Raw genomic sequence first — 56,198 nt, 5'->3', positions numbered from 1 at the left:
ATCGCGCCGCTGCGGCTCGGTGGCCTGCGCGGCGATCCGGGCCCGCGCGTCGGCCTCCGACATCCCGCGGTATTCGGTCAGCCGAGTCACTCGAGTCTCGACGTCCGCGTGCACCACGATCACCAACGGAAACAGCGGCGCCATCTGGGATTCGACCAGCAGCGGGATGTCCTCGATGATGACGGCTTCATCGCCGGCCGCTGCAATCAGCTCGGAGCGGCGGTGCGCCACCAGCGGATGCACGATGCCGTTGAGGGTGGCCCGCTTGTCGTCGTCACTGAACGCGATCGCTGCCAGCGCCGGACGGTCCAAAGCTCCATCTGGAAGCAGGATGCCCGGCCCGAAGGCCTCGACCAATTTGGCGAGGCCTTCGGTACCGGGCTCCACTACTTCACGGGCGATGACGTCACCGTCGACGATGACGCCACCCTGGCGGTTGAAGGTAGCCGACACCGTCGACTTACCGGCGCCGATACCGCCGGTCAGACCGATACGCAGCATCTGCGCCCCTTCAACTCGCTGGGCGCGAATTACGCGCTGTTACCGGCGAGCTTCTCACGCAGTGCGGCGAGCTGCTCGTCGCTGGCCAGCGAGCCACCGGCCGGAGCCTCGTCGCGGTGCGAACCGTTGGCACCCGAGCGCGGCTCGGCGTGCTCGGCAGCGGCGAACTTCTCCATCTGCGCGGTGTGCATCTTGTGACGACGCTCGGCCTCGGCGTAACGGGCCTCCCACTCGGTGCGCTGCTTGTCGAAACCTTCGATCCACTCGTTGGTCTCGGCGTCGAAGCCCTCGGGGAAGATGTAGTTGCCCTGCTCGTCGTAGCTGTCGGCCATGCCGTACTTCGAGGGGTCGAACTCCTCGGTGTAGTCCTCGTTGGCCTGCTTGAGGCTCAGCGAGATCCGGCGGCGGTCCAGGTCGATGTCGATGACCTTGACCATGGCGTCGTCGCCGACCGCAACCACCTGGTCCGGGACCTCGACGTGGTGCTCAGCCAGCTCGGAGATGTGCACCAGGCCCTCGATGCCCTCCTCGACGCGGACGAACGCACCGAACGGCACCAGCTTGGTGACCTTGCCCGGCACGATCTGACCGATCGCGTGGGTGCGGGCGAAGTGGCGCCACGGGTCTTCCTGGGTGGCCTTGAGCGACAGCGAAACCCGCTCGCGGTCCATGTCGACGTCGAGCACCTCGACGGTGACCTCGTCGCCCACCTGAACGACCTCGGACGGGTGGTCGATGTGCTTCCAGGACAGCTCGGAGACGTGCACCAGGCCGTCCACGCCGCCCAGGTCGACGAAGGCGCCGAAGTTGACGATCGAGGACACGACACCCTTGCGGACGGCGCCCTTCTGCAGCTGGTTGAGGAACTCGCTGCGCACCTCGGACTGGGTCTGCTCCAGCCAGGCGCGGCGCGACAGCACCACGTTGTTGCGGTTCTTGTCCAGCTCGATGATCTTGGCTTCGATCTCCTTGCCGATGTACGGCTGCAGGTCGCGAACCCGGCGCATCTCCACCAGCGAGGCCGGCAGGAAGCCGCGCAGACCGATGTCGAGGATCAGGCCGCCCTTGACGACCTCGATGACGGTGCCCTTGACGGCCTCGTCCTTCTCCTTGAGCTCTTCGATCGTGCCCCAGGCGCGCTCGTACTGGGCGCGCTTCTTGGACAGGATCAGACGACCCTCTTTGTCCTCTTTGGTCAGGACCAGGGCCTCGACCTCATCACCGACGGACACCACCTCGTGGGGGTCGACGTCGTGCTTGATGGACAGTTCGCGGGAGGGGATGACCCCTTCGGTCTTGTAACCGATGTCGAGCAGGACCTCGTCCCGGTCAACCTTGACGATCGTCCCCTCGACGATGTCGCCATCGTTGAAGTACTTGATCGTTTTGTCGATGGCGGCGAGAAAATCCTCGGCCGAGCCGATGTCGTTGACGGCTACTTGCGGCGAGGTGACGGTGGGACTTGGCATGTGTTGGGTTGCTCCGGACATTTTGACGTAGTAGGGACTCAGGTGTTGTCACGCATGCTGGGCACGCGGTGGCCCGCGATCTTGGTCTAGGCCTAGTCGAGGACTACCTGTTGAGGCTACTCGACGCGTTGCACGCTGGACAAACCGGTGGCTACGCTCCCTCGCTATGCCACAGATGCGGAACCGGCGAAAAGTCGGAGCGCCGCTCATCGTCATTGTCCTGCTCGCCATCCTCACGGCGTTCTTGTTGCTGCTGTTCACCGCGGCCAACCCGGGCGGGACACTGACCGCGCTGGTACTGGCGAGCATGTCGATGCTGGTGGTGCTGCTGTGCTACCGGTGGCTGGACCGCTGGGAGCCCGAGCCGCGCCGACTGTTGCAACTGGCGTTCCTGTGGGGCGCGTCGGTGGCCGTGGTGCTGGCGGTGGGCCTGGAGACGTTCGGCTCATCGGTGGCCACCGTGCGGCCGCTGGTGTCGAAGACCTTCGATATGGCGGCCATCCAGGCGCCGTTCATCGAGGAGGCCGCGAAGGGGCTGTTCCTGCTGGTCATGCTGACCGGGCGCCGGCGGCTGGCGCTGAACTCGCTGACCGACTGCATGGTCTACGCGGGCGTCGTGGCGGTGGGTTTCGCCTGGATGGAAGACATTGTCTACATCGCGCCGGCCGAGTCACCGGCCAAGATGGCCGCGGTGGCCATCGCCCGGCTGATCTTCGGCCCGTTCGCCCACCCGCTGTTCACCACGATGACCGGTATCGGGGTGTTCTTCGCGCTGCGCCGCCACGGGTTCTGGTCGAAGGCCGTCGTGATCCTGATCGGCTACCTGGCCGCGGTGGCGATGCACGCCTCGTGGAACGCCTCGCTGGCGATGGGCGGCGGGCAGCTCTTCCTGATCACGTACGTGTTCTGGCTGGTTCCGGTGTTCCTGCTGATGGTGCTGCTGGGCATGTTGAGCCGCCGACACGAACAGCAGCTGGTCGCGAGCAAGCTGCCCGGCATGGTGGCCGGGGGCCTGATCAGCGCCAACGAGGCGACCTGGCTGGGGTCGATCCGCACTCGGAAGCTGGCGATCCGCGAGGCCACCCGCATCGGCGGCCGACCCGCGGGCAAGGCGGTCAAGAAGTTCGCCGTCCAGGTGGTCCAGCTGGCCTTCATCAGGGACCGGATCGACCGCGGCTTCGGCGACCCCGAGGTGTTCGCGGTGCAGCAGGAGGACGCCTACGGGGTGGTGGCCGCCCGAACGGCCGCACCGGTGCTGTACACCATGGCCGGGTATCACTCCCCCTTGCCGGTGCGGCGCTGATCCCAGGGGCATCGCGATGTCGCTGCGCAACCGCCTCACCGAGTTCCTGGGTATCGACCACCCGATCGTGCTGGCGCCCATGGCGCAGGCATCCGGTGGCCGGCTCGCCGCGGCAGTCACCCGTGCCGGTGGGCTCGGTCTGCTCGGCGGGGGCTACGGCGAACTCGACTGGGTGCGGCGCGAGTTCGATGTCGCCGGCGACACACGCGTCGGGTGCGGCTTCATCACCTGGAGCCTGACCCGCTCGCCGGAGGCTCTCTCCGTCGCCCTCAACCGGAGCCCGGCGGCGATAATGCTGTCCTTCGGTGACCCCGAGCCCTTCGCCGGCGACATCCACGACGCGGGCGTTCCGCTGATCTGCCAGGTGCAGACCCTGGAGCAGGCGCATGCCGCGCTGCGGGCGGGAGCGAAAGTCATCGTGGCCCAGGGCGCCGAGGCCGGCGGCCACGGCATGTCCACCCGCTCGACTCTGACGTTTGTCCCCGCCGTCGCCGACCTCGTGGCCGAGCACTCGCCGGAAACATTCGTACTGGCCGCCGGCGGTATCGCCGACGGCCGCGGGGTGGCCGCGGCGCTGGCCCTCGGCGCCGACGGAGTCTTGGTTGGCACTCGGTTCTGGGCCTCCAGCGAGGCACTCGTGTCGCCCGGCGCGCACGAGCGCGCCATCCGAGCCAGCGGCGAAGACACCATCCGCACCCGCGTCTACGACGTTGTGCGACAACTCGTTTGGCCCCCACTATGACGAGCGGGCGCTGGTCAACGCGTTCCTGCAGAGCTGGCACGGCGACGACAGCCGCTTGCTGGCCAACCTGCCCGAAGCCATCGCCGCCTTCCAGGCGGGGCTCGACGCGGCGGACTTCGACATTGCGCACATCCTCATCGGCGAGGCCGTCGGCCTCATCCACGACGTTCTGCCGGCGGGTGCCATCGTGACGCAGATGGTGCACGACGCCACCCGAATTCTGAACCGCGGCTCCTGACCGCCGTTAGAAGGGCGGTGGGTCGTCGGGGTCGATGCCGGGGGCTACTTTCGGGAACCAGACAGTGTCGAGTGCGGCGCGTCGGGCTTGGCGGGCCTTGTGGTTCTGGTTGCGTTCGGTGGCGATGCGGGCCGCGCGGTGTTGGGCGCGGGTGCGCCGGCGGCGGGGCATCATCGCGGTGCGATCACCACAGCGGTCATCATCGCGTCGCAGCGGTGCCGGCAGTTCCCCGGTAGGTGCGCACAAGTGCGGGAACAGCCACGAACTGCCCGGGGTGGTGACATAGGTCTGCCCCGACGGCGAAGTCAAAATCACCGTCCCATCGGGCAGCTGCTGATCCCGCCACCCCCAAAACGTCTTCACCAAATGATGCGTACGGCAATAACATTTGAGGTTCGACGCATGCGTGAACCCACCGTCACCGTAGGCAACCGTATGGTCCAGATCGCACTCTGCCGCCGGACGGTCACACCCCGGCCAGCGGCACGTCATGTCCCGGCACCGCACAAAATCCGCCAGCGCCTTCGAGGGCACATACCCCGGCTCGGGCGGGGCATCGCTGGGGTGCACCAACGACACCAACCGGGCCGATCGGGCGAGCTCGGCGATCAACTCCGGCGGGATCAATCCGTCAGAGCCGACTAACGAGCCCGGCCCATCACCAGTCCCCTCGACGGTGGCCTGCTCGGCCATCACATAAATCACCACCGGCGAGGCCGCCGCACGCCCCCCGGCGGCGCAATCCGGGCGCCCGCAGCGGCACCCCAGCCGATCCGCCCGCGCCGCCAACGCCCCCATCGCATCGGCACGGCGCTGCGCACGACTGCGCGGATCGTGTTCGCACACCGTGGCCGCCAACGCATCCAGCGCCTTGTCCAGGGCACGGGCATCAGGGGTGAACACGCTGCCGTAAACCTCCGAGAGCCCGCCCTCTTGGTCCGCAAACCCGATCTTGCGCTCCACCTGGCGCTCCTTGCGGCGCCGCACCGCATCAGCGTCGGCCTTGGCCACGATCTTGTCGACCTTGCCGGCCAACCGACTCCGGGTCAGGGACGGCCAACGCACCACCTGCGCCGCCAACTGCCCATCGACCAGCGCCAACACCTCACGATCAGCAATCAGATCCGTGCGATACACCAGCGTCTGAAACAGACGAATATCGATATCGCCAGCCTTGAACACCTCAGCCACCTGCGGCAACTGCTCCCGCATCGCCCGCGCATACCGCAACCGGCTCGCCGCCAACCCCTGACTGATCCGCAACGCCGCCGCCACCTCAGCAGCCACCGCCGCCTCGGTATCGACCGCCCACGCCTCGGTTTCACCACACCGACTCAAGCGCAGCGCGAACAACTCCCCGATCGCCACCAACTGCGCCGCCGCCGCCCGATTCTCCGCCCGACCCGCCACACAAACCCGCTCCACCAACACCGCCGACTCCGGCGTCACCGACGGATAACGCCGCTCAAACCGCTCACTAAGCCGCGCGACCGACTCCACGGAGGGAAACGTTCTTTCGAACATACGTTCGATTGTACGCGTCTCCCCCGACAGGTCGCGGAATCCGCGTTAGTGCGCTGCTGAATCCCAGCTGCGCCCGTAACCGACCGCAACCTCCAGCGGGACGCTGAGCGGATAGGCGCTGCCCATCTTGTCGCGCACCAACGCCTCCAACGCGTCACGTTCGCCGTCGGCCACTTCGAACAGCAATTCGTCGTGCACCTGCAGCAGCATCCGCGACCGCAGGGTGGAGGCCTTGAGGGCGGTGTCCACGTTGATCATCGCGACCTTGATGATGTCGGCCGCGCTGCCCTGGATCGGGGCGTTGAGCGCGGCCCGCTCGGCGGACTCCCGGACCTGCCGGTTGCTGCTGTCCAGCTCCGGCAGGTAGCGCCGCCGGCCCAGCACCGTCGAGGTGTAGCCGTCCTTGCGGGCTTGCTCGACGACCTCGTGCAGGTAGTCGCGCACCCGACCGAACCGGTCGAAGTAGGCGTCCATCTGCTCTTTGGCCTCTTCGGTGGAGATCTTGAGCTGGGAGGCCAGCCCGTAGGCGCTCAACCCGTAGGCCAGGCCGTAGGACATCGCCTTGACGCGGCGGCGCATGTCCGGGGTCACCTCGTCGATGGGCACCGAGAACGCCCGCGACCCGACGAACGAGTGCAGGTCTTCGCCGGTGTTGAACGCCTCGATCAGGCCCTCATCGGCCGACAGGTGCGCCATGATGCGCATCTCGATCTGGCTGTAGTCGACCGTCATCAGCTCGGGGTAGCCCTCGCCGACCACAAAACCGTCGCGGATCTGGCGGCCGGCGTCGGTGCGGATCGGGATGTTCTGCAGGTTGGGGTCGGTCGACGACAGCCGGCCGGTCGCCGCGATCGTCTGATTCAGCGTGGTGTGGATTCGGCCATCGGAGGCAACCGATTTCAGCAATCCATCGACCGTCACCTTCAACCGGGTGACGTCGCGGTGGGTCAGCAGGTGCTCCAGGAACGGATGGCCGGTCTTATCGAACAGGGTCTGCAGCGCGTCGGCGTCGGTGGTGTAGCCGGTCTTGGTCTTCTTGGTCTTGGGCATGCCCAGCTCGTCGAAGAGCACCACCTGCAGCTGCTTGGGCGAGCCGAGGTTGATCTGCTTGCCGATCACCGCGTAGGCCGCCTCGGCGGCGTCGCGAATCTGGTCACCGAACCGGCTCTGCAGCTGGCTCAGGTGATCGAGGTCCACACCGATCCCGGCTGTCTCCAGCTCGGCCAGCACTCGCTGCAGCGGCAGTTCGATGTCAGCGAGCAGTCCGGACGAGTCGATGCGGGCCAGCTCGAGATCCAGCGCGTCGGCCAGGTCGTTGACCGCCCGGGCCCGCAGGATCGCGGTCTGCACGGCCTGATCGTCGACGCCCTCCGTGTCATCCAGCAACGAAAGCTGTTGCTGTTCATCGGATTCGGCACGCAATTCGCGGCGAAGGTAGCGCACCGAGAGGTCGTCGAGGCTGAAGCTGCGCTGACCGGGCCGCACCAGGTAGGCGGCCAGGGCGGTGTCAGAGGTGACACCGTCCAGGGTCCAGCCGCGCCCGGCCAGGTCGTGGATGGCCAGCTTGGCCTCGTGCAGCGCCTTGGGCTTGGCCGGGTCGGCCAGCCAGGCGCCCAGCGCGGCGTCGTCCTCGGCGGTCAGCGTCGCGGTGTCGATGTAACCGCCTTCGCCGTCCGCTGAGGCCAACGCCAGCGCGGTCGCGTCGCTGTCGAAGCTGCGGTGGGTGCCGATCACGGCCAGCCCGGTGCGGCGGCCGTCGGCGGCGTGTTCGGCCAGCCACGAGGCAACCGTTCCCGGCTCTAGGGCGCCGCCGCGCACCTCGAAGCCCTCCTCGGCTTCGGGCACCGCGCCCCCGGCGGTGGAGAGCGTGTCGAACAACCGGTCACGCAGCACCCGGAATTCGAGGTCGTCGAAGAGCTGATGGATCTGCTCACGGTCCCACGGCACCAGTCGCAGGGTGTCCGGCGTCTGTGCCAGCGGCACGTTGCGGACCAGGTCGGTCAGCTCGCGGTTGAGGATCACGGTGGACAGGTTGGCGCGCAACGCATCTCCGACCTTGCCCTTGACGGTGTCGACCTGGTCCACCAGCCCCTGCAGAGACCCGTACTCGGTGATCCACTTCGACGCGGTCTTCTCCCCCACGCCGGGAATGCCCGGCAGGTTGTCGCTGGGGTCCCCGCGCAGCGCCGCGAAGTCCGGGTACTGCGCCGGGGTCAGGCCGTACTTCTCGACGACCGCATCCGGGGTGAACCGAGTCAGGTCGCTGACGCCCTTGCGCGGGTAGAGCACGGTCACGTTCTCGTTGACCAGCTGCAGGGCGTCGCGGTCGCCGGTGACCACCAGCACCCGGTAACCCTCTGCGTCGGCCTGGGTGGCCAGCGTGGCGATCAGGTCGTCGGCCTCAAAGCCCGGCTCCGACAGCGCGGTGATGCCCAGCGCGGCCAGCACTTCCTTGGTGATGTCGATCTGGCCACGGAACTCATCCGGGGTGGACGACCGGGTGGCCTTGTACTCCGGGAAGCGCTCCGAGCGGAATGTCTGCCGCGACACGTCGAATGCGGCGGCTATGTGGGTGGGGCTCTCGTCGCGCAGCAGGTTGATCAGCATCGCGGTGAACCCGTAGACCGCATTGGTGGTCAGGCCGCTGCGGGTCTTGAAGTTCTCCGCTGGCAGGGCATAGAACGCCCGGTATGCCAGCGAGTTTCCGTCGAGGAGTAGCAGCGTCGGTTTGGTCTGACTCACGGCCCCAACTCTAGGCACCCGTCCCGACACGCAGTAACTGCCGCGCCCTGTCGACGAGCACCCGGGCGGCAGGGCTGCGCGGTCCCGACGCACGCCAGGCCAACACCAGCCGGCCCCGCAGCTCCGGCGTCAGCCTCAGTGGATGCAGGCCCGGGCGGTTGCGAGCCACCGAACTCGGCAGGATCGCGACCCCGAGTCCGCGCTCGGCCAGGTCCGCCAGCGCCAGCGGCGTGCTGGCCTCGAATGCGATCCGCGGGGAGATCCCAGCCGCCGCGCAGGCTTGGTCAAACTGGCGGCGGATGCCGGTGCCGACGGGCAGCGCGATCAGCGGCCGCTGCGCCAACTGGGCGAGGCTGACCGTGGCACGCCCGGCCAGCTCATCGGCCAGGCCCACCGCCGCATCGACGGCCTCGTCGGTGACCACCTCGATGTCCAGCCCGGTCGGCCGTTCGTCGGGCCCGACCGACACGATGGCCGTATCCAGTTCGCCGCTGCGGACCGCGTCGATCAGCTGGTCGGAATTCGCTGTGCTGAGCGTGATTTCGACGCTCGGGTACTCCGCGTGGAACTCGGCGAGCAACCCGGGCACATCGACTGAGTGAGCGGTCACGGTGCCGATCGTGACCGTGCCACGGACCAGCCGGCTGAGTTCGTCGACGGCGAGCCGCACATCATCCACCGCCGCCAAGGCGGCTTTGGCGTACGGCAGCACGGCCGCGCCGGCCGCGGTCGGACGAACCTCCCGGCGGGAGCGGTCCAGCAGCCGCTGGCCGAGTTCGCGCTCCAATCGGCCGATCTGGGCGCTGACCGCGGGTTGCGCCACATGCACCCGTTGCGCCGCGCGGGTGAAGTTCGCTTCCTCCACGACCGCGATGAAGTATTCGAGTTGCCGCAGCTCCATAACTGTTGATTATAGTTTCTGGACTAACTAGATATTGGACTTATAGTTTTCTGACGGCGACGCTGGATTCATGACTGAGACAGACGTTGTGATCGCCGGCGCCGGTATCGGCGGATTGACCACCGCCCTGACCCTGCACGCGCGCGGGATCGGTGCCACCGTCGTCGAAGGCGCTCGGGACCTGCGCCCGCTGGGTGTTGGCATCAATCTGCTGCCGCACGCGGTCCGGGAGTTGTCCGCCCTGGGGCTGGGCGAGCAATTGTCCCCGCTGGCGGTCGCCCCAACATCGTTGGCCTACTTCGATACCCGCGGCCGGGAGCTGTTCCGTGAGCCGCGGGGAATCGAAGGCGGCTACGAATACCCGCAATATTCGGTACACCGCGGGGAACTGCAACTGCTGTTGCTCGACGCGGTACGTGAGCGGTTGGAGGCGGGCACTGTCCGGACCGGATCGCGGGTCACCGGGTTCGTCGACGACGGCGACTCGGTGCGGGTGCAGTTGGGCGACGACGAACTGGCGGGCGCTTTCTTGGTGGGCGCCGACGGGATTCATTCGGCGGTGCGCGCGCAGTTACACCCGCGCGGCGACGACCTGCGGTGGTCCGGGGTGCGAATGTGGCGCGGCGCCGCACCGGGAGAGCCGTATCTGGACGGGCGGACCATGGCGATCGTCAAGGCCGACGACGGGATCGAGCTGGTGATCTACCGGATCGGGGGCGGCCTGATCAACTGGGTGCTGTTGGTGCCCGAATCCCCACCCGGGCCGCTGCCGGGCACCGCACGCTGGAACCAGCGGTGCGACGCCGAGCAGGTGTTGTCCTACCTGGACGGCTGGAAAGTGGATTGGCTCGACGTCGTCGACCTGGTGGGACGCACCGCCGACCCGCTGGAATACCCGATGGTCGATCGCGATCCGCTGCCGTGGTGGGGGCGTGGTCGGGTAACCCTGCTGGGCGACGCGGCGCACCCGATGTATCCGGTGGGCGCCAACGGCGGATCGCAGGCCATCCTGGATGCCCGCGCGCTGGCGGACAGCCTGGCAGCCCACCCAGACACGGGCCTGCAGGTCTATGAGGAGCACCGTCGCGACGCGACCGCGGCGGTGGTGGCCGCCAACCGGGCGATGCATCGCAGCGGCGCCAACCTGCGGTCGGACAATCTGGCCCGGGTGGCTGCCGCCTACCGGCGCGACACCGGAGCCGACCGGGCGCGGGTCTGAACTGTCGCCTTGTCCCGGTAACTGGAACACGTTTCAATTCGGGGGTCTCGGTTGGGTACGCTGACCGAGTGCCAGATGTAGCCTCGCAGCCGGCCATCGACGGGTGGTTCGCCACCGACGACGCCGGCCTCCCCCACCTGACCGGCGCCAAGTGTCCGCAGTGCGGCACCTATGTGTTCCCGCCGCGTGAGAACAACTGCCCCAACCCCGCCTGCGACGGCGACGTGTTGGAGCCGGTCGCGCTGTCGCGGCGCGGCACAATCTGGAGCTACACCGAGAATCGGTACCTGCCGCCGGCGCCGTACCCGCCGAGCGACCCGTTCGAGCCGTTCGCGATCGCCGCGGTGGAGCTGGCCGACGAGGGCCTGATCGTACTGGGCAAGGTCGTCGAGGGCACCCTGGCCGCGGACTTGAAGGTCGGCATGGAGATGGAGCTGACCACCATGCCGCTCTACACCGACGACGACGGCGTGACGCGCACCGTCTACGCGTGGAAGAAGGTGGACTCCAATGCCTGAGCCGTTGTACATCCTGGGTGCGGGCATGCACCCGTGGGGCAAGTGGGGCCGCGACTTCACCGAGTACGGAGTGGTCGCCGCCCGTGCCGCACTGGCCGACGCCGGCCTGAACGCGCAGCAGATCCAGTTCATCGCCGGCGCGGACACCATCCGCAACGGCTACCCGGGCTTCATCGCCGGTTCGACGTTCGCCCAGAAGCTGGGCTGGAACGGGGTTCCGGTGTCGTCCTCGTATGCGGCCTGCGCGTCGGGTTCGCAGGCGCTGCAGAGCGCCCGGGCCCAGATCCTGGCCGGTTTCTGCGATGTGGCGCTGGTGATCGGCGCGGACACCACCCCCAAAGGCGCGTTCGCCCCGGTCGGCGGTGAGCGCAAGAACGACCCGGACTGGCAGCGCTTCCACCTGATCGGCGCGATGAACCCGGTGTACTTCGCGCTGCTGGCGCGCCGCCGGATGGACCTCTACGGCGCCACCTCCGAGGACTTCGCGCAGGTGAAGGTGAAGAACTCCCGGCATGGCCTGAACAACCCCAATGCCCGCTACCGCAAGGAATCCGCGGTTGGCGACGTGTTGGCCAGCCCGGTGGTCTCCGACCCGCTGCGCCAGCTCGACATCTGCGCCACCTCCGACGGTGCGGCTGCGCTGATCGTGGCCAGCGCGGAATTCGCCCGCAAGCACCTGGGTTCGCTCGACGGTGTGCCGTCGGTGCGCGCGGTGTCCACCGTGACCCCCCGCTACCCGCAGCACCTGCCCGAATTGCCGGACATCGCAACCGATTCCACCGCCGTGGTAGCCGCGCCCGAGCGGGTGTTCAAGGATCAGATCCTGGACGCCGCCTACGCCGAGGCCGGGATCGGCCCGGAGGACGTAAGCCTGGCCGAGGTCTACGACCTGTCGACCGCGCTGGAGATCGACTGGTACGAGCACCTGGGCCTGTGCGCCAAGGGTGAGGGCGAGCAACTGCTGCGCAGCGGCGCCACCACCATCGGTGGCCGGGTGCCGGTGAACCCGTCCGGCGGGCTGGCCTGCTTCGGCGAGGCGATCCCGGCGCAGGCGATTGCCCAGGTGTGCGAGCTGACCTGGCAGCTGCGCGGTCAGGCCACCGGCCGGCAGGTCGAGGGCGCCACGGTGGGCGTGACGGCCAACCAGGGCCTGTTCGGCCACGGCTCGTCGGTGATCGTCGCCCGCTAGTTTTTTGGGCTTGGCTTGGCTTTGGCGCCAGCGTGCGTGTTTGCACGGCGACACGCCGAGTTAGGCCGTAAAACTACGCACGTTCGCGGCACTGGGATCCTGTTGCGATGACCGAAACCGTCGTCGTCAAGGTCAAACCGGGCAGCCGCAAAGGCCCCCTGGTCGAGACCGACGACGCGGGTCAGCTGACCGTCTACGTGCGCGAGCCGGCCGTGGACGGCAAGGCAAACGCCGCCGTCATCCGGGTGCTGGCAGAGCATTTCGGGGTGCCGCGCAGCCGTGTCGAATTGGCGTCCGGTGCGGGCGCGCGCGTCAAGCGGTTCCGGATCGATCGGTAAGCGGCGCGTCCAGGATTCGCACGGTTCCCGCCGACCCGTCGATCTCCACCAGCGCCCCATCCGGGATGACCTGGCTGCCGTTGCCGGTGCCGATCACGCACGGTATCCCGAGCTCGCGCGCAATGATTGCGGCGTGTGACAACGTACCGCCCACGTCGATGGCCATGCCGGCGACCGCCATGAACCGCACCACCCACGACGGGTCGGTAGTCCGGGCGATCAGCACATCGTCAGCGTCGAGCTCGACGGTCGCGTTGGGATCGGTCACCACCCGCGCCCGTCCGCGGGCACGGCCCGGGCTCACAGCGGCACCGGAGATGAGCGACTGGACCGGGGCACCGCCGCCGGCGGTTCGCGCGGGTGGATCGCCGGCAAAGGACAGCGGCGGCTCCTGCGCGGCGAACTGCGACCGGATACGTTGGCGGGCAATGATATCGGCCGACGCCAGATGCACCTTCGACTGGAGCTCACTCAACGTGTGCCAGACGGCATTGTCACCTAAGAAGGACGCCGCGTGCCGGGCGACATCAAGGTCTTGCAGGAAAGCGGTTTTGCCGATCTCCCGGGCGACCAACGCTCGCCGCGCCATGGCGATCAGCCGTGCCACCGCCCGGCGGCGCGAGCGCGGCACAGATTCGCACAGCGCCGACTGCGCCCGGCGTCGCTCATCACTTCTGGCGTCCAATGCTGCGACGGGATCCCGGGACCGGTCAGCGTCGGCCCATACCCGCGCGGCATGCAGCACCGGCGCGGGGTCCTGCCGCCACGAGGCGGAGGCGATCTCCCCCTCGTCGGGACCGTGGAATCCGTGCGCAGAAAGAAAGCGACCCAAAGTGATTCGCCCACCGGCGAGCAGCCACAGATCCCTGGCCAGGTGAGCCTCCGGCAGTTCGCCATCACCGGAGAGCAGGTCGATCACTCGGCTCCCTGCCACGGCCTCGACAGCCTGATACAGGCCTTGGCACACATACGTCTGCAGTGCGTGGGTGATCATCGTTTGCCGGAAACGTGAGCTGGCCTCGGTCAGCAATGCCACCGGATCTGCCGGTGTCTGCCAAGCGTCCCGCTGCCACGCTTGCCAGGAGGTCGCGCTGACCGCCCGCAGGCGTCGATTCAGCAGCGCCAGGGTGATCGGAGCACGCACCGCCATCCGCAACGCAGTAACGCCCCGGGCCCGCATAGGCGCGACGTCGACGTGTTCTGCCGCCCCGAGAATCTGCTCACTGAAAGCGCTCGGATCCACACCGGGGATGCGAGCGACCTGGCTCAAAAGCAAGTCAACAGAGATCACCGGCCAGCCCTGCGCGAGGGTTACAAACGACGCAGCCACGTCGCGCTTTGACACCACGCCGACTTGGACCTGGCTTTGCCACTGCCCTTCACCGAGTCCCGTCCTCCACACCGACCAGGTAAGAGGCGTCGGCACCCCAGGCAGCGCCTCGCCGACATTCACGCGGCTCCATCGGCTGCCCGGTGGACGCGGCGGATCGTAGAATTCAAGCGCCTTCGCCCTGGCCTCCAGTGCACTGAATGTGGTGATCGGGCGCGCCTGCAGAATCCAGATCTGCCCCTGCTCGTCGAAGGCCCACTCGATGTCCTGCGGGCTCCCGTACCACCGATCGATACGCAGTGCACAGTCGGCGATGTCGCGAATCCGATTGTCGGACAATGATGGCGCCGATGCAGATGGAACAACCTCCACGATGCCCAATGTGGACTTATCCACCACGATGCGCGCAGGCGTCACCAACCCATCCACTACGTCACCGCCAGACCCAAGGGCGAATTCAATGACCAGCCGGTCCGTATCGCCGTTCAGCGGATCCGCTGTGAAGGCGACGCCACCACAGGCCGGTACGATCTGGCGCTGGACGACGACAGCCATTCCCCCCGTGGATTCCAGTTCCCGAGCGTCCCGGTATCGGCGGGCCCGCGCGGACGACGCCGATGCCCAGCAATGGGCCACGGCGGCAAGCACCTGCGCAGCCCCCCGGACATTGAGGACCGTCTCGTAGATCCCGGCGTGAGATGCGTCGACCCCGTCCTCGGCCACGGCCGAGGAGCGCACCGCCACGGCGATGTCACGCCCCAGCGCGTGGTAGCTCGCGACCACCGCGTCGCGGATGTCAGCATCCAGTGACTCGACCGACCCGGCTGCCCCAGTTCCCGTACGGGCGGGTACGCCGATAACGAACGCATCGGGCACCGGTAACCCAGCCGCCAGCAGCTCTCCCAGATTGGCGCCCTTGCCGCCGCTAAAGGCGGCATCGGTCGCGCGGATATCGCACAGCGGTTTGACGAGTGTCTTACTCATGCACCCGGATTGGTGTCGCGAGCCACGGATGCCATGACCCACCAACCTATCTGTCGCGCCGCGATCTCGGTAGCTTTCTCCACCTGCCTGTCCGGGCATGGTCCACGTTCATAGAACGCCGTCCAGGCCCTGCGACCACACGCCGAAAATGCGGCCGTTAGATGTTACTTGGAGACCATCTCAGTGCATTGTTACAATTTACATTCATATAGAAGAGAGGCCGTTACACGAGTGTGGCGGGTCAACCTTCCCGACGCGGTTACCGCCTCTAACTGGTCTAACGAGCAGCCTCACAGGGGCGTCGGCTGGCGTGCGCCATCACCTTCTCCCGCCCCGTAAACACGCAGACTGAAACATGTTCTGATTTGTTGTATACAAATTATGCTTCTCTCAGTTACTCTCATCGCGTTCTATCTCGTGCTGTGCATCACATACCTGGAGGAGTCCCCTTGCACGCCATGTTTCGCCCCTACGCCACCACTGCTGGTGTGGCACTCGTTGGCGCCGGCCTGATCGCGGTCACCCCACCGGCAGCGTTAAGCGCTCCACTGGATGTTCAGTCGCGTGCCGTGCAACTGACGAGTGCGTGGGATGAGGTGCTCAATGCTGCGTCGGCGAATGTGACGACGATGCTGAACAATTGGTATCTGGCCCCGGGTGTGGGGATGCAACAATTCATGGCCAACCAGATGGGGTACTGGGACCAGTTGGCCAATGATCCGGCGGGCTCGATCAATGCGATCAACGAGCAGATTCAGCTGCATCTGAATGCGGTGCTTTCTGGGTTCGCGATGCAGGACATGACCGCCGAAACCCGTGCCACGGTGCTCAACCACACCATGGATGGCACCCATCAGCTGATGTTCGGTCAGGTCGCGGGGTATCTGCCCGCTGATGTCGATCCCGACCAGATCCTGCCGATCATCGACTACCTGGGCTCGCCGTCGAGTGCGATGTTGATGGGCATGATCGGCCCGGGCATCAGCCCCTGGATCGCGCTGCTCAACGGCATCACCGACGGCGATAACCCCTTCGACATCCTGATCAACATGGGTGGGGCGTTCTTCAACGGCGCCACCCTCAACTTGGATGCGTTGTTGCCGATGATCAACGAGGCCGGCTTCTTCCCGGCCGGCATGAACATGGACCATCTGGACTTCGCGTTCGGCGGGTTGCTGTCCACGGGTGCGGCCGCGGTGAGCTACCAGGTGTTGGGCCCCGGTGGTGAGGTCGCCGCCGAGGTGCCGGCGGTCGGTGGGTCGATCTTCCAAAGCGTGGGCCTGGAATTCAGTGGCGTACCGGTGATCGGAACTCTGGATCTCAACAGTGCCGGGATCGGGCCGCTCGCAGCGATGCAGGCCTGGGGGCAAACCGTCGGCGCCCTGCTCGGGTCGGGGTGGGACGGCAAGGGCCCGGTCGTGGTGACCCCACCGCTGGCTGGTGCTGAGCTGCCCATCATCGACCCGGTGGTGGTCGATGACGGCGGGTCCGGTGCGGCCACCGATGCGTTCGGCTGGCTCGGTGAGCTGCTCGGATTCTGATTCCCCTAAACCCTTTATCCCCCAACTTCTCAAGAGAGGTCTTGCTGCACATGAGTCACCACACCAACCCGCGCCGCTCTTCCCGGGCCGTCGGCGCAGCCAGCACTGTGGGTGCTTTCCTGGCCTTCGGGATGGCCCCGCTGACCACCGCGCCGGCGGCTCAGGCCGATGAGTTCGATTGGTTCGCTGATCTTTTCGACACCTCGGCCTGGTTGACCCCGGAGCCGGCTGAGGTGGGCGCCTTCGATTGGACCACCATGATCGATCAGTGGTTCTACGACCCGATCCACGACGGCCTGCAGGCCTGGATCACCAGTGACTTCGGTGAGCTGGTCAACGGCGCCATCAACACCATGGCCGGCCAATACCTGATCGGCAACGGTATCGACGGCACTGCCGAGAACCCCGACGGCGGCAATGGCGGCCTGTGGTTCGGTGACGGCGGCGACGGCTGGACCTCCACCGAAGCCGGGGTGGCCGGTGGTAGCGGCGGCAACGCGGCCGGCTGGATCGGCGACGGCGGAACCGGTGGCGACGGTGGCGCGGGTGCCAACGGTGGTGACGGCGGCGCCGGCGGCCTCTGGATGGGACTCGGCGGCAACGGAGGCAACGGCGGCGCAGCACCGGATGCCAGTGTGTACGGAGGCAATGGCGGTAACGGCGGCAACGCCTCAGCGTGGTTCTTCGGCAACGGCGGCAACGGCGGCAACGGCGGGGCCGGTGCAGACGGGCTGGCCGGGACTTTCGCCAATGGCGGCGACGGCAATGGCGGCAACGGCAGTTACGGCGGCAGCGGCGGCAATGGCGGGCGCAGCAGCTTCATGTTCGGCAACGGCGGCAACGGCGGCAACGCCGGGACTACTGGCAACGGCGGTAACGGCGCCAACGGCACCGCCGAGCATGTCGACGGCGGTAACGGCGGTAGCGTCGGGCTCGACTTCGCCGCCAGCCAGGGCGGCGCGGCCGGCGCCCGAGGTTCCACGATCTACACCAGCCCGATGTACGGCCAGGCTGGGCAGTTCGGTACCGCCGCCGACGGCGGCCGAGGTGGCGACGGTGGCGACGCCTACCAAGACGGCAATGGCGACTACCTCGGCAACGGCGGCAACGGTGGCCAGGGCGGATACGGCGGCGGCTACACCCAGGCAACGGGTACCGGCGCCGATGGCGGCAGCGGCGGCAACGGCGGTGCGGGCATCAACGGTGGCAATGGCGGTAGCGGCGGCACGGGCAGCCTCAGCGCCAGTGGCGCCGGGCCGGGCGGCAAGGGCGGCGACGGCGGCGACGGCGGTTACGCCAGCGCCGGTCACGGCGGCAACGGCGGCAACGGCGCTAACGGCCGCGGCGGGGGCGGCGGTGCCGGCGGCAACGGTGGCAACGCCGCCACCGGCGATCCCACCATTCAGACCCGCGGCGGCAACGGCGGCAACGGCGGCGGCGGTTTCACCGCCGGTCCCGGGGGAGTCGGCGGCAACGGCGGCATTGGCACCTACGCCGGCGGCAACGGCGGGGCCGGCGGTGCCGCCGGCAACGGCAACTCTGCCGGCGCCAACGGCGGAAACGGCGGCAGCAGCACCGGCTGGCAGCACGACGGCACTACTTACAGCCAAGGCGGTAACGGTGGCGCCGGCGGCCGCGGCGGCGCTGGCAACGCCACATCAGACGCTGGTGACGGCGGCGCTGGGGGTGCGGGCGGTGCTGGCGCGACCGGTGCCGGCGTGGTCAGCACCGGCGGCAACGGCGGCAACGGCGGGGCCGGCGGAGCCAACGCCGGCAGCGTCCTCGCCGATGGCGGTGCCGGCGGCAACGGCGGCGCCGGGGGCGCGGGCGGATCGGGCACCGCATCCGGCGGCAACGGCGGCAATGGCGGCGCAGGTGGCGCCGGGGTTACCGCCGGCAACGGCGGGACCGGAGGAATCGGCGGCTCCAGCGGCGGCGTGGAGACCCCGGCCAACGACCTGGGACTCGGGCCCAGCCACGCCGGTAACGGCGGTAACGGCGGTGCCGGTGGAGCCGGCGGGGGCTACGTCAACGGCGGGCTCGCCGATACCCCGGGCGGGGACGGCGGAACCGGTGGAACCGGTGGCAACGGCGCCGGGACTGTCGACGGCGGAACCGGCGGGAACGGCGGCGACGGTGGCAAAGCCGGCACCGTTGCTGGCGGGTCCGGCCAGCCCGGGACCGCACCCAGCGGAACCACCGGTGGTGCCGGCGGCTCCGGAGGCAACGGCGCTCAGCCCGCTCCAGCCGGTTAGGGCACCGGTGCAGGTCCGGCATGCTGCGGCATGCCGGACCTGCACGGCACCGGCTGCGACGGCAACACCCTGCCAGGCGGCGACGGTGCGGCCGGTGGGGCCGGCGGCATCAGTACCGGCGGCACCGCCGGCAATGCCGGCACCGGGAACCCCGCGGGGGCAGCCCGGAACGGTCGGCGACGGCGGCCAGCCCGGCTAGCAAATCAGCACGATCGGCCACGGTCGTCGGGACCCACAACGGGCCCGGCGACCGTCGCCGTCTGCGCTCGGCGATGACCACGTGAAAATTGAAGCCACCGGTGGGCGTCAGCCCTGTGGGGGCGTTCCGTCGCTCAGCACACCCCGTCGGGCCAGCTCGGCGACTACGACGTCGGCACGCATCTGCGCGCGCTCGATGTGCACGGCGCGCGCAGCGTCGGGATCGCGTCGGTGGATCGCCGCGTGTTCGGCTTCGAGGTTGGGCAGGAACTCGGCGTGCACGTGCGGGTAGCTCCCCCAGAAACCGCGTGGCGCGAACACCCGTGCCGCGAGGATCGCCGCATACAGCGGCGGGCCGGCGTACTCGTCGAGGATGATGCGGCGGAATTCGTAGGCCGCCGTCTGGAATTCCTCGGGATTCTTGCTGACGCGCAGGCTCTGCATCGCCGCATCGAGATCGGCGAGGACGCGCGGCGTCGGGTTCGCCGCCGCGCGGGCCGAGGCGATGGCGTTCAAGGTCCCGTGCAACTCATGCTGTTCGCGGACGACGGCCTCATCGAACCGGCTGACGAACACGCCACGGTGGTACCGGCTGGCCAGCATCCCCTGCTGTTCGAGTTGGTCAATGCCCTGCTGAACCGGAAGCCGGCTGACCCCCAGCGCGGCCGCGATCGCGTCGCGGTTGATCCGGTCGCCGGTCCGCAACTCCCCGGCAAGTACTAGGTCGACAATGTGATTGACAACCAGGTCCTTTTCCTTGACCCCGTACTTCTTGGGCATGGAGTGCTCACCTGGAACTTTCGCAAAACTCGGAAGGGCGCGTTGTTGGTTCACGGAAAGCGCCCGAACTACGTTCGGCAATGCAAGCTTGCAAAAACACCACTATCCCGACGTAGCGACACTTTCTTCGCCAGACCCTAGCGCAGCCGCACCGTGGCACGCGCGTTCGAAGGCTTCAACAGTGGCGATGTACCGCTTTGGCGCGCCCGACGCGCAAGAACGTTAATTAATATCATCTGAGAACAGCGAACGAACGACTGCGATTCCAGCCCAGATCAGTGCCGCCCTGACAACACACGTATACATAATATCGAGGCCGAATACGCACAATACGCCGGAAAGATGTCCCACCTTCCCGGTCCGCGCAACCGAGGTCCACCGTCACACCTAGGCGTTCTACGTCGTTAGATTGGGCCATCATCCGGGCTCGCAGCCGGATTCCCCAACCCCAGACAGCCCGAAGCCGATCCGACGACAACACCCCGCGCCCGAGGATTAGAACGCGTTTCAGATTTACGTATACAAGACAGCAATTTCTAAGCTAGGCTCAGCTTCCCGATCTCGTGCTGTGCATCACATACCTGAAGGAGTTCCCCTTGCGCGCCACTGTTCGCCCTTATGCCACCGCCGGTGTGGCACTGGTTGGAGCCAGCCTTGTAGCGGTTTCCCCAGCGCCTGTGTCGGTGCCGGTTTCCTTTGATGTTCAGTCGCGAGCGGTGGCGCTGGCCAGCGCCTGGGATGACCTACTAAATGCCGCTTCGGCCAATGCGACCACGATGCTGAACAACTGGTATTTGGCACCCGGAGTGGGGATGCAGCAGTTTGTGGCCAACCAGCTGGGCTACTGGGACCTATTGACCAATGACCGCGCCGGGTCGATCAACGAGGTCACCGAGGAGATTCAGAAGCATCTGAATGCGGTGATCTCCGGGTGGGCGTTGCAGAACGAAACCGATGCGACGCACTCCACGGTGCTCAACCACACGATGGACGGCACGCATCAGTTGATGTTCGGCCAGGTCGCCGGCTACATCCCCGCGGATGTGGACAAAGACTCGATCATGCCGATCATCGACTATCTGGGCTCGCCATCGAGTGCGGTGTTGATGGGCATGATCGGCCCGGGCATCAGCCCCTGGATCGCGCTGCTGAACGGCATCACCGACGGCGATAACCCCTTCGACATCCTGATCAACATGGGTGGGGCGTTCTTCAACGGCGCCACCCTCAACCTCGATGCCTTGTTGCCGATGATCAACGAGGCCGGCTACTTCCCCGCCGGCATGAACATGGACCACCTCGACTTCGCCTTCGGCGGCCTGCTGTCCACGGGCACCGCCGCGGTGAGTTACCAGGTACTTGGCCCAGGTGGTGAAGTCGCCGCCGACGTGCCGGCCGTCGGAGGGTCGATCTTCCAGAGCGTGGGTATCGAGTTCAGTGGCGTCCCGGTACTGGGGACCCTCGATCTCAACAGTGCCGGGATCGGGCCGATCGCGGCCTTACAGGCCTGGGGTCAAACCGTCGGTGCCCTGCTGGGCTCGGGCTGGGACGGCAAGGGCCCGGTCGTGGTGACCCCGCCGCTGGCCGGTGCCGAACTGCCGATCATCGACGACGGTGGCGCCGCCGCAGCAACCGATGCGTTCGGTTGGCTGGGTGACCTGCTCGGACTCTGATTCTGCTCAACCCGTTATCCCCCAAACTTTCTGGAAAGGCTTCCCTCAAGATGAGTAGTCATCACACCACCCGGCACCACCATCGCGCCGTCGGCGCCGCTAGTGCAGTCGGCGCATTCCTGGCCTTCGGGATGGCCCCGCTGACCACCGCACCGGCGGCTCAGGCCGATGAATTCGATTGGATCGCTGACCTTTTCGACACGTCGGCGTGGATCGATGCCGGCCCGGCCGAAGTCGGCGCCATCGATTGGACCACCATGATCGATCAGTGGTTCTACGACCCGATCCACGACGGCCTGCAGGCCTGGATCACCAGTGACTTCGGTGAGCTGGTCAACGGCGCCATCAACACCATGGCCGGCCAGTACCTGATCGGCAACGGCATCGACGGCACCGCCGAGAACCCCGACGGCGGCAACGGCGGCCTGTGGCTCGGCGACGGCGGAAACGGCTGGGACAGCGTCGAAGCCGGTGTCGCCGGTGGTAACGGCGGCAACGCCGCCGGCTGGATCGGCGACGGCGGGAACGGCGGCGCAGGTGGTGCGGGCGCCGACGGCGGCGACGGCGGCGCCGGCGGCCTCTGGATGGGCAATGGTGGAAACGGTGGCGACGGCGGCATCGCAATCGAGGCCGGCGGCAACGGCGGCAACGCAGGTAACGGCGGCAACGCCTCGGGCTGGTTCTTCGGCAACGGCGGCGACGGCGGCATCGGCGCCACGGGCATGACCGGCGCCGCAGGCACCTTCGCGGGTGGCGGTGACGGTAACGGCGCCGGAGGCGGCGCCGGCGGCAATGGTGGGGCCGGCGGCCGCAGCAGCTTCATGTTCGGCAACGGCGGCAACGGCGGAATCGGCGGCCACGCCGGGGCGGGTGGCGCCGGCGCCACCGGTACGGCCGACCACGTCAACGGGGGCAACGGCAGCTGGGGTAGCCAAGGCGGCAATGGCGGAGCTGCCGGTGGCCGTGGGTCCAGCATCTACACCAGCCCGATGTACGGGCAGGCCGGAAGCGGCGGCAACGGCGGAAACGGCGGCAACAGTGGTGACGGCGGCAACGCCTACCAGGACACCGACGGCTCCTACCTCGGTAACGGCGGCAGTGCCGGCTATGGCGGCGACGCCGGTTCGGGCCACATCGGCGGGGACGGCGGAACCGGCGGTCACGGCGGCACCGGCCTCAATGGCGGGGGCGGTGGATACGGCGGAGCCGGCGGAGCCTCCGAGAACAACAACATGGCAAGTCACGGCGGCAACGGCGGCAACGGCGGCGACGCCACCGCCGGGCGGGCGGGCGACGGCGGCGGCGGCGGCTTCAACGCCTACGGTGCGGGCGGCAGCGGTGGAAACGGCGGAAACGGAATCGCCACGGACGCAAGCGTCAAGACCACCGGCGGTGACGGCGGCCTCGGCGGTGACAGCTACTCCACCGCCCCCGGATCCGGTGGAAACGGTGGTAACGGCGGAACCGGTAGCTACACCGGCGGTAACGGCGGCGCCGGCGGTTGGGGCGGCGGCAACGGCGGCGACGGCGGCGCCAGCACCGGCTGGCAACACGACGGCAGCACCTACAGCGTCGGCGGCAACGGCGGCGATGGGGGGCTTGCTATTGCGGGCGGAGCACCTGGCGGCGACGGGGGTGCCGGTGGCAACGGCGCCACCGGTGCCGGTGTGGTCAGTGTGGGCGGCAACGGCGGCAACGGCGGAGGCGGCAGTTCCAATACCGGCAGCGTTCTCGGTCCCGGAGGTGTGGGCGGTGACGGCGGCGCGGGTGGCGCCGGCGGATCCGGTACGGCCTCGGGCGGAAACGGCGGAGCCGGCGGTAGCGCCGGTGCCGGCGCGACCACGGGCGGAAACGGCGGCAACGGCGGGGCCGGCGGTGCCAGTGGCGGCGTCGAGACCCCGGCCAACGATCTCGGCCTCGGGCCCAGCCACGCCGGCAACGGCGGCAACGCCGGCAACGGCGGGGCCGGCGGAACTGGCTATCTCGCCGGCGGTCAACCCGCCACCAGTGGTGACGGCGGCGCCGGTGGAAACGGCGGCAACGGCGGCAACGGCGCGGGAACCGTCAACGGCGGTACCGGAGGCAACGGCGGTGATGGCGGCGCGGCCGGCGAGGCCGCAGGCGGCCCCGGCCAGTCCGGCACTGCGCCCGCCGGGACGGTCGGCGGCGCCGGCGGAACGGGCGGCAGCGGAGCCCATTGGGCGCCCGCGGGGTAGCCCTACGCCCCAGACACCACGGTCGTCGGGCCCACCATGGCCCGGCGACCGTGGCGTCTTCAGCTTCCGCCGGTGGGTCCGTCGTTCAATACGCCACGGCTCGCCAGCTCGGCGAGCACCACATTGACATGCCACGCCGACCGGTCCACGCAGGCGGCCCGGGCCGCTTCGGGGTCGCCGTTGCGGATCGCCGTATTCTCGGCCTCGTAGCTGACCAGGATCTCAGCCGTGTAGTTGTGGTAGTCGGTCCAGAATCGGATCGGCAAAAGTATTTGCGCTGCACTGATTTCCGCTCGGAGCCGAGGACCGGCGTACTCGTCGACAATGATCTTGCGGTACGCCGCCGCCGCCTCCCCGAACGCCGCGCCCTGAGCGACCCTCATGGCCTGCATTGCCGAGGCGAGGTCAGCCAAGACTCGCGGGGTGGGATTTGCCGCCGCCCGGGCCGACACCATGCCGACCAGCATTCCGTACAACTCATGATGTTCGTGCACCACGGCTTCGTCGAAGCGCTCGATGAATGCGCCGCGGCGATAGCGGGTGACCACAAAGCCGTCGTGCTCGAGCTGGGCCACCGCCTCATGGACCGGAAGCCGGCTGACCCCTAACTCGGCGGCAATCGCGTCGCGATCGATCCGGTCACCGCCGCGCAGCTTCCCGGTCAGCACCAGGTCGATGATGTGAGCGACTACCAGGTCTTTCTCTTTGACCCCGTATTCCTTGGCCATCGCACCACCTAGCCGGGAGTGTCGTCTGACGTCTCCCCCGGCGAACCCTCTTGCGGCAGCAGATCTTCCAGCGTTGACCGAGCAATCCGCCGAAACGCGCGCTTGGGCCGGTTGGCGTCCAGAATGGCCACCTCCAAGGTGCCCGGGCCCAGCTCGCGCGGTTCGGCACCGTTGCCGGTGTCAGTCTGTTTGAGCGCGTTGACCGCGATGTGCAGCGCGTCCGCCAGCTCAGCGTTCTCGGCGTACGACTCCTTGAGCGCATTGGTGACCGGCTCGGTGGTGCCGCCCATCACCACGAAGTGCGGCTCATCGGTGATCGACCCGTCGTAGGTGACCCGATACAGCTCAGGCGCTTTCGTCTGCCCCTGGTAGGCGACGCCGGCAACACACAACTCCACCTCGTAGGGCTTGGCCTGCTCGGTGAAGATGGTGCCCAGAGTCTGGGCGTAGACGTTGGCCAGCTGTCGCGCGGTGACGTCACGCCGGTCATAGGCGTAGCCGCGGGTGTCGGCGAACTGAATGCCGCCGCGGCGCAGGTTCTCGAACTCGTTGATCCGACCGGCGGCCGCGAAGCCCACCCGGTCGTAGAGTTCGCTGATCTTCTGCAATGAGCGCGAAGGGTTTTCGGCGACGAACAACACGCCGTCGGCATAGGCCAGGGCCACCACGCTGCGACCGCGGGCAATACCTTTACGGGCGAGCTCGCTGCGCTCGCGCATCGCCTGCTCGGGCGAGATGAAGTACGGGAAGCTCATTTCTCACCCCCGCGAGTACGACCCTCGACCACCAGACGGGCCAGTTCGGCGATCCGTTCCTCGGCGATGTCGACGGCGCCCTCGGCATCGATGGTGACCGCGGTCGGGTAGATGCCGCGCACCAGATCCGGACCGCCGGTGGCGGAGTCGTCATCGGCGGCGTCGTAGAGCGCCTCGATGGCGACCCGCAACGCGGTATCGGCGTCGCTGATCTGGCTGTAGAGCTTTTTGATCGACGACTTGGCGAACAGCGAGCCCGAGCCCACCGCCTGATAGCCCTCGCTCTCAACGTTCCAGCCCCCGGCGGCGTCGAACGACACGATGCGCCCGGCGGTCTGCGGATCGTCGGCGTCGATGTCGTAACCGGCCAACAGCGGCAACGCCACCAGCCCCTGCATCGCGGCACCCAAATTGCCGCGCACCATGGTCGACAACCGGTTGACCTTGCCGGCGAACGTCAGCGGGACACCTTCGAGCTTCTCGTAGTGCTCCAGTTCCACCGCGTAGAGCCGAGCGAACTCGACGGCGATCGCCGCGGTGCCGGCGATGCCGGTCGCGGTGTACTCGTCGGTGACGTACACCTTCTGCACGTCACGGCCGGCGATCATGTTGCCCTGCGTAGAACGGCGGTCACCGGCGATGAGGACCCCGCCCGGGTACTTCAACGCGACGATGGTGGTGCCGTGCGGCAGTTGCTCGCCCACCCCACCGGTGTACGCGGCTCCCCCGCCCGCCGGCAACAGTTCCGGTGCCTGCAACCGCAGGAACTCCGAAAACGAGGACAGACCTACGCCGGTGAGGGCGATTCCTGGGGTTGCTGAGTTGAGGGGCAGACGATCACGCGACAACCAGGTCACTGGCCGCCCTTTTGGACGTATGCGCGCACGAAGTCCTCGGCGTTCTCCTCCAGCACGTCGTCGATCTCGTCGAGCAGGTCATCGGTGTCTTCGGTGAGCTTCTCTCGGCGTTCCTGGCCCGCCGCAGTGCTGCCGGTGAGATCGTCGTCGTCTCCGCCGCCCCCGCCGCGCTTGGTCTGCTCCTGAGCCATTGCTGCCTCCTGAATCTCATCGGCCGCGCATGACCGCGGCCGGTTTCTCCACCCTACCGGTCGGCGCCGATGTTGCTCGGGGTCTAGGTGGTGAGTTGTTGCACCAGTTCGGCGGCGCTGTCCACCGAGTCCAGCAAAGCTCCGACGTGCGCCTTACTGCCGCGCAGCGGCTCCAGCGTGGGGATCCGCACCAGCGAGTCCCCGCCCAGGTCGAAGATGACCGAGTCCCAGCTCGCGGCGGCGATGTCGGCCCCGAACCGGCGCAGGCACTCGCCGCGGAAGTAGGCCCGGGTGTCGGTCGGCGGGTTGTCGACGGCGGCCAGCACCTGCTGCTCGGTGATCAGACGGCGCATCGAGCCACGGGCGACCAGCCGGTTGTACAGGCCCTTGTCCAGCCGCACGTCGGAGTACTGCAGGTCGATCAGGTGCAGCCGGGGCGCCGACCAGCTCAGGTTCTCGCGCTGCCGGAAGCCCTCCAGCAGCCGCAGCTTGGCCGGCCAGTCCAGCAGGTCGGCGCACTCCATCGGGTCACGCTCGAGCTGGTCGAGCACCCGGGCCCAGGTCTCGATGATGTCGGTGGCGCGCGGATCCGGGTCACGGGCCTCGACCAGCTTGGCCACTCGCTCGAGGTAGATCCGTTGCAGCGCAAGGCCGGTCATCTCACGACCGTCGGCCAGTGCGACAGTGGCTCGCAGGGTCGGGTCCCGGCTGATGACGTGCACCGCACGCACCGGCCGGGCCAAGACCAGGTCGCTGAGGTCGATCCCGTGCTCGGCGCCCTCCTCGATCAGGTCGAGGACCAGCGCGGTGGTGCCGACCTTCAGATACGTCGACGTCTCGGCGAGGTTGGCATCGCCGATGATCACGTGCAGCCGGCGGTACTTGTCGGCGTCGGCGTGCGGTTCGTCGCGGGTGTTGATGATGCCGCGCTTGAGCGTGGTCTCCAGGCCGACTTCGACCTCGATGTAGTCGGCGCGCTGCGAGAGCTGGAAGCCCGGTTCATCGCCCGCGGCGCCCAACCCGACGCGCCCGGAGCCGGTGACCACCTGCCGTGACACCAGAAACGGGGTCAGACCGGCGATGATCGCCGAGAACGGCGTCTGCCGGCTCATCAGGTAGTTCTCGTGGGTGCCGTAGGAGGCGCCCTTGTTGTCGATGTTGTTCTTGTACAGCTGCAGCTTGGCCGCACCGGGGACGCTGGCCACGTAGCGGGCCGCCGCCTCCATCACGCGCTCGCCGGCCTTGTCCCAGATGACCGCGTCCAGCGGGTCGGTGACCTCGGGAGCGGAGTATTCGGGGTGGGCGTGATCGACGTAGAGCCGGGCCCCGTTGGTGAGGATCATGTTCGCCGCGCCCACCTCGTCGGCATCGATGATCGGCGGCGGGCCGCTTGAGCGGCTCAGGTCGAAGCCGCGGGCGTCGCGCAGCGGCGATTCCACCTCGTAATCCCAACGGGTGCGCTTGGCACGCGGGATGCCCGCGGCGGCGGCATAGGCCAGCACCGCCTGGGTGGAGGTGAGGATCGGGTTCGCGGTGGGATCTGACGGCGAAGCGATGCCGTATTCGACTTCGGTCCCGATGATCCGTTGCATGGCTAAAGACTAGAGGGGGCAGGGAACCACGCCGTCAGAGGTGTTGACCTCACCGAGGTCAGTGGCTAATTTCACCGAAATGTCCACCGAGGAAGCCCGTCAGCGCACCACCGACGTATCCGGGAAGCGCTACGGCGAAGTGCTGCTCGTCGAGATCGGCGAGTCGGGTCCGCGGGCCAGCGTCTACAACACCTTTCCGCTCAACGACTGCCCCGAACAGCTGTGGTCGGCGCTCGACCCCCAAGCCATCGCGACCGAGAACGGCGCGGCAGCCGCTCTGCTCAACGGGCCGCGCTACTGGCTGATGAACACCATCGAAAAGGCGCCGCAGGGCCCGCGGGAGACCAAGAGCTTCGGCGGTATCGAGATGATCAAACAGGCGCAGGTCGCGCTGTCGTCGATGAACCCCGGCCCCTACACCGTCAATGAGGTAAGCCGCCACGCGGTCTTCATCTTCGATGCCGGCGAGCAGGTCTACGAGCTGATCGACCCCGGCGGCCGGCGTTGGGTCATGCAGACCTGGAGCCAGGTCGTCGATGCGAACCTGTCCCGAGCCGACCTCGCCGGACTCACCGATCGGCTCAAGCTGCCGCCCGGTTGGGCCTATCAAGCGCGCGTGCTGGACACCGCGTTACAGGTGGACACCACCACCGAGGTGGCCCGCGTGTTGCAGGACGACCTGACCAACAGCTATTCACTGGAGAGCGGCTACTGACCCGTGCCTTGGGCAGTACGCAGGGTGCGGTGGACCATCTCCTTGGCTGCGGCGATGACGGCGGCCTCGTCGGGCTCGGCGTCCGCTAGGTAGGCGGCGTTCAACAGGCCGTCGACGGCGTAGTACAACAGCGCGGCAGTGGTGGGCGGATCGGTCACGGTGGCCACTCCGACGGCCACCGCCGCAGCAATGACGTCGGCGAGCAACGCGACGACCTTGGCATCGGCTTGGCGCAATTGGCGCAGCCCGTCGCCGGAAGCTTGGGAGAACACCGCCCGGTGCAGCGCGGCGTTGGCCATGTCGTAGTGGATCATCTGCTCGATCAGCGCATCGAGCGCTGCCGGCCAACCCGGCGCCGAGGGCGGCGCGGCGGCGAGCTGATCCTGCGCGGTGGCCAAGAAGGCATCGAGGTAGTCGGCCCACAACCGGGCCAGCAGGTGATCCTTGGAAGCGAAGTACAGGTAGAACGTGCCCTTGGCGACCTGCGCCGCGGCGGTGACCTTGTCCACTGTCAGCTCGGTGGGTCCGTCGGCCAACAGCAGACCGCGAGCCACCTCGAGCAACTGGCTTTCACGTTCCGCGGCCGGCAGCGTCGTGCGCCGCCGCCCGGACCCTTGCTGCGCCACTGCGTCGTCCTTTCCCGAGTCGGTACCGCGCTGGACCGTGCCGGACACGATTGACAGCCGCGGAGAACCGCCGTTACGGTAACATGACTGACGGTCAGTCAGTTCGATTCGAGCAGCGAGGTTCGTATGGCAACAACTGACACCGCTACCGGCACGGACCTGCCGGTGACCGAGAATCTGAACAGCGCATTGAGCGTGATGGCCATCGGCCGGATGATCCTCGCCGTGGCCTCATTGGCCGCACCGCGGCAGTTCGCCAAGCTCGTCGGAGTCACGCCGTCGGCCGAACTCACCTACATGACCAGGATCTATGGAGCGCGGGCATTCGCGATGGGCCTGGGCTATCTGACCAGCGGCGCCCGGGAGCGCTACCGCTGGAAGCGGCTCTCCCTGATGGTGGACTCCCTGGACACCATCAACGGCGTCAGCCACCTCGTCCGCCGTGACCTGCCGCTGCGCGCGGCCGTGAGCATGGTTGGACTCACCGGCTCGTATGCGGCCATCGGCGCGACCCGGATCGCCACCGAACAGTTCGGCAGGTCGAGCTAGCCAAGGCACCGGCACGCCACGCGGGTGATGCGAACGTGCGCAGCTGTACAAGCTTCACGGCGTGTCGGTGTACAAACACGCACGCTCGCGGAAAGGGTTCGCGCCTGGTGCGCTACTACAGGTACTGGCCCAGGTTGGACTCGGTATCGATGGCACGACTGGCGCTGGAGCTCTTGCCGGTGACCAGGGTGCGGATGTAGACGATCCGCTCGCCCTTCTTGCCCGAGATCCGTGCCCAGTCATCGGGGTTGGTGGTGTTGGGCAGGTCCTCGTTCTCGGCGAACTCATCGACGATCGAGTCCAACAGGTGCTGGATGCGCAGACCCGGCTGACCGGTCTCCAGAACCGACTTGATGGCGTTCTTCTTCGCCCGGTCGACCACGTTCTGGATCATCGCCCCGGAGTTGAAGTCCTTGAAGTACATGACCTCTTTGTCACCGTTGGCGTAGGTGACCTCCAGGAACCGGTTGTCGTCGATCTCGGCGTACATCCGGTCGACGACCTTCTCGATCATCGCCTTGATGCACAACGCGCGGTCCCCGCCGAACTCGGCGAGGTCGTCGGCGTGCACCGGCAGCGTCTCGACCAAGTACTTCGAGAAGATGTCTTGCGCGGCTTCGGCATCCGGACGCTCGATCTTGATCTTGACGTCCAGGCGGCCGGGCCGCAGGATCGCCGGATCGATCATGTCCTCGCGGTTGGAGGCGCCGATCACGATGACGTTCTCCAGCCCCTCCACGCCGTCGATCTCACTGAGCAGCTGGGGCACCACCGTCGTCTCCACGTCCGAGGAGACGCCGGTGCCACGAGTGCGGAAGATCGAGTCCATCTCATCGAAGAACACGATGACCGGGGTGCCCTCGGAGGCCTTCTCGCGCGCACGCTGGAAGATCAGCCGGATGTGACGTTCGGTCTCGCCGACGAACTTGTTCAGCAGCTCGGGACCCTTGATGTTGAGGAAGTACGACTTGGCCTCGTGGGCGTCGTCACCGCGCACCTCGGCCATCTTCTTGGCCAGCGAGTTGGCCACCGCCTTGGCGATGAGCGTCTTGCCGCAGCCCGGCGGACCGTAGAGCAGCACCCCTTTGGGCGGACGCAGCGCGTATTCGCGGTAGAGATCCTTGTGCAGGAACGGCAGTTCCACGGCGTCGCGGATCTGCTCGATCTGGCGAGTCAGGCCGCCGATGTCGCCGTAGCTGACGTCGGGCACCTCCTCGAGCACCAGGTCCTCGACCTCGGCCTTGGGAATGCGCTCGAAGGCGTAGCCGGCCTTGGTGTCGACCAGCAGCGAGTCGCCGGGGCGCAGCTTGCGGGGACGCCAGTCATCCGACAGCGCGTCCGGGTTGCTGTCGGGAAGGTCCGCGGCGACCAGCGGCTCGGCCAGCCAGACGATGCGCTCCTCGTCGGCGTGGCCCACAACCAGCGCGCGGTGCCCGTCGGACAGAATTTCGCGCAACGTGGATATTTCGCCGACCGACTCGAAAGTGCCGGCCTCGACCACCGTCAGCGCCTCGTTGAGCCGGACCGTCTGGCCCTTCTTGAGGGTAGCTACGTCGATGTTGGGCGAGATGTTCAGCCGCATCCGGCGGCCGGACGTGAACACGTCGACGGTGTCGTCTTCGTGACTGCCCAGCAGCACCCCGTAGCCGCTCGGCGGCTGACCGAGGCGATCGACTTCCTCACGCAGCGCCAGCAACTGCTGACGCGCCTCTTTGAGGGTGTCCATCAGCTTGGAGTTTCGCGCGGTCAGCGAGTCAATGTGGGCTTCGAGCTGACGCACGTCGCGGCCCACGCGGGCGGTGTCCTGCGGGGTGTTCTCGAGCTGTGCGCGCAGCACCGCGGCTTCGCGGCGCAGTTCCTCCAACTCGGCGAAGTCATCACCGGGCGTGCCCGGCCCCCCGGACGCGTCGAAAGTCTCAGGACGCGGCGAATCTTCCATGTTGCTCATGGTGCGCTCCTTTCCCGAACTGGAAGTTGAAGCGGCGGATACCCCAACGCTACCGGCCATTGTGCATTCGCGTGCTCTGTGGCAATCCGACACACCGGCTCCGCTGCTAGCCTCGCTCTCAAATCGGGTGATCAAAAGGGCCCAGAAAGGATCCGAATGAACATGAAATCCCTCGCCACGCGTGCGGCGGCGATCGCGGCCATCGGTGCGGCAGCCACAGCTGTGAGCTACCTGGCAACGCCGGCACCCGCCGCCGCCGAAGCGCCGACGACGGTGTTCTTCGCCCCGCTGCCCCTGGATCCGGCCGCCGCTTTACCGGCCCCGGAGCAGTTGGCCGACGTGCTCAACACGCTGGCCGACCCCGGCGTTCCGGCCGCCGGAAAGTCCAACCTCGTCGAGGGCGGCCTGGGCCCCGTCGAGAGCGGTGCCATCGACCACCGGCTGCAAAAGGCCCTCAAGAAGGGCGCCCTGCCGCTGTCGATCAGCGTGGCCAACGTCGCGCCGGCCGGTCCCGGAACGGCCAGTGCCGACGTCACCGCGTCGGGACCGAAGCTGGAGCCGCACTCGGTGAACCTCACCTTCGTCGACCAGGGTGGCTGGAAGCTCTCCCGGTCCTCGCTGTTGTCGCTGTCGCAGCTGACGTCGAGCTGATCGCAGACGCCATGTGTAGTCACCGCATCGCCTGGCCCGCCGCCCTCGCGGCGGCCGTTCTGGCGATGTCGGGCTGCGGCGGCCACCAGCCGGCGGAGCCGGTGGCCGAGGTTCCGGTGACGTCGACGACGGTGCCTGTCCAGGCGCCGTCGTCGGCCTTGCCGGCGCCCGAGGCGTTGACCGATGTGCTGTACCGGCTGTCGGACCCCGAGGTCGCCGGCGCAGACAAGCTGGCACTGGTCGAGGGCGCCAAACCCGCCGACGCCGCAACCATCGACAAGTTCGCCACCGCACTCAAAGACGGCGGCTATCTGCCGCTGAGTCTGGAGGCCGCCGGTCTCGGCTGGTCGGACCGCAGTCCGGGCAACGTGACCGCCGATGTCACCGTCAACACGGCCAATCCCGCCACCGGCACGTTCTTCTTCCCGATGGAGTTCACACCGAATCACGGTGACTGGCAGCTGTCGCAGGCCACTGCCAAGACCCTGTTGGCGTTCGGCAACGCGCGGACCAGCAGCACAGAGCCGGCCCCACCGCCCCCCTGACCATGTGGATCGGCTGGCTCGAATTCGACCTGCTGCTCGGTGACGTGCACTCGCTCAAGCAAAAGCGCTCGGTGGTGCGCCCGATCGTCGCTGAGTTGCGGCGCAAATTCGATGTGTCCGCCGCCGAGACAGGAGCACCGGATCTGCACCGGCGCAGCGGAATCGGGGTGTCGGCGGTGTCCGGCGACCGCGGACATCTGGTGCAGATGCTCGACGCGGCGGAGCGGTTGGTGGCCGCGCGGCCGGAGGTGGAACTGCTGTCGGTGCGGCGGGGGCTGAACCGCAGCGACGACTAGCGGCAAAACTGGCCGAAACTGGCACAGCGAACCCGCGGTAAACCGCTCGCGACCGGCGCATACTCCGAGAATGCCCATCGAGCAACGGCTGATCGTCAGCGTCGTTGACGAGATACCGGATTCCATACCGATCATCACCTATCAGCGTGACGATCACTCGTGTAGCGGGGCGTGGTCACGCCCGAAAGTGCCAGCGCTGGTCTTCGCCGACAACTCCCACGACGGGTCGGCGGTGGCCTATCACCACGGCGTACTCGGCGGCGCCCACACGCCCGTGCAGCTGGTGTTCTGGGGAAGCTGGTGGAACGGCGCGGGTTCGGCTCAGCGCGGTCTGATCGAGTCCCGCACGCAATCCCTGTTAGCGAGCCGGTATTTCAGCGAGCTGGCGCAGTACTACATCGCCGGCGCCCCGACCTGGCGAGGTTCGCTCACCGTGATCTCCCCCGGGCCTCCACTGGGTGCGGTGGATTCCACCGTGGCGATGCGCAAGGTACTGGGGTTGATCGAAGACTCCATCGACGACGGTGTGTTCCCCGATCCCGACGACGGCCCGCGAATCGCCTTCATCGTGCTGATGCCGCAAGGCTTTACGGTGGCCGGCGGCGCCGTCGCGGGTGCGCACTCGACGGACTACACGTTCGATTTCCCGTTCGACACCGATCGCTACTGGGCGGGCTGGGTGCGCTACTTCGACCCGGCGACCGAGGACATCGAGCTGACGATGTCGACGTTGGGCCACGAGCTGGTGGAGATCCTGACCGATCCCGAGGCGGACGGCTGGCGGCGGGAACCGCTGGACGGCAACTGCGAGATCTGCGACTGGAGCAATTCGACGGTCGGCGGCGGCCAGGTGCGGCAACGCGCCTGGGTCAACGACGTGCGGGTGCAGTCCTACTGGTCGGTCCGCCACGGCGCCACCATCATCCCGATCGACGACGACTACGGCGCGCAACTCGAAGCGAAGGTGTCGGAGACCAGCCGGCGTGAGGTGTCGCGGGGAACCCTGACCACCGACCCAGCCGTGCGCCGCGCCTGCGCGACCATCCCAGCGTGCTGCATCGCCGACAACCACTACGAGTACGTGTTGTACTCGGTGTCCGAGACCGCTCGGATCCGGCTGAACTGGACGCGTTACCGCACACCGCGCGCCAGCTGGAGCATCCGGGGAATCGCCGTATCCGGTTCGGGCACTGTGCAAGTGACACTTCCCGTGGACGGCTACAACGGCGAGAATCCGGTGACGTCGGTGCGGCGGGTGAGCGTCGGTTACACCGCGACGGACACCGTGCTGGATCTGACGGTGACCGATCCCGGCGGCAACTTCGATCTGCCGGTGAGCTGCAGCGTGACCGACACGTCGATCGTGGGGAACGTGGCGACGAACGTGATCGCCACGCCCAGCATCGTCGTCGGCTTCGTCGGGGCCGACCTGGTGGCCGACGCCAATTACCTGGCCGCACTGAGCCGGTGCTACAAGGCGATGCTGGACAAGTACAAGGTTCAGTACGAGCCCATGGGACGGCCGGGTCCGGGCGACCCGATCAAGTACGACCCGACCGTGCTCAACCTCGGGCTACCGGCCTATGCCGGACTGACCGGACACCAACAGCTTCAGGAGACCGGCAAGCTGATCCGTGCCGCGGCCTACCTGCTCGACACCGACGACGCCTACGCCTTTGTCGGACATCTGGTCCGCTCGCAGCCGGCGCTGGTGCGCGCACTGCAAACGCGCACCGAGACCGACGTGGTGGCCACGCTGCTGACGACGACGTCCTAAGCCGCTACGGACGTCCCCGTTTTTTCCCCAGCCGCGTCGGGGTGACGGTGTCCGGCGCCAACCGGCGGGCGCAGACCAGGAATGCGGTGTGGCCGCGCATCGCGTGCTGGGGGCGCACCGCCAGCCCGACGACGTTCCAACCGCGCTGCATGGTCTCCCAGGACCGCGGCTCGGTCCAGCACTGCTGCTCGCGCAGCGCCTCGTTCACCTGGGACAGCTGGGTGACGGTGGCGACGTAGATCACCAGCACCCCGCCGGGGACCAGGACTCGCGACACGGCGCCCAGCACGTCCCAGGGCGCCAGCATGTCCAGCACCACCCGATCGATCGACCCGTCCGGCAGGTCGCAGTCGGCCACATCGCCCATCACCAGCTGCCAGTTGTCCGGCTGGTGCCCGAGGAAGGTCTCGACGTTGGCGCGGGCGTGCACGGCATGGTCGTCGCGCAGCTCGTAGGAGATCACCTTGCCCTCCGGGCCGACCGCCCGCAGCAGCGACAGCGTCAGAGCCCCCGAGCCGGCGCCGGCCTCGAGCACCCGCGCCCCGGGGAAGATGTCGCCCTCGTGGATGATCTGCGCCGAGTCCTTGGGATAGATCACCTGCGCACCGCGCGGCATCGACATCACATAGTCGACCAGCAGCGGCCGCAGCACCAGGAACGGGTCCCCGTTGGCGGATTTGACCACGCTGCCGTCCGGCAGCCCGATCACCTCGTCGTGCGGAATGGCCCCGCGATGGGTGTGGAAGTCACCGCCGGGGACCAGCACCGTGGTGTAGCGGCGCCCCTTGGCGTCGGTGAACTGGGCCCGATCGCCCGCCTGAAAGATCCCGGATTCGGACACAGCCGTCCACCCTACGCAGCGTGTTCGAGCGGGGTTGTCGGCGCATACCCGTAGGGTTCGGGACTATGAGCAAGCCTGCGTTATCCCCGTCGCGGGCGGCCGACTTCAAACAGTGCCCGCTGCTGTATCGCTTCCGGGCCATTGACCGGCTCCCGGAACCACCGTCCATGGCGCAACTGCGCGGTTCGGTGGTCCACGGCGCCCTGGAACGGCTCTACGCGCTGCCCGCAGCCCAGCGTGATCCCGAGACCGCCCGGGACCTGGTGGCCCCGGCGTGGGAACACCTGATGAGCTCCGCCCCGGACCTGGACGCCGGGCTGGACACCGAGCGGCTCATGGCCGAGGCCCGCAAGCTGCTGGCCGGTTACTACCGGCTGGAGGATCCCCGCCGATTCGACCCGCAGAGCTGTGAACAGCGCGTCGAGGTCGAGCTGGCCGACGGCACCCTGCTGCGCGGCTTCGTCGACCGCATCGACGTCGCCGCGACCGGAGAACTGCGGGTGGTCGACTACAAGACCGGCCGGGCTCCCTCGGCGACCGGGCGGCTGTCCGAGGCCGCCGAGTCCAAGGCCCTGTTCCAGATGAAGTTCTATGCGGTGGCCCTGCTGCGGTCACGCGGCGTGATGCCCGCACGGTTGCGGCTGATCTATCTGGCCGACGGCCAACTGCTGGACTACTCCCCCGAGCACGCCGAGTTGCTGCGCTTCGAGAAGACGCTGATCGCAATCTGGCAGGCCATCCAAAACGCCGGCGCTACAGGTGATTTCCGCCCCCAGCCGTCACGCCTGTGTGACTGGTGCTCCCACCGCGCGCTGTGCCCGGCGTTCGGGGGGACCCCGCCGCCCTACCCCGGCTGGCCGGCCGACAGTGCGGCATGACCGGCAGCTATTACCGGCGCGCGGGCGGTTCCGACGGCGCCGTTTACGAATCCACCGACCTGACCCGCAGCAACTGGGGCCAGATACAGCACGGCTCTCCTCCGCTGGCGCTGCTCACTCGCGAGATCGAGGGGCTGGTCGACGGATCGGGCCAGCGGATCGCCCGGCTGAGCCTGGACATCCTGGGGGCGATACCGGTGGCCCCGGTGCGGGTCGCGGCCCGGGTCCAGCGGCCGGGGCGGCGGATCGCTCTGCTGGAAGCCGAGATGTTCACCTGCGACGACGACCGGCCGGTGGCACGGCTGAGCGCCTGGGCGCTGGCCACCTCCGACACCACCGCGGTGTCCTCCGACCGGCACGCGCCGCTGATCAGCGGGCCGTCGTTACCGCCACCGGAGTGGTTCGCCCGGGCCAGTGGTTACGCCCATTCGGTGCGCTGGCGGGTCCAACAGGACGCGCCCGACGGCACGGCGGTCGCCTGGCTGAGTCCACAGGTGCACCTGGTGGACAGTGAGCCGACCACCGCCCTGCAGCGGCTGGCCATGGTGGTCGACTCCGCGAACGGCGTCGGCGCCGCACTGGACGTCGACGAGTACATGTTCATGAACACCGACACCGTCGTGCACCTGCACCGTATGCCGACCGGAGCGGATTTCGGGCTGCGAGCCCGCGCCTCCATCGGCCCGGACGGGGTGGGTGTCACCACCGCGGAGCTGTTCGACGCGGACGGCTTCTTCGGCACGTCGGCGCAGGCGCTGCTGGTGCAGCGACGCTGAGAAGGTTCAGACCACCGCGGTCAACGCGGCGATCGCCAGACCGCCCAGCACCGCGATGCTGTCCTCCACCAACGCGATCGGCAGGTCGTGCCCGCCGTTGGCGGCGACCAGGCGCTGCCGCACCCGGAAGCCGACCAGGGTGCCGATGACCGCGCCGATGATGCCGGCGCCGAGCGCGGTCCAGGGGTAGTTCCAGGCCGTGCCGAGCACCGCGCCGGCGAACCCGCCCAGCAGGATTCGCGCGGTGAACTGCATGGGCACGGTGCGCGCCGGTGTGCTGGGCAATTGGTCGGTGACGAATTCACCGACCGCCAGCAGCGTCAAGATGGCGACGGTCGCCGGATGGCTCAGCCACTCGACCCACGTCCCGTTCAAGTTGATCCACTGCAGCGCCGCGGCCCAGGCCATCACGGCCGGCGCGGTAAACGCGCGCAAGCCGGCAACGGCACCGATGAACAGCGCGAGCACCAGCACGATGAAATGCGTCACCACTACCTCCCGGGCCAGTCGAGCCGACCACCGGACGCTAACACGGCGAAGGCTCAGCTACCGGGACTGATCAAAATCGGCAGAATCTGATGTCCGAGGCGAGGATGGCCTTGGCTCCGATCGCGGCCAACTGGTCCATGATCGCGTTGACCTCGCGTCGCGGCACCAGCGCGCGCACCGCCGCCCAATCCGGGTCGGCCAACGGCGCGATAGTCGGCGACTCCAGGCCCGGGGTGATCGCGACAGCCTGCTCGAGCACCCCACGCGGACAGTCGTAGTCGAGCATCAGGTACTGCTGGCCGAACACCACGCCCTGCACCCGGGCGGCCAGTTGGTCACGGGCGGCGGCGGTCTCGGCGCTGCGGCCATTGGACGCGGCGCCCTCGATCAACACCGCTTCGGAATCGCACAGCGACTCGCCGAAAGCCACCAGACCGTGCTGGCGAAGGGTGCGCCCGGAGCCCACCACGTCGGCGATCGCGTCGGCCACGCCCAGCTGGATCGAGATCTCCACCGCCCCGTCGAGCCGGATGACGGTGGCCTCGATGCCCTTGCCGGCCAGATCCTTGCGAACCAGGTTCGGATACGCGGTGGCGATGCGCTTGCCGGCCAGGTCCGCGGCGACCCAGTCCCGCCCGGCCGGAGCGGCGTAGCGGAATCGCGAAGAGCCGAAACCCAGCGCCAGCCGCTCGGCCACCGGCGCCCCGGATTCGGCCGCCAGATCCCGGCCGGTGATCCCGAAGTCGAGTTCACCGGACCCGACGTAGATGGCGATGTCCTTGGGCCGCAGGAAGAAGAACTCGACCTTGTTGGCCGGGTCGATGACCGTCAGGTCCTTGGCGTCGGTACGGCTGCGGTAGCCGGCCTCCGACAGCATTGCCGCGGCAGCCTCACTGAGCGCCCCCTTGTTGGGGACCGCAACACGCAACATGCTCACAGCTTCCCGTAGACGTCGGACAGCGTCAGCCCGCGCGAGATCATCAGCACCTGGGTCCAATACATCAACTGGCTGATCTCCTCGGCCAGGTCTTCGTCGGACTGGTGTTCGGCGGCCAGCCACACCTCGCCGGCCTCCTCCAGGATCTTCTTGCCGATCGTGTGTACACCGGCGTCCAGCGCCGCCACGGTGCCGCTGCCGGCCGGCCGGGTCGCGGCTCGCTCACCGAGCTCGGCGAACAGCTCCTCGAAGGTCTTCACGAGCAGCGATTGTTTCATGTCCGGTCAGCGACGGTCACGGCAGTTTCGCTCCGCGGGGCTTCGGCTACCGCCGCGAGCGTGCACAGATGCACAGCTTTTACGGCGTGTCGGCGTGCAAACACGCACGCTCGCCGGAGGACGGGGCCAGCTGGGCGCAGATTTCGTGCAGGTCGCTCAGCCCGAGCCCGGTCAGGGAGGCCACCTGGTGGCGCCGAGGACCGGCCGGCACCGGCAGCGCATTGGGCACCACCAGCACCGCGCACCCGGCCGCCTCGGCCGCGGCGGCACCCGTCGGCGAGTCCTCCACGGCCAGGCACCGGCGCGGATCCAGCTCCAGCAGCTGCGCGGCACGCAGGTAGGGATCCGGCGCCGGTTTGCCCGCGGGCACCTCGTCACCGCAGACCACCGCCGCGAAATAGTGCCGGCCGATGCTGCCCAGCGCCCGCTCGGCCAGCATCCGCGGGGTGTTGGTCACCAGGGCCGTGGGCATCCCCGCACCGGCCAGCTCCTCGAGCAACTCGCGGGCGCCCTCGCACCAGGGCAGGCCCGCGTCGAACAGCTCACCGGTGTAGTCGTGCAACCAGCGCGCCGAGGCCGCCATGGCCGCCGGATCGGGCGGCAGTCCCAGGTCGTCGTAGACGATCCGCATGGTGTCCTCGGCACACCCGCCGACCGTGGACGCCCGGACTTCCGGGGTCAGCACCCCGCCGAGGCGGTCGTAGAGCGCCTCCATCGCGACGTCCCACAGCTTCTCGGAATCGACCAGGGTGCCGTCCATGTCGCACAGCACCGCGCGCAGTACCAGGGCTCAGTCCTCCGGGTTGTAGCCGAGGTTGGAGGCGAGCCAGCGCTCGGCTTCCACCAAGGTCCAGCCCTTGCGCTTCGCGTAGTCGGCGACCTGGTCCTGGGCCAACCGGCCGATCACGAAGTACTGCGACTGCGGGTGCGAGAAGTACAAGCCGCTGACGGCGGCACCGGGCCACATCGCCATCGACTCGGTCAGCTCGATGCGGGTCCGCTCGTGGACGTCCATCAACTTCCAGATCGTCGCCTTCTCGGTGTGCTCCGGGCAGGCCGGGTAGCCCGGGGCGGGGCGGATTCCCTGGTACTTCTCGGCGATCAGTGCCTCGTTGTCCAACTGCTCATCCGGCTGGAATCCCCAGAACTCCTTGCGAACCCGCTGATGCATCCGTTCGGCGAAGGCCTCCGCCAGCCGGTCGGCCACCGACTCCAGCAGGATCGCGCTGTAGTCGTCGAGATCTGCCTTGAACTCCGCGATCTTCTCGCCGCTGCCGAGCCCGGCGGTGACGGCGAAAGCGCCGATGTAGTCCGCCAGACCCGTTTCCTTGGGGGCGATGTAGTCGCCCAGTGACCGGTTCGGGATGCCGGCCCGGTGATCACCCTGCTGACGCAGGTTGTGGAACATCGTCAGCACCTCGGTACGAGTCTCGTCGGTGTAGACCTCGACATCGTCGCCGACCGCGTTGGCCGGGAAGAACCCGATCACCGCGTTGGCCGTCAGCCACTTCTCCTCGATCAGGGTGTCGAGCATCTGCTGGGCGTCGTTGTACAGCTTGCGGGCGGCCTCGCCCGAAGCCGGGTTGTTGAGGATGTCGGGGAAGCGCCCCTTCATCTCCCACGCGTTGAAAAACGGCTGCCAGTCGATGAACTCGCGCAACTCGGCGAGGTCGTAGTCAAGGAACTCCCGCACGCCGAGGCCCTGGGCAGGTACCGGCGGCGTGTAGCCGTCCCACTCGATAGGCGTCCGGTTCGCCCGGGCCTTCTCCAGCGGCACCATCGGCCGCTCATTCTTCTGGGCGTGCCGTTCCCGCAGGGACGCGTAATCCTTCGCGGTCAATTCCAGCAGCGCCGGCCGCTGCTTGTCGTCGAGCAGCGCGGCCGCGACCGGAACCGAACGCGAGGCATCTTTGACCCAGACCACCGGACCGCTGCGACGCGGCGCGATCTTCACGGCCGTGTGGGCACGCGACGTGGTCGCGCCGCCGATCAGCAGCGGGATCTGGAGGCCTTCACGCTCCATCTCGGCGGCGAAGCCGGCCATCTCCTCCAGTGACGGGGTGATCAGGCCGGAGAGGCCGACGATGTCGGCGTTGTATTCCTTGGCCGCGGCCAGGATCTTCTCGGCAGGCACCATCACACCGAGGTCGACCACGGTGTAGTTGTTGCACTGCAGCACGACCCCGACGATGTTCTTGCCGATGTCGTGGACGTCACCCTTCACCGTCGCCATCACGATCGTGCCGTTGGTGTGCTCGGCTTCACCGGGCTGCTTCTCCGCCTCGATGTACGGCAGCAGGTAGGCCACGGCCTTCTTCATCACCCGGGCCGACTTCACCACCTGGGGCAGGAACATCTTGCCCGCGCCGAAGAGGTCGCCGACCACGTTCATGCCGTCCATCAGCGGGCCCTCGATCACCTCGATCGGACGACCGCCCGCGGCGGCGATCTCGGCCCGCAACTCCTCGGTGTCCGTCTCTACGTCGGCGTCGATGCCCTTGACCAGGGCGTGGGTGATCCGCTCACGAACCGGGAGAGATCGCCATTCGGCCGCCGCGGGATCTTCAGCCTTCTCTGCGGAGTTGAACCGTTCGGCGATCTCCAGCAGCCGCTCGGCGGCATCGGGGCGACGGTTGAGCACCACGTCCTCGATCCGGTCCCGCAGTTCGAGGTCGATCGAGTCGTAGGGCACCAGCGCGCCGGCGTTGACGATGCCCATGTCCAGGCCGGCCTTGATGGCGTGGAACAGGAACACCGCGTGGATCGCCTCGCGGACCGGGTTGTTGCCCCGGAAGGAGAACGACACGTTCGAGATGCCGCCGGAGATGTGCACCCCAGGCAGGTTCTCCTTGATCCAGGCGCAGGCCTCGATGAAGTCGATCCCGTAGGTGGCGTGCTCCTCGATGCCGGTCGCCAGCGCGAAGCAGTTGGGGTCGAAGATGATGTCCTCGGCCGGGAAACCGACCTCCTCGGTCAGGATCCGGTAGGCGCGCCCGCAGATCTCCTTGCGGCGCTCCAGGTTGTCGGCCTGCCCCTGCTCGTCGAAGGCCATCACGACCACCGCGGCGCCGTACTTGCGGCACAGCCGGGCCTCGCGGATGAACTTCTCCTCGCCCTCCTTCATGGAGATCGAGTTGACGATCGGCTTGCCCTGCACGTTCTTCAGGCCCGCCTCGATGACCTCCCACTTGGAGGAGTCGATCATCACCGGCACGCGGCTGATGTCCGGCTCGGACGCGATCAGTTTGGTGAACCGGTCCATCGCGGCGACGCCGTCGATCATGCCCTCGTCCATGTTGATGTCGATGACCTGCGCACCGACCTCGACCTGCTGCAGTGCGACCGACAGTGCGGTGTCGTAGTCCTCGGCCTTGATCAGGTTGCGGAACCGGGCGGAGCCGGTGATGTTGGTGCGTTCACCGATATTCACGAACAGTGAGTCGTCGGTGATGTTGAGCGGTTCCAGGCCCGACAGGCGGGTGGCCACCTCGATGGTGGGCAGCTCGCGCGGCGGCTTGCCCTCGACCACCTTGGCGATCTCGGCGATGTGCGCCGGCGCCGTTCCACAGCAACCCCCGACCATGTTGACCAGGCCCGCGTCGGCGAAGTCCGCGATGTAGGAGGCCTGAGCCTCCGGCGACTCGTCGTACTCGCCAAAGGCGTTGGGCAGGCCCGCGTTCGGGTAGCAGGAGATGTAGGTGTCCGCGATCCGCGCCATCTCGGCGATGTAGGGCCGCATCTCCGGCGCGCCCAAGGCGCAGTTGAGGCCCACCGCGACCGGCTTCGCGTGCCGGATCGAGTTCCAGAACGCCTCGGTGACCTGACCCGACAAGGTGCGCCCGGACGCATCGGTGATGGTGCCGGAGATGATGACCGGCCAGCGGCGTCCGCGCTCCTCGAACAGCGTCTCGACGGCGAACACCGCCGCCTTGGAGTTCAGCGAGTCGAAAATGGTCTCGATGAGCAGGATGTCGGCGCCGCCGTCGACTAGGCCGTTGGCGGCCTCGAGGTAGGCGGCGACCAGCTGGTCGTAGGAGACGTTGCGGGCGCCGGGGTCGTTGACGTCCGGTGAGATCGACGCGGTCCGCGTGGTCGGCCCGAGCGTGCCGGCCACGTAGCGGGGCTTGTCGCCGGTGCTGAACTCGTCGGCCGCCTTGCGGGCCAGGGCGGCGCCGGCGTAGTTCAGTTCGTAGCTGAAGTCCGCCATGTCATAGTCGGCGAGCGAGACCGCGTTCGCGTTGAACGTGTTGGTCTCCAGGATGTCGGCGCCCGCCTCGAGGTACTCGCGGTGGATGCCCTCGATGATCTGCGGTTGCGTCAGGGTCAGCAGGTCGTTGTTGCCCTGTAGCGCGGTCGGCCACTCGGTGAATCGGTCGCCGCGGTAACCGGCCTCGTCCGGGCGGTCCCGCTGAATCGCCGTGCCCATCGCGCCGTCGATCACCATGATTCGCCGGCTCAGCGCGGCCTTCAGCTCGTCGGTGCAGTCAGGCCGGATGTTGGGCTCAAAGGCATTCATGCGGGCTCCTTCCTTGGCGGAAGGCGTCCTTAACTCTGCCGAGCGTGGCGGTTACCGGCGGACCGGCGAACCGTTGCAACGCCTCTCGACGGTGAAAAGTCTACGTGGTCACCCAGCACGGGGACGAATACCCCAACCAACAAGCCGACTCAGCCGGTCCGGTGCGGCCCGTGATCTTTGCGCAGGCCTTACCCTGGCCTTGTGACCCGAGGAGATGACGGCGCTGCCCTTCCCGAACTGCACGACACCATCGTGGTGGCTGCGTTCGAGGGATGGAATGACGCCGGCGACGCCGCCAGCGATGCGGTGCAGCACCTCAACAGCATCTGGGAGGCCCGGCTGATCGTCGAGATCGACGACGAGGCCTACTACGACTACCAGGTGAATCGGCCGGTGATCCGCCAGCTCGACGGCGTCACCCGTGAGCTGGTCTGGCCGTCGATGCGCATTTCGCACTGCCAGCCGCCGGGCAGCGACCGCGACATCGTGCTGATGCACGGGGTCGAGCCGAACATGCGCTGGCGATCGTTCTGCGCCGAGTTGCTGGCGGTCATCGAACAACTCGACGTCGACACCGTGGTGATCCTGGGCGCGCTGTTGGCGGACACCCCCCACACCCGCCCGGTGCCGGTGTCCGGGGCGGCGTATTCGGCGGAGTCGGCCACCCGCTTCGGGCTGACCGAGACCCGCTACGAGGGCCCGACCGGCATCACCGGGGTGTTCCAGGACGCCTGCGTGGCGGCCGGGATTCCGGCGGTCACCTTCTGGGCGGCGGTGCCGCACTACGTCTCGCAGCCGCCCAACCCCAAGGCCACGGTCGCCCTGCTGCAGCGCGTCGAGGACGCCCTGGACATCGAGGTTCCGCTGGGCGACCTGCCGGCCCAAGCCGAGGAGTGGGAGCTGGCGGTCAGCGAGATGGCCAGCGAGGACGACGAGATCGCCGACTACGTGGCCTCTTTGGAGGAACGCGGCGACGCCGAGGTCGACATGACCGAGGCGCTGAACAAGATCGACGGCGATGCGCTGGCAGCCGAGTTCGAGCGCTACCTGCGACGCCGGCGGCGCTGAGCCGCCGGGCTCGTGCGGGCTACTTCTCTTTTTCCCGGGCCTCGTTGTACGCACTGGTGGAGCGGCCCAGTGCGGCGACTTCGGCGTCCATCTTCGGGACGATGGTGGCGGCTCCCTTGATGAACGGGCCTTCCACCGGCCGCAGTGTCAGCACCGGCTTGAGCCAGCGGAACACCCCCACCCAGCCGGGGCAGTAGACGCGGCGGCGACGGCCCTCGATGCCCGCGACGAAGGCGTCGACACACTTGTCGACCGAGGTGGTCTTGTTCAGCGGCCACGGCAGTTTGCCCAGCATCTCGCCGAAGGCCCCCAGATCGGCCTTGGTGTCGCGAACCAACGGGGTGTCGATCCAGGCCATGTGCGCCGATCCGACCTCAACGCCCTGGTAGGCGACCTCCTGGCGCAGCGCACTGGCGAAGTGCTCGACCCCGGCCTTGGCCACGTCGTAGGACGCCATCCCGGCCAGCGGACTGAACGCCGCCAGCGAGGACACCACCAGCACATAGCCGCGACGCTCGATGACCGACGGCAGGGCGGCCCGCACGGTGTTGAACACCCCGATCACGTCGACGTCGATGACCCGCTTGAACGTCTCGGGATCCACGTTCAGCACCGAGCCGTAGCTGGCGATGCCGGCGTTGGCGACAACGGTGTCGATGCCGCCGAAACGCTGCACGGCCTGCGCGGTCACCGATTGCATCGCGGCCAGATCCCGCACGTCGGCGACGGCGGTCAGCACCCGGTCACCGAGATCATCGGCCAGCTTGCCCAGGGCGGCCTCATCCAGGTCCGTCACCACCACCGAAGCGCCCTGGGAGTGCAGCCGGCGGGCCAGCTGCTCGCCGATACCGTGCGCGCCACCGGTGATGAAAATGACTTGGGAGTGAATCGAAGACATCTGCTCAACCTACCCCCGCCGTGGGTGGCCTACAGCGCCACTCCCAGCAGCGCATCGACCGCCGTGGCCACCAGCCGCGGTGCGTCGGCGTCGTGGCCGCCGTACTCCAATGCGTCGGTCGTCCAGCCGTCCAACGCGGCCAGCGCCTTGACGGTGTCCAGGTCATCGGCCAGATAGCGACGCACCCGGGCGATGACGTCGTCGGCGGCCGGTCCCGCCGGAAGCGTCGTCGCGGCCCGCCAGCGCTCCAGCCTCGCCTCGGCGGCGGCGAGGGTCGCGTCGTCCCAGAACCGGTCGCTGCGGTAGTGCCCGGCCAGCAGGCCCAGCCGGATCGCGGCCGGCTCGGTTCCCTGGGCGCGCAGCTTGGAGACCAGCACCAGGTTGCCGCGGCTCTTGGACATCTTGTGCCCGTCCCAGCCGATCATCCCGGCATGCACGTAGTGCCGGGCGAAACGGCGCTCCCCCGTGAGGGATTCGGCGTGCGCGGCGGAGAACTCGTGGTGCGGGAAGACCAGATCGGAGCCGCCGCCCTGGATGTCGAGCCCCGAGCCGAGACGGCTCAACGCGATCGCGGCGCACTCGACATGCCAACCTGGCCGGCCGGCCCCGAACGGCGAGGGCCAACTGGGCTCACCCGGGCGGGCCGCGCGCCACAGCAAGGCGTCGAGCGGATCGGACTTGCCGGCCCGCTCCGGATCGCCGCCGCGCTCGGCGAACAGCTCCAGCATGGTGGCGCGGTCGAAGCCGGATTCGTAGCCGAACTGCTCGGTGGCGTCGGCGCGGAAGTAGATGTCGGGATAGTCACCGTCGACGATGTAGGCCGATCCGGCGGCCAGCATCTTCTCGACCACTTCCACGACCTCGTCGATGGCCTCGGTGGCCGCCACGTAGTCGCGGGGCGGCAGCACCCGCAACGCGGTCATGTCGGCGCCGAACAACTCGACCTGACTGGCCGCCAGCTCCTGCCACGGCACCCCGTCGCGCTCGGCGCGCTCGAGCAGCGGGTCGTCGACGTCGGTGACGTTCTGCACGTAGTCCACCTGATGGCCGGCGTCGAGCCAGAGCCGGTGAATCAGGTCGAACACCAGATAAGTGGCGGCGTGGCCCAGATGCGTGGCGTCATAGGGCGTGATGCCACAGACGTACATGGTGGCCGTCGGGCCCGGCGACACCGGGCGCACCTGCCGGTCGGCGGTGTCATAGAGGCGCAGCGCCGGGCCGCGCCCGGGCAGGACTGGAACGGCCGGCGCGGACCACGATTGCATGCCCACGACTGTAAGGCCCGTCCTTTAGAGGACTGTTCGCCGCATCGCGTCCAGCAGGATGGGCGCCACGTCGGGCCGGCACATCAGCAGGTCGGGCAGGTAGGGGTCGGGGCGGTTGTAGCGCAACGGCGACCCGTCGATCCGGGACGCGTGCAGGCCCGCCGCCAGCACCACACCGGCCGGCGCGGCCGAATCCCACTCCCACTGCCCGCCGGCGTGCAGGTAGGCGTCCACCTCGCCGCGCACCACGGCCATCGCCTTGGCGCCCGCCGATCCCATCAGCACCGGCTCCACCGGCAGCACCTCGCGGATGAGTCGTACCACCGCGGGCATCCGGGAGGCGCTGACCGCGACCCGAATGGGGTTCGGCGGACCGGTCGGGGTGGCGGGCCGGGCGACCGTGTCGGTGCGGAAGACGACGTTGCTTCTGTTGTCGTAGGCCGGCAGCGACACCGCGGCGTCGGTGATCGCGCCAAAGCCGTCGGGGCCGCCACGCTGCCACAGCGCGATGTGCACCGCCCAGTCGTCGCGTCCAGGTTGGGTGAATTCGCGGGTGCCGTCGAGCGGGTCGACGATCCAGACCCGGTCCGACCGCAGCCGGACCAAGTTGTCCGGCGATTCCTCGCTGAGCACCGCGTCCCCGGGGCGCGCGTCACGCAGCCTGCGGATGATCAGCTGGTTGGCCCGACCGTCGCCGGTGTCGCCAAGGTGCCACGGCTGGGCAAAGCCCACCTCGTCACGCACCGCCAGCAAAAGCTTTCCGGCCTCGACTGCCAGTTCGGCGGCCAGCGCCGCGTCGGTCAGCGTCACGTCTGGCAGTATCCCCGACGCCCGCTGGTGCCGGATTCGCGACTGCGGCTAGCGGGCGGCCACGCCGTGTTCAGAACGCCGGCCACGGGATCGGGCGATGACGGTTCGGACCGGGCATCACCGGGTGATCCAGCAGGTCGGCGACGCGACCGCGCAGGGCGGCGATCTCGTCGACGGTCAGGTGCGGCTGCAGGCACGCCGCCAGCGGACCCTCCAGCGCCACCAGCAGCCGCGCCAGGGCCGGCAACGCCTCGTCGTCCAGCGTGGCCACCGACTTGCCCGCCCACCCCCACAGCACCGTGCGCAACTTGTCCTGGGTGTGCAGGCTCACGCCGTGGTCGACGCCGTAGACGCGGCCGTCGGTGCCGTGCAGAATGTGTCCGCCTTTGCGGTCGGCGTTGTTGATCACCACGTCGAAGACGGCGAGGCGGCGCAACCGAATGTCGTCGGCGTGCACCAGGGTGACCGGGTCGCCGTCGTGGCCATAGGCCTGCAACACCGGCAGGTAGCCCGCCGGAACGTGGTCGCCCGGAACCACGTCGACCAGGCCGGGCGCCGACGATACGTCATCTTCGTCGTCGTCTTCGGGCTGATCCACCCACCGCTGCACCATGCCCGGACCCGCCGGTCCGTCCCGAATGATGGTGTAAGGAACCAGATTCCAGCCCAGTTCGACCGAGATCAGGTGCGCGCCGAGTTCGCGGCCGGCCAGGGTGCCGTCGGGGAAATCCCAGAGCGGCTGTTCGCCGGCGACCGGCTTGTACACGCAGTGGACGCGGTTCTCCCCCAGCGTCGCCTGGCACAGGAAGGTGGCGTTGCTCGCCGAGCGGATGCGGCCCAGGATCTCCAGTTCCCCGGAGCGCAACGTCTCCCGGTCGTCAGATATCTGCGTCATCGGGCTCGTCGTCGGGCCCGAAAGCACCCCGCCGATAGCCGTTGGTGCGCACGCACATGTGACCGGCGGGGTCCAGCGGCTCGTCGCACAGCGGACAGGGCGGGCGGCCCGCCGAGATGACCCGGTTGGAGCGGGTGGCGAACTGGCGCGCGGACTCCGGGGTGAGGAACACCCGCACCGCGTCCGGCCCCTCGTCGGTGTCGTCGAGCACCACCGACGCGTCGAACTCGGCGTCACTGACCGCAAGCAGCTCCACCACTACCGTCTGCGCCTCGGAATCCCAGCCCAGCCCCATGGTGCCGACCCGGAACTCGGCGTCCACCGGCGTGACCAGCGGGTCCAGGTCGTCGATCTCGGTGGGTTCGGGCGGCACCGGCGTGCCGAATCGACGGTTGACCTCCAGCAGCAGCGCACCGATACGTTCGGAGAGCACCGCGACCTGCTGCTTTTCCAGCACCACCGAGACGATCCGTTCGTCGTGGACCGCCTGCAGATAGAAGGTGCGGTTTCCGGGCTGGCCGACGGTCCCGGCCACGAAACGGTCGGGAGTGCGGAAGACATGAATTGCTCGGGACATGGCATCTCCAAAATACCGGCAGTTGAGGCGGCCGACGGCATCTGTCTTCGGCGAGGTGGACCTAGGTGGTGGAACCGCCCACTACCGCGTCGCTTTCACCGACGGGGCCGGCCGGCGAACTCTTCACCGCGGCGGCCAACGACGCTCCGGTGTGGTTGAGGTGGATTACGAACGGGCGCAACGGCGTGTAGCGGATCACGCTCGCCGATGCCGGGTCGGCGGTGATCCGCTGGAAGCCGTCCAGATGCACGCCGAGCGCGTCGGCGATGACCGCCTTGATGACATCGCCGTGGGTGCACGCCACCCACAGCACGTCGGCGCCGTGCTGGGCGGCCAGCTGCCGGTCGTGATCACGGACCGCACTGACCGCCCGGGCCTGCACCTGCGCCAGCCCTTCGCCGTCGGGGAAGATCGCCGCGCTGGGCTGCGCCTGCACCACCCGCCACAGCGGCTCGGCGGTCAGCTCGCTGATCTTGCGGCCGGTCCAGGCCCCGTAGTCGACCTCGGCGAGCCGGTCGTCGACGAGCGGCTCCAGCCCCAGCGCTGCGGCCAGCGGTTCGACGGTGCGTCGGCAGCGCAGCAGCGGTGAGCGCACCACCGCCTTGATCGGCAGGCCGTCGAGCCGGCCGACGAGCTGGGCGGCCTGCTCGCGCCCCAACTCGTCGAGTTCGACGCCTTCGGTGCGCCCGGCCAGCACCCCGGAGGTGTTCGAGGTGGACCGGCCGTGGCGCAGCAGGATGACGGTCATGGCGAGGCCGCCAACACCCCGGTGGCCAGCAGGACCAGGATCGTCGTCCCGGCGATCACCCGGTACCCGACAAACCAGTACATGCTGTGCGACACCAGGAACTTCAGGAACCACGAGATGGCCGCCCAGCCCACTGCGAACGCGATCAGGGTGGCGACCAGCAGTTGCAGACCGGTGGCGCTCATCCCCGCACCTTCGGGGTGAAACGCATCCGGCAGCGAGAACAGCCCGGAGGCGAACACCGCCGGAATCGCCAGCAGGAAACCGAATCGGGCAGCCAATTCCCGGTCCAGGCCGGCGAACAGCCCGGCACTGATGGTGGCACCGGACCGGGACACCCCCGGCACCAGTGCAAGGGTCTGCGCCGAACCCACCAGCACGGCGTCGCGCCAGGTCAGTTCCTTGGCGTGGCGGGCCTGGCGGCCGAAGTACTCGGCCGCGGCGATCACCAACGAGAACACCACCAACGCGGTGGCCACCACCCACAGGTTGCGGACCCCGGACCGGATCAGGTCTTTGAACAGCAGGCCCAGCACACAGATGGGAATGGTGCCGATGATGACGTACCAGCCCATCCGGTAGTCGGTCTCGCGTTCGGCGGGCAACGGTGTCTTGGCCAACGCCGACGCCACCCCGGAGAGCCAGGCTGTGGCGATGCGCGCGATGTCCTTGGCGAAATAGACCAGCACGGCGACCTCGGTGCCGAGTTGGGTCACCGCGGTGAAGGAAGCGCCCGCGTCACCGGCGAAGAACAGCCGGGAGACCAGGGCCAGGTGTCCCGAGGAGGAAACCGGCAGAAATTCGGTGAGGCCCTGGACAATCGCCAGGACGACTACTTGCGGCCAGGACATCACCGTCTCGACTACCGACACGACGATGACCGTACCGGGCTGGGGTCAGCGGGTCAGACCGGATACCACGTCGCGCACCGCGGCGGTCAGGCTGCGCTCGTCGGCGACATCGATCTCGAACAGGTGCCGGCTCGCGGTGGCGACCACGTCCTCGTCGTGCGGGACCGGGCCGGCCAGCCGGGGCCGATAGATGTCGACCACGAGCTTCTGCTGCTCGGTGTGGAAGGAGAAGCTGCGGCCGTCACCGACCTCGCCGAAACCACTGGCGAAGGCGCCGGTCCAGATCTCCTCGATGCGGAACTCCGAACACGCCAGCTGCCAGTCATCGACCACAGTCATGGCCGAGAGGTTACACCTAAGCGAACTTATTGTTCGGACGGACATGCGAGCTTCACCTCGCGGCCTTCCTTAGAATCGGTGTTCGCACCCATCCGCCACCCTGACGAGCTGGAAGAGCTGCCCTGTGCCCAAGCGCCCCACCCGCCGGTCCCGCCGGTCCCTGCAAGGCCTGTTGCTGCCGCTGCTGCTGCTCACGGCGTGCTCATCCAATCCCATCACCGCGCCGCCGCCCACGATCGCGCCGGCCGAGCCCGCCGTTTCCCCGGTCGCCGCGGTGCGGCCTGCCGGCACGGTACGGCCGCTGGCCGGCCGGGCCACCGGTGCGGTCTTCGACGCGAGCACCCGACTGCTGGCGGTGCTGTCCCCCGGGCCGGACGCGCAGGCCGCCGCGACGCTCGGACTGGTCGGCGACTCCAGTCGCCCACCCGCGGCGGTGGCGTTGCCGGGGCCGGCGAACTCGCTGGCCGGCGACGGCCAGGGCGTGGCCTACCTGTCCGGCAGCGGCGGCTATTACACCGTCGACCTGGCCACCCGCGGCATCAAACGCGTCGACGTCGACGATGCCGCCGGTGTCGATTTCACCGCTATCGGCCGGCGCGCCGACGGAATCATGGTGTTGGGCAGCGCCGACGGCGCGGTCTACACGCTGACCGCCGACGGCACGCGGATCGCCGAGCGGGCCAAGATCTTCGCCCGGGTCGACCAGATCGTGACCCAGGGCGATGTGGCGGTGGTGCTGGACCGCGGGCAGACCTCGGTGACGACCATCGGCACCGACGGCAAACCCCAGTACGCGCTGCGGGCGGGCCAGGGCGCCACCACCCTGGCCGCCGCCTCGCAGGGGCCGGTGCTGGCGGCCGACCCCCGCAGCGGCCGACTGCTGGTGTACGGCGTGGACCCGCTGATGCTGCACCAGGACTACCCGGTGCCGGATGCCCCCTACGGGCTGGCCGGGGCGGGCGGGTTTGCCTGGGTGTCGCAGACCGGGACGAACACCGTGGTCGGCTACGATTTGACCACCGGAATTCCCGTGGAGAAGGTTCGCTATCCGACAGTGCAGCAACCCAACACCCTGGCCTTGGACGAGAAGTCAGACACCCTGTACGTGGTGTCGGGCTCCGGTGCTGGGGTCCAGGTGATCGAGCACGCCGCGAGGCCGCGGTGACCACGCTGAGTCCACGACGAATGCCGGCCGGCTGGGATACCGACCTGTCCGATGACTACGAATGGATTCCGCTGCGACTGCCCCCGGAGGTCACCCGGATCGGGGCGTCCACCCGGTTGTCCATCGAAGCCGAATACCGAGGTTGGGAGCTGACCCGAGTGCGGTTGTACACCGACGGGAGCAGGCGAGTGCTGCTGCGCCGCAAGAAGTCTGCTGTTAATGCGATCAGCGAGAGCCGCTGCGTCGACCAGCCGGGACTGTAGACCGATGGGTCTCTACGGCGCCGTGCGCCGGGCCTTCTTCATGGTGCCGGCCGAGCGCATCCACACCATTGTGTTCGCGGGATTACGCGGCGCCGCCGCGACGGCGCCGGCACGCCGGTCTCTGCGGCGCCGGCTCGCCCCGCACGACCCGCTGCTGGCCAGCACCGTGTTCGGGGTGCAGTTCCCCGGGCCGCTCGGGCTGGCCGCCGGGTTCGACAAGAACGGTTCCGGGCTCAAGGCTTGGGGCGCATTGGGTTTCGGCTATGCCGAGGTGGGCACCGTGACAGCGGCGGCGCAACCGGGTAATCCCGCGCCCCGGCTGTTCCGGCTGCCCGACGACCGCGCGCTGCTGAACCGGATGGGCTTCAACAATCACGGGGCCGCCGCCCTGGCGGCGCGACTGACGCGGCACCGGGCCGAGGTGCCGATCGGGGTGAACATCGGCAAGACCAAGGTCACCCCGCCCGAGGGCGCGGTGCAGGACTACCGCACCAGCGCCCGGCTGCTGGCCCCGCTGGCCGACTACCTGGTGGTCAACGTCAGCTCGCCGAATACGCCGGGGCTGCGCGACCTGCAGGCCGTCGAGTCGCTGCGGCCCATCCTGGCCGCGGTGCGCGCCGAGACCACCAAGCCGGTGCTGGTGAAGATCGCACCGGATCTGGCCGACACCGACCTGGATTCCATCGCCGACCTGTGCGTGGACTTGGGCCTGGCCGGCATCGTGGCGACCAACACCACGGTGTCACGCGAAGGCCTGGCGACCCCGGGGGTGGCCGAGTTGGGGCCCGGCGGGATCTCGGGCCCACCGGTGGCCCGCCGAGCGCTGGAGGTGCTGCGGCGGTTGTACGCCCGGGTCGGCGACCGGCTGGTCCTGATCAGCGTGGGCGGGATCGAGACGGCCGACGACGCCTGGGAGCGCATCACCGCCGGCGCCTCGCTGCTGCAGGGCTACACCGGCTTCATCTACGGCGGCGGCCTGTGGGCCCGCAACATCCATGACGGTCTGGCGCAGCGGCTGCGCGACGGAGGGTTCGCGTCGCTGGCCGAGGCGGTCGGGTCCGCCACCCGCTAGCGCGCCCCTCCCTCCCGCCCCCGTCCCTCCCGCGTCCCGCCCTCCCGCGCGAGCGTGCGTGTTTGTACGCGACACGCCGGTCGCGGCCGTACAAACACGCACGCTCGCGGGAGGAACTGCCCACGGGGGGAAGTACTCGAGGGGGGTGGGGCTACTTCTGCTCGTAGGTGCCGACGATCACCGCGCGCGCGATCGCATGCATGAACAGGTTGAAACCCAGGTAGGCCGGGCTGGCGTCTTCGGCCAGCTCCAGCGTCTCGACGTCGACGGCGTGCACCGCCACGTAGTAGCGGTGCACCCCGTGACCGGCCGGCGGCGCGGCACCCACATAGCGGCGCATCCCGGCGTCGTTGACCAGGGTCAGCGCGTCCCCGGGCAGCAGGCTGCCGTCCCCGACGCCCTCGGGCAGCTCGGTGCAGGTGGCCGGCAGGTTGGCCACCGCCCAGTGCCAGAAGCCCGACGCGGTGGGGGCGTCCGGGTCGTAGACGGTGACCGCGAAGCTGCGGGTCTCCTCGGGAAAGCCCGACCAGCTCAGCTGTGGGCTGGCATCTTCACCACCGGCACCCATGATTCCGCTGACCTGGGCCTTGCCCAGCGGCTGACCGTCGGTCAGCGACGTGGAGGTGAGCGTGAACGTCGGCAGCTTGGGCAGCGCGGCGTACGGGTCGGGGGCTGTGGTCATGACTGTCCTCTCGTAGTGGATCAACTTCGTCGTTTGGTCAGCAGTGTGTCAGGAAGTGGTGCAGTACGCGGGTACCGAACTCCAGCGCGTCAACCGGTACGCGTTCATCGACCCCGTGGAACAGCGCGGAGAAGTCGAGGTCGGGCGGCAGCCGAAGCGGGGCGAAGCCGAAGCATCGAATACCCAACTTGGCGAAGGCTTTTGCATCCGTTCCCCCGGACAGCATGTAGGGCACCGTCCGGGCGTCGGGGTCACAGGCCAGCAGCGCCGCATTCATCGCCTCGACCAGGTCGCCATCGAAGGTGGTCTCGACGGGCGGTTGGAGGGCGACCCATTCCCGGGTCACGTCGGGGCCGATCAGCGCGTCGACCTCGGCCTCGAACGCCGCCTGTCGCCCGGGCAGCACCCGGCAGTCCACTACCGCCTCGGCCGTCGCCGGGATCACGTTGGCCTTGTAGCCGGCCGCCAGCATGGTCGGCGTCGCGGTGTCGCGCAGGGTGGCGTTGACGATGCGGGCGATCGGCCCCAGCTTCTCGATCATCCCCTCCAGGTCCGGGGAGTCGACGTCGATGGTGTGCCCGGTCTCCTCACTGACCGCGGCCAGAAACTCCACCACGGCATCGGAGAGCACCAGCGGGAACCGGTGGCGACCCAGCCGGGCCACCGCCTCGGCCAGGATGGTGACGGCGTTGTCGTCGTTGATCATCGACCCGTGCCCGGCCCGGCCGTGGGCCCGCAGCCGCATCCAGGACAGGCCCTTCTCCGCGGTCTCGATCAGGTACAGCCGGCGCTCCCCGCCGTCGCGCCGCGGCACCGTCAGCGAGAAACCACCCACCTCCCCGATCGCCTCGGTCACCCCGTCGAACAGGTCGGGGCGGTTCTCGATGAGCCAGTGCGCGCCGTACTTGCCGCCGGCCTCCTCGTCGGCGACGAACGCGAACACCAGATCCCGCGGCGGGGTGATCTTGTGCCGGGCCAGGTGCCGGGCCACCGCGATCATCATGCCGACCATGTCCTTCATGTCGACCGCGCCGCGACCCCAGACATAGCCGTCTTCGATCGCGCCGGAGAACGGGTGCACGCTCCACTCGCTGGCCTCGGCCGGCACCACGTCGAGGTGCCCGTGGATCAGCAGCGCCCCGCGGGATGGATCACTGCCCTTGAGGCGGGCGAACACGTTTCCCCGCCCCGGCGCACCCGATTCGAGGTATTCGGTCTCATAGCCCACTTCCTCGAGCTGGGTGGCCACCCAGCGCGCGCAGTCGGCCTCACCTTTGGTGGTGGCCGGCTCGCCGGTGTTGGAGGTGTCGAAGCGGATGAGAGTGCTGACGAGTTCGACCACCTCGCCCACTGCGTCTCCGGCAGGATCGGGGAAATCGGTCACAGCTACCTTTACTACCACTTCACGCCCCTCCGGATCGCGTTGCGAGGGCTGGGTTTGGGTCCAGCGATCGGCATCCGTTAGCCTTAGCTGCCCGGCCGCGCCGGGTTGGTCCGAGTGGCGGAATGGCAGACGCGCTAGCTTGAGGTGCTAGTGCCCTATTAACGGGCGTGGGGGTTCAAGTCCCCCCTCGGACACTTTGTGATGAGTCGGGTCATGGGTTACACATGAGTCGCGTCATCGGTTACAGATTGCCCCGGCTTTTGCCGGGGTTTTTCTGTTTGTTGGGCCAGTAGTTGTGGTCGGGGTCGATGTGGTGGCTGGCGATGACGTGGTGGCCGGTTTTGCTGATGACGGTGACGGTGGTGGCGGTAACCAGGATCAGCACGGGGGTGCTGGCGTGGGCGCGGCCGATACCGAGGTGGTGTAGGCGGCTGCCGTGGCGCAGGGTGAGTTTGCCGAAGTGGTCGACGACGTCGGTGCGTAGCCGGATGGCAGTGTTGGGTTGGTTGGCGGGGGTGGCTTTGGGGCGGGCGAGGTAGGCCTGTTCGGGGGTGAGGTGGTGCGGGTGGGCGCGG

Annotated in this window: 52 protein-coding genes, 1 tRNA gene and 1 pseudogene (1 of these 54 running past the window's edge); 23 read left to right on the top strand and 31 right to left on the bottom strand. The window is 68.3% G+C overall.

Features of this window, described 5'->3' with window-relative positions:
• Together coaE and rpsA are read right to left on the bottom strand one after the other, a co-directional pair.
• Positions 1–501: the 5' portion of a dephospho-CoA kinase gene (gene coaE, locus ACJH5R_RS19645; RefSeq protein ID WP_406782629.1), read on the bottom strand. Its footprint begins 717 nt before the window's first position; 501 of the gene's 1,218 nt are visible here — the first part of the coding sequence; the start codon lies at positions 499–501; its stop codon lies beyond the left edge, outside the window.
• 29 nt (positions 502–530) lie between these two features.
• On the bottom strand, positions 531–1,970 hold the full coding sequence (gene rpsA, locus ACJH5R_RS19640; RefSeq protein ID WP_046285750.1) for a 30S ribosomal protein S1: 1,440 nt from the start codon (positions 1,968–1,970) through the stop codon (positions 531–533).
• Between the two features lie 175 nt (positions 1,971–2,145).
• Here rpsA and ACJH5R_RS19635 point away from each other — a divergent pair, with 175 nt between their 5' ends.
• Complete coding sequence (locus ACJH5R_RS19635; protein WP_406782664.1) at positions 2,146–3,273, top strand: PrsW family intramembrane metalloprotease; 1,128 nt, start codon at positions 2,146–2,148, stop codon at positions 3,271–3,273.
• 16 nt (positions 3,274–3,289) lie between these two features.
• Positions 3,290–4,253 (top strand): annotated as a pseudogene (locus ACJH5R_RS19630) (NAD(P)H-dependent flavin oxidoreductase).
• Positions 4,254–4,259: 6 nt separating this feature from the next.
• Here ACJH5R_RS19630 and ACJH5R_RS19625 read toward each other — a convergent pair.
• From ACJH5R_RS19625 to ACJH5R_RS19615, 3 genes are read right to left on the bottom strand one after another with little or no spacing between them, the layout of a single operon-like run.
• A complete protein-coding gene (locus tag ACJH5R_RS19625) occupies positions 4,260–5,777 on the bottom strand; it encodes an HNH endonuclease signature motif containing protein (RefSeq protein ID WP_406782628.1) in 1,518 nt (505 codons plus the stop codon).
• Between the two features lie 45 nt (positions 5,778–5,822).
• Positions 5,823–8,537 (bottom strand): DNA polymerase I, encoded by a 2,715-nt coding sequence (gene polA / locus ACJH5R_RS19620; RefSeq protein ID WP_406782627.1) that lies wholly within the window; start codon positions 8,535–8,537, stop codon positions 5,823–5,825.
• Complete coding sequence (locus tag ACJH5R_RS19615) at positions 8,530–9,420, bottom strand: LysR family transcriptional regulator (protein WP_406782626.1); 891 nt, start codon at positions 9,418–9,420, stop codon at positions 8,530–8,532. The genes polA and ACJH5R_RS19615 overlap by 8 nt, the downstream gene beginning before the upstream one ends.
• A gap of 70 nt (positions 9,421–9,490) precedes the next feature.
• On the opposite strand from ACJH5R_RS19615, the gene ACJH5R_RS19610 reads away from it, so the two are divergent.
• The 4 genes from ACJH5R_RS19610 to ACJH5R_RS19595 all read left to right on the top strand — a co-directional run bounded on the left by ACJH5R_RS19610 (position 9,491) and on the right by ACJH5R_RS19595 (position 12,684).
• Positions 9,491–10,639 (top strand): FAD-dependent monooxygenase, encoded by a 1,149-nt coding sequence (locus tag ACJH5R_RS19610; RefSeq protein WP_406782625.1) that lies wholly within the window; start codon positions 9,491–9,493, stop codon positions 10,637–10,639.
• A 68-nt stretch (positions 10,640–10,707) separates the two neighbouring features.
• On the top strand, positions 10,708–11,157 hold the full coding sequence (locus tag ACJH5R_RS19605; RefSeq protein ID WP_406759905.1) for a Zn-ribbon domain-containing OB-fold protein: 450 nt from the start codon (positions 10,708–10,710) through the stop codon (positions 11,155–11,157).
• Entirely contained in the window at positions 11,150–12,346 is a 1,197-nt protein-coding gene (locus tag ACJH5R_RS19600) for a lipid-transfer protein (protein WP_406759904.1), read from the top strand. Before ACJH5R_RS19605 ends, ACJH5R_RS19600 begins: the two co-directional genes overlap by 8 nt.
• A 107-nt stretch (positions 12,347–12,453) precedes the next feature.
• Positions 12,454–12,684, top strand: a complete 231-nt coding sequence (locus ACJH5R_RS19595; RefSeq protein WP_406759903.1) for a DUF167 domain-containing protein — start codon at positions 12,454–12,456, stop codon at positions 12,682–12,684.
• Here ACJH5R_RS19595 and ACJH5R_RS19590 read toward each other — a convergent pair.
• Complete coding sequence (locus ACJH5R_RS19590) at positions 12,659–14,998, bottom strand: PEP/pyruvate-binding domain-containing protein (protein ID WP_406782624.1); 2,340 nt, start codon at positions 14,996–14,998, stop codon at positions 12,659–12,661. The two genes, ACJH5R_RS19595 and ACJH5R_RS19590, sit on opposite strands and share 26 nt — an antisense overlap.
• A gap of 458 nt (positions 14,999–15,456) precedes the next feature.
• On the opposite strand from ACJH5R_RS19590, the gene gjpA (ACJH5R_RS19585) reads away from it, so the two are divergent.
• Together gjpA (ACJH5R_RS19585) and ACJH5R_RS19580 are read left to right on the top strand one after the other, a co-directional pair.
• Positions 15,457–16,539, top strand: a complete 1,083-nt coding sequence (gene gjpA / locus ACJH5R_RS19585) for an outer membrane porin GjpA (protein WP_406782623.1) — start codon at positions 15,457–15,459, stop codon at positions 16,537–16,539.
• A gap of 50 nt (positions 16,540–16,589) precedes the next feature.
• Positions 16,590–18,794, top strand: coding sequence for a PGRS repeat-containing protein (locus ACJH5R_RS19580; protein ID WP_406782622.1), 2,205 nt, complete (start codon positions 16,590–16,592; stop codon positions 18,792–18,794).
• 306 nt (positions 18,795–19,100) lie between these two features.
• Here ACJH5R_RS19580 and ACJH5R_RS19575 read toward each other — a convergent pair whose 3' ends face one another.
• On the bottom strand, positions 19,101–19,772 hold the full coding sequence (locus ACJH5R_RS19575) for a GntR family transcriptional regulator (protein WP_406782621.1): 672 nt from the start codon (positions 19,770–19,772) through the stop codon (positions 19,101–19,103).
• A gap of 563 nt (positions 19,773–20,335) precedes the next feature.
• Between ACJH5R_RS19575 and gjpA (ACJH5R_RS19570) the strand changes: the two genes are divergently transcribed.
• Positions 20,336–21,445 (top strand): outer membrane porin GjpA, encoded by a 1,110-nt coding sequence (gene gjpA / locus ACJH5R_RS19570; protein WP_406782620.1) that lies wholly within the window; start codon positions 20,336–20,338, stop codon positions 21,443–21,445.
• 50 nt (positions 21,446–21,495) lie between these two features.
• The gene (locus ACJH5R_RS19565; RefSeq protein WP_406782619.1) at positions 21,496–23,661 is read left to right on the top strand and encodes a PGRS repeat-containing protein; all 2,166 of its coding nucleotides are present in this window, start codon (positions 21,496–21,498) and stop codon (positions 23,659–23,661) included.
• A gap of 59 nt (positions 23,662–23,720) precedes the next feature.
• On the opposite strand, the gene ACJH5R_RS19560 is transcribed toward ACJH5R_RS19565, so the two are convergent.
• The 5 genes from ACJH5R_RS19560 to dop all read right to left on the bottom strand — a co-directional run bounded on the left by ACJH5R_RS19560 (position 23,721) and on the right by dop (position 27,784).
• On the bottom strand, positions 23,721–24,389 hold the full coding sequence (locus ACJH5R_RS19560) for a GntR family transcriptional regulator (protein WP_406782618.1): 669 nt from the start codon (positions 24,387–24,389) through the stop codon (positions 23,721–23,723).
• An 8-nt stretch (positions 24,390–24,397) separates the two neighbouring features.
• Entirely contained in the window at positions 24,398–25,144 is a 747-nt protein-coding gene (prcA, locus tag ACJH5R_RS19555; RefSeq protein WP_406782617.1) for a proteasome subunit alpha, read from the bottom strand.
• Positions 25,141–26,001 carry a proteasome subunit beta gene (gene prcB / locus ACJH5R_RS19550; protein ID WP_406782616.1) on the bottom strand — a complete coding sequence of 287 codons (861 nt, stop codon included), beginning with the start codon at positions 25,999–26,001 and terminating at the stop codon, positions 25,141–25,143. Before prcB ends, prcA begins: the two co-directional genes overlap by 4 nt.
• The gene (locus ACJH5R_RS19545; RefSeq protein ID WP_024441366.1) at positions 25,998–26,192 is read right to left on the bottom strand and encodes a ubiquitin-like protein Pup; all 195 of its coding nucleotides are present in this window, start codon (positions 26,190–26,192) and stop codon (positions 25,998–26,000) included. Before ACJH5R_RS19545 ends, prcB begins: the two co-directional genes overlap by 4 nt.
• An 83-nt stretch (positions 26,193–26,275) precedes the next feature.
• Positions 26,276–27,784 carry a depupylase/deamidase Dop gene (gene dop, locus ACJH5R_RS19540; protein ID WP_406759893.1) on the bottom strand — a complete coding sequence of 503 codons (1,509 nt, stop codon included), beginning with the start codon at positions 27,782–27,784 and terminating at the stop codon, positions 26,276–26,278.
• Between the two features lie 79 nt (positions 27,785–27,863).
• On the opposite strand from dop, the gene ACJH5R_RS19535 reads away from it, so the two are divergent.
• The gene (locus tag ACJH5R_RS19535) at positions 27,864–28,499 is read left to right on the top strand and encodes a hypothetical protein (RefSeq protein ID WP_406782615.1); all 636 of its coding nucleotides are present in this window, start codon (positions 27,864–27,866) and stop codon (positions 28,497–28,499) included.
• Here ACJH5R_RS19535 and ACJH5R_RS19530 read toward each other — a convergent pair.
• A complete protein-coding gene (locus ACJH5R_RS19530) occupies positions 28,493–29,173 on the bottom strand; it encodes a TetR/AcrR family transcriptional regulator (RefSeq protein ID WP_406782614.1) in 681 nt (226 codons plus the stop codon). The genes ACJH5R_RS19535 and ACJH5R_RS19530 overlap by 7 nt on opposite strands.
• Positions 29,174–29,251: 78 nt before the next feature.
• Between ACJH5R_RS19530 and ACJH5R_RS19525 the strand changes: the two genes are divergently transcribed.
• The gene (locus tag ACJH5R_RS19525) at positions 29,252–29,674 is read left to right on the top strand and encodes a hypothetical protein (protein ID WP_406782613.1); all 423 of its coding nucleotides are present in this window, start codon (positions 29,252–29,254) and stop codon (positions 29,672–29,674) included.
• Between the two features lie 115 nt (positions 29,675–29,789).
• On the opposite strand, the gene arc is transcribed toward ACJH5R_RS19525, so the two are convergent.
• Entirely contained in the window at positions 29,790–31,613 is a 1,824-nt protein-coding gene (arc, locus tag ACJH5R_RS19520; protein ID WP_406758433.1) for a proteasome ATPase, read from the bottom strand.
• A gap of 165 nt (positions 31,614–31,778) precedes the next feature.
• Here arc and ACJH5R_RS19515 point away from each other — a divergent pair, with 165 nt between their 5' ends.
• The 4 genes from ACJH5R_RS19515 to ACJH5R_RS19500 all read left to right on the top strand — a co-directional run bounded on the left by ACJH5R_RS19515 (position 31,779) and on the right by ACJH5R_RS19500 (position 34,891).
• Complete coding sequence (locus tag ACJH5R_RS19515) at positions 31,779–32,273, top strand: hypothetical protein (protein ID WP_406782612.1); 495 nt, start codon at positions 31,779–31,781, stop codon at positions 32,271–32,273.
• A gap of 11 nt (positions 32,274–32,284) precedes the next feature.
• Positions 32,285–32,818: a hypothetical protein gene (locus ACJH5R_RS19510; protein WP_406758411.1), complete on the top strand. Its 534-nt coding sequence runs from the start codon at positions 32,285–32,287 to the stop codon at positions 32,816–32,818.
• A 2-nt stretch (positions 32,819–32,820) separates the two neighbouring features.
• Positions 32,821–33,114 (top strand): DUF503 domain-containing protein, encoded by a 294-nt coding sequence (locus ACJH5R_RS19505; RefSeq protein ID WP_406758410.1) that lies wholly within the window; start codon positions 32,821–32,823, stop codon positions 33,112–33,114.
• A gap of 70 nt (positions 33,115–33,184) precedes the next feature.
• Positions 33,185–34,891 carry a hypothetical protein gene (locus ACJH5R_RS19500; protein ID WP_406782611.1) on the top strand — a complete coding sequence of 569 codons (1,707 nt, stop codon included), beginning with the start codon at positions 33,185–33,187 and terminating at the stop codon, positions 34,889–34,891.
• 4 nt (positions 34,892–34,895) lie between these two features.
• Here the strand turns inward: ACJH5R_RS19500 and ACJH5R_RS19495 are convergent, their stop codons facing one another.
• Positions 34,896–35,732: a tRNA (adenine-N1)-methyltransferase gene (locus ACJH5R_RS19495; RefSeq protein WP_406758408.1), complete on the bottom strand. Its 837-nt coding sequence runs from the start codon at positions 35,730–35,732 to the stop codon at positions 34,896–34,898.
• 65 nt (positions 35,733–35,797) lie between these two features.
• Between ACJH5R_RS19495 and ACJH5R_RS19490 the strand changes: the two genes are divergently transcribed.
• Positions 35,798–36,610: a RecB family exonuclease gene (locus ACJH5R_RS19490; protein ID WP_406758407.1), complete on the top strand. Its 813-nt coding sequence runs from the start codon at positions 35,798–35,800 to the stop codon at positions 36,608–36,610.
• The gene (locus ACJH5R_RS19485; protein WP_406782610.1) at positions 36,607–37,386 is read left to right on the top strand and encodes a thioesterase family protein; all 780 of its coding nucleotides are present in this window, start codon (positions 36,607–36,609) and stop codon (positions 37,384–37,386) included. The genes ACJH5R_RS19490 and ACJH5R_RS19485 overlap by 4 nt, the downstream gene beginning before the upstream one ends.
• A 6-nt stretch (positions 37,387–37,392) precedes the next feature.
• Here the strand turns inward: ACJH5R_RS19485 and ACJH5R_RS19480 are convergent, their stop codons facing one another.
• The 5 genes from ACJH5R_RS19480 to metH all read right to left on the bottom strand — a co-directional run bounded on the left by ACJH5R_RS19480 (position 37,393) and on the right by metH (position 43,606).
• Positions 37,393–37,875, bottom strand: a complete 483-nt coding sequence (locus ACJH5R_RS19480; RefSeq protein WP_406758405.1) for a DUF4126 family protein — start codon at positions 37,873–37,875, stop codon at positions 37,393–37,395.
• Positions 37,876–37,945: 70 nt separating this feature from the next.
• Positions 37,946–38,806 (bottom strand): ATP phosphoribosyltransferase, encoded by an 861-nt coding sequence (gene hisG / locus ACJH5R_RS19475; protein ID WP_406758404.1) that lies wholly within the window; start codon positions 38,804–38,806, stop codon positions 37,946–37,948.
• A gap of 2 nt (positions 38,807–38,808) precedes the next feature.
• Positions 38,809–39,090 (bottom strand): phosphoribosyl-ATP diphosphatase, encoded by a 282-nt coding sequence (locus tag ACJH5R_RS19470; protein ID WP_046284100.1) that lies wholly within the window; start codon positions 39,088–39,090, stop codon positions 38,809–38,811.
• Positions 39,091–39,169: 79 nt separating this feature from the next.
• Positions 39,170–39,871 carry an HAD family hydrolase gene (locus ACJH5R_RS19465; RefSeq protein ID WP_406782663.1) on the bottom strand — a complete coding sequence of 234 codons (702 nt, stop codon included), beginning with the start codon at positions 39,869–39,871 and terminating at the stop codon, positions 39,170–39,172.
• A 9-nt stretch (positions 39,872–39,880) separates the two neighbouring features.
• Positions 39,881–43,606, bottom strand: a complete 3,726-nt coding sequence (gene metH / locus ACJH5R_RS19460) for a methionine synthase (RefSeq protein ID WP_406782609.1) — start codon at positions 43,604–43,606, stop codon at positions 39,881–39,883.
• A gap of 201 nt (positions 43,607–43,807) precedes the next feature.
• On the opposite strand from metH, the gene ACJH5R_RS19455 reads away from it, so the two are divergent.
• Positions 43,808–44,674: a PAC2 family protein gene (locus ACJH5R_RS19455; protein ID WP_406782608.1), complete on the top strand. Its 867-nt coding sequence runs from the start codon at positions 43,808–43,810 to the stop codon at positions 44,672–44,674.
• A gap of 19 nt (positions 44,675–44,693) precedes the next feature.
• Here ACJH5R_RS19455 and ACJH5R_RS19450 read toward each other — a convergent pair whose 3' ends face one another.
• The 8 genes from ACJH5R_RS19450 to ACJH5R_RS19415 all read right to left on the bottom strand — a co-directional run bounded on the left by ACJH5R_RS19450 (position 44,694) and on the right by ACJH5R_RS19415 (position 51,057).
• Positions 44,694–45,572 (bottom strand): SDR family oxidoreductase, encoded by an 879-nt coding sequence (locus ACJH5R_RS19450; protein ID WP_406782607.1) that lies wholly within the window; start codon positions 45,570–45,572, stop codon positions 44,694–44,696.
• A gap of 29 nt (positions 45,573–45,601) precedes the next feature.
• Positions 45,602–46,837, bottom strand: coding sequence for a cysteine--1-D-myo-inosityl 2-amino-2-deoxy-alpha-D-glucopyranoside ligase (gene mshC, locus ACJH5R_RS19445; protein WP_406782606.1), 1,236 nt, complete (start codon positions 46,835–46,837; stop codon positions 45,602–45,604).
• A 24-nt stretch (positions 46,838–46,861) separates the two neighbouring features.
• The gene (locus ACJH5R_RS19440) at positions 46,862–47,647 is read right to left on the bottom strand and encodes a 3'(2'),5'-bisphosphate nucleotidase CysQ (protein ID WP_406758399.1); all 786 of its coding nucleotides are present in this window, start codon (positions 47,645–47,647) and stop codon (positions 46,862–46,864) included.
• A gap of 70 nt (positions 47,648–47,717) precedes the next feature.
• Positions 47,718–48,542, bottom strand: a complete 825-nt coding sequence (locus tag ACJH5R_RS19435; protein ID WP_406782605.1) for an SCO1664 family protein — start codon at positions 48,540–48,542, stop codon at positions 47,718–47,720.
• The gene (locus ACJH5R_RS19430) at positions 48,526–49,119 is read right to left on the bottom strand and encodes a DUF3090 domain-containing protein (protein WP_406758397.1); all 594 of its coding nucleotides are present in this window, start codon (positions 49,117–49,119) and stop codon (positions 48,526–48,528) included. Before ACJH5R_RS19430 ends, ACJH5R_RS19435 begins: the two co-directional genes overlap by 17 nt.
• A gap of 61 nt (positions 49,120–49,180) precedes the next feature.
• Positions 49,181–49,867 carry a histidine phosphatase family protein gene (locus ACJH5R_RS19425; RefSeq protein ID WP_406758396.1) on the bottom strand — a complete coding sequence of 229 codons (687 nt, stop codon included), beginning with the start codon at positions 49,865–49,867 and terminating at the stop codon, positions 49,181–49,183.
• Entirely contained in the window at positions 49,864–50,718 is an 855-nt protein-coding gene (locus ACJH5R_RS19420; protein WP_406758431.1) for an undecaprenyl-diphosphate phosphatase, read from the bottom strand. The genes ACJH5R_RS19425 and ACJH5R_RS19420 overlap by 4 nt, the downstream gene beginning before the upstream one ends.
• Before the next feature lie 45 nt (positions 50,719–50,763).
• The gene (locus ACJH5R_RS19415; protein ID WP_406758395.1) at positions 50,764–51,057 is read right to left on the bottom strand and encodes a hypothetical protein; all 294 of its coding nucleotides are present in this window, start codon (positions 51,055–51,057) and stop codon (positions 50,764–50,766) included.
• A gap of 124 nt (positions 51,058–51,181) precedes the next feature.
• Here ACJH5R_RS19415 and ACJH5R_RS19410 point away from each other — a divergent pair, with 124 nt between their 5' ends.
• The 3 genes from ACJH5R_RS19410 to ACJH5R_RS19400 are packed head-to-tail and all read left to right on the top strand — an operon-like array spanning position 51,182 to position 53,557.
• Positions 51,182–52,222, top strand: coding sequence for a YncE family protein (locus ACJH5R_RS19410; protein ID WP_406782604.1), 1,041 nt, complete (start codon positions 51,182–51,184; stop codon positions 52,220–52,222).
• A gap of 20 nt (positions 52,223–52,242) precedes the next feature.
• Positions 52,243–52,485 (top strand): DUF5703 family protein, encoded by a 243-nt coding sequence (locus tag ACJH5R_RS19405; protein ID WP_406782662.1) that lies wholly within the window; start codon positions 52,243–52,245, stop codon positions 52,483–52,485.
• Between the two features lie 4 nt (positions 52,486–52,489).
• On the top strand, positions 52,490–53,557 hold the full coding sequence (locus tag ACJH5R_RS19400; protein ID WP_406782603.1) for a quinone-dependent dihydroorotate dehydrogenase: 1,068 nt from the start codon (positions 52,490–52,492) through the stop codon (positions 53,555–53,557).
• 151 nt (positions 53,558–53,708) lie between these two features.
• Here ACJH5R_RS19400 and ACJH5R_RS19395 read toward each other — a convergent pair whose 3' ends face one another.
• Both ACJH5R_RS19395 and ACJH5R_RS19390 read right to left on the bottom strand, forming a co-directional pair.
• Entirely contained in the window at positions 53,709–54,239 is a 531-nt protein-coding gene (locus tag ACJH5R_RS19395; RefSeq protein ID WP_406782602.1) for a YbhB/YbcL family Raf kinase inhibitor-like protein, read from the bottom strand.
• A 37-nt stretch (positions 54,240–54,276) separates the two neighbouring features.
• Positions 54,277–55,623: a M20/M25/M40 family metallo-hydrolase gene (locus ACJH5R_RS19390; RefSeq protein ID WP_406782601.1), complete on the bottom strand. Its 1,347-nt coding sequence runs from the start codon at positions 55,621–55,623 to the stop codon at positions 54,277–54,279.
• A gap of 108 nt (positions 55,624–55,731) precedes the next feature.
• Here ACJH5R_RS19390 and ACJH5R_RS19385 point away from each other — a divergent pair.
• Positions 55,732–55,817: transfer RNA gene (locus ACJH5R_RS19385), tRNA-Leu, on the top strand.
• A gap of 47 nt (positions 55,818–55,864) precedes the next feature.
• On the opposite strand, the gene ACJH5R_RS19380 is transcribed toward ACJH5R_RS19385, so the two are convergent.
• On the bottom strand, positions 55,865–56,198 hold a 334-nt coding region (locus tag ACJH5R_RS19380; protein WP_406782600.1), incomplete at its 5' end, for a hypothetical protein.

The organism is Mycobacterium sp. SMC-19 (assembly GCF_045310815.1).
In the GTDB taxonomy this organism is placed as follows: domain Bacteria; phylum Actinomycetota; class Actinomycetes; order Mycobacteriales; family Mycobacteriaceae; genus Mycobacterium.
Note: the sequence above shows the minus strand (reverse complement) of the source record. Positions and strands in the feature narration are given on the sequence as shown.

Excerpts from the sequence above, each read along its gene's own strand:
- ACJH5R_RS19450 (WP_406782607.1), bottom strand. The coding sequence starts at position 45,572 with ATGTCTTCGATTCACTCCCAAGTCATTTTCATCACCGGTGGCGCGCAC.
- ACJH5R_RS19625 (WP_406782628.1), bottom strand. The coding sequence starts at position 5,777 with ATGTTCGAAAGAACGTTTCCCTCCGTGGAGTCGGTCGCGCGGCTTAGT.
- ACJH5R_RS19405 (WP_406782662.1), top strand. The coding sequence starts at position 52,243 with ATGCCGGCCGGCTGGGATACCGACCTGTCCGATGACTACGAATGGATT.
- gjpA (WP_406782623.1), top strand. The coding sequence starts at position 15,457 with ATGTTTCGCCCCTACGCCACCACTGCTGGTGTGGCACTCGTTGGCGCC.
- ACJH5R_RS19470 (WP_046284100.1), bottom strand. The coding sequence starts at position 39,090 with ATGAAACAATCGCTGCTCGTGAAGACCTTCGAGGAGCTGTTCGCCGAG.
- ACJH5R_RS19595 (WP_406759903.1), top strand. The coding sequence starts at position 12,454 with ATGACCGAAACCGTCGTCGTCAAGGTCAAACCGGGCAGCCGCAAAGGC.
- ACJH5R_RS19500 (WP_406782611.1), top strand. The coding sequence starts at position 33,185 with ATGCCCATCGAGCAACGGCTGATCGTCAGCGTCGTTGACGAGATACCG.
- hisG (WP_406758404.1), bottom strand. The coding sequence starts at position 38,806 with ATGTTGCGTGTTGCGGTCCCCAACAAGGGGGCGCTCAGTGAGGCTGCC.
- ACJH5R_RS19560 (WP_406782618.1), bottom strand. The coding sequence starts at position 24,389 with ATGGCCAAGGAATACGGGGTCAAAGAGAAAGACCTGGTAGTCGCTCAC.
- ACJH5R_RS19420 (WP_406758431.1), bottom strand. The coding sequence starts at position 50,718 with ATGTCCTGGCCGCAAGTAGTCGTCCTGGCGATTGTCCAGGGCCTCACC.
- ACJH5R_RS19565 (WP_406782619.1), top strand. The coding sequence starts at position 21,496 with ATGAGTAGTCATCACACCACCCGGCACCACCATCGCGCCGTCGGCGCC.
- ACJH5R_RS19415 (WP_406758395.1), bottom strand. The coding sequence starts at position 51,057 with ATGACTGTGGTCGATGACTGGCAGCTGGCGTGTTCGGAGTTCCGCATC.
- ACJH5R_RS19485 (WP_406782610.1), top strand. The coding sequence starts at position 36,607 with ATGACCGGCAGCTATTACCGGCGCGCGGGCGGTTCCGACGGCGCCGTT.
- ACJH5R_RS19435 (WP_406782605.1), bottom strand. The coding sequence starts at position 48,542 with ATGACGCAGATATCTGACGACCGGGAGACGTTGCGCTCCGGGGAACTG.
- prcA (WP_406782617.1), bottom strand. The coding sequence starts at position 25,144 with ATGAGCTTCCCGTACTTCATCTCGCCCGAGCAGGCGATGCGCGAGCGC.
- ACJH5R_RS19525 (WP_406782613.1), top strand. The coding sequence starts at position 29,252 with ATGGCAACAACTGACACCGCTACCGGCACGGACCTGCCGGTGACCGAG.
- ACJH5R_RS19400 (WP_406782603.1), top strand. The coding sequence starts at position 52,490 with ATGGGTCTCTACGGCGCCGTGCGCCGGGCCTTCTTCATGGTGCCGGCC.
- arc (WP_406758433.1), bottom strand. The coding sequence starts at position 31,613 with ATGGAAGATTCGCCGCGTCCTGAGACTTTCGACGCGTCCGGGGGGCCG.
- ACJH5R_RS19615 (WP_406782626.1), bottom strand. The coding sequence starts at position 9,420 with ATGGAGCTGCGGCAACTCGAATACTTCATCGCGGTCGTGGAGGAAGCG.
- metH (WP_406782609.1), bottom strand. The coding sequence starts at position 43,606 with ATGAATGCCTTTGAGCCCAACATCCGGCCTGACTGCACCGACGAGCTG.
- ACJH5R_RS19590 (WP_406782624.1), bottom strand. The coding sequence starts at position 14,998 with ATGAGTAAGACACTCGTCAAACCGCTGTGCGATATCCGCGCGACCGAT.
- rpsA (WP_046285750.1), bottom strand. The coding sequence starts at position 1,970 with ATGCCAAGTCCCACCGTCACCTCGCCGCAAGTAGCCGTCAACGACATC.
- ACJH5R_RS19580 (WP_406782622.1), top strand. The coding sequence starts at position 16,590 with ATGAGTCACCACACCAACCCGCGCCGCTCTTCCCGGGCCGTCGGCGCA.
- ACJH5R_RS19425 (WP_406758396.1), bottom strand. The coding sequence starts at position 49,867 with ATGACCGTCATCCTGCTGCGCCACGGCCGGTCCACCTCGAACACCTCC.
- ACJH5R_RS19430 (WP_406758397.1), bottom strand. The coding sequence starts at position 49,119 with ATGTCCCGAGCAATTCATGTCTTCCGCACTCCCGACCGTTTCGTGGCC.
- ACJH5R_RS19490 (WP_406758407.1), top strand. The coding sequence starts at position 35,798 with ATGAGCAAGCCTGCGTTATCCCCGTCGCGGGCGGCCGACTTCAAACAG.
- ACJH5R_RS19535 (WP_406782615.1), top strand. The coding sequence starts at position 27,864 with ATGTCCACCGAGGAAGCCCGTCAGCGCACCACCGACGTATCCGGGAAG.
- ACJH5R_RS19600 (WP_406759904.1), top strand. The coding sequence starts at position 11,150 with ATGCCTGAGCCGTTGTACATCCTGGGTGCGGGCATGCACCCGTGGGGC.
- ACJH5R_RS19505 (WP_406758410.1), top strand. The coding sequence starts at position 32,821 with ATGTGGATCGGCTGGCTCGAATTCGACCTGCTGCTCGGTGACGTGCAC.
- ACJH5R_RS19395 (WP_406782602.1), bottom strand. The coding sequence starts at position 54,239 with ATGACCACAGCCCCCGACCCGTACGCCGCGCTGCCCAAGCTGCCGACG.
- ACJH5R_RS19515 (WP_406782612.1), top strand. The coding sequence starts at position 31,779 with ATGAACATGAAATCCCTCGCCACGCGTGCGGCGGCGATCGCGGCCATC.
- ACJH5R_RS19510 (WP_406758411.1), top strand. The coding sequence starts at position 32,285 with ATGTGTAGTCACCGCATCGCCTGGCCCGCCGCCCTCGCGGCGGCCGTT.
- mshC (WP_406782606.1), bottom strand. The coding sequence starts at position 46,837 with ATGCAATCGTGGTCCGCGCCGGCCGTTCCAGTCCTGCCCGGGCGCGGC.
- ACJH5R_RS19635 (WP_406782664.1), top strand. The coding sequence starts at position 2,146 with ATGCGGAACCGGCGAAAAGTCGGAGCGCCGCTCATCGTCATTGTCCTG.
- dop (WP_406759893.1), bottom strand. The coding sequence starts at position 27,784 with ATGCAACGGATCATCGGGACCGAAGTCGAATACGGCATCGCTTCGCCG.
- ACJH5R_RS19610 (WP_406782625.1), top strand. The coding sequence starts at position 9,491 with ATGACTGAGACAGACGTTGTGATCGCCGGCGCCGGTATCGGCGGATTG.
- ACJH5R_RS19545 (WP_024441366.1), bottom strand. The coding sequence starts at position 26,192 with ATGGCTCAGGAGCAGACCAAGCGCGGCGGGGGCGGCGGAGACGACGAC.
- ACJH5R_RS19575 (WP_406782621.1), bottom strand. The coding sequence starts at position 19,772 with ATGCCCAAGAAGTACGGGGTCAAGGAAAAGGACCTGGTTGTCAATCAC.